49 protein-coding genes, 1 tRNA gene, 4 pseudogenes and 1 riboswitch (2 of these 55 running past the window's edge) are annotated in these 57,671 nt (G+C 41.3%); of the genes and pseudogenes, 48 read left to right on the forward strand and 6 right to left on the reverse strand.

The window, feature by feature from the left end:
* The 9 genes and pseudogenes from PGY05_RS03000 to PGY05_RS03040 all read left to right on the forward strand — a co-directional run.
* A protein-coding gene (locus tag PGY05_RS03000; RefSeq protein ID WP_270475332.1) for an ABC transporter permease crosses the window boundary here: on the forward strand, positions 1-47 show its end. The gene continues 2,398 nt to the left of window position 1, outside the view; 47 of the gene's 2,445 nt are visible here — the last part of the coding sequence; its start codon lies beyond the left edge, outside the window; its stop codon occupies positions 45-47.
* A 224-nt stretch (positions 48-271) separates the two neighbouring features.
* Positions 272-508: a 23S rRNA methyltransferase gene (locus PGY05_RS03005; RefSeq protein ID WP_227084729.1), complete on the forward strand. Its 237-nt coding sequence runs from the start codon at positions 272-274 to the stop codon at positions 506-508.
* A gap of 421 nt (positions 509-929) precedes the next feature.
* Entirely contained in the window at positions 930-1,208 is a 279-nt protein-coding gene (locus PGY05_RS03010; protein WP_008368854.1) for a helix-turn-helix domain-containing protein, read from the forward strand.
* 53 nt (positions 1,209-1,261) lie between these two features.
* Complete coding sequence (dinD, locus tag PGY05_RS03015; RefSeq protein WP_173686389.1) at positions 1,262-2,107, forward strand: DNA damage-inducible protein D; 846 nt, start codon at positions 1,262-1,264, stop codon at positions 2,105-2,107.
* 17 nt (positions 2,108-2,124) lie between these two features.
* Positions 2,125-2,244: pseudogene (locus tag PGY05_RS16640) on the forward strand (recombinase family protein); the annotation flags it as partial.
* 119 nt (positions 2,245-2,363) lie between these two features.
* Positions 2,364-2,477, forward strand: a pseudogene (locus tag PGY05_RS16645) (helix-turn-helix transcriptional regulator); the annotation flags it as partial.
* Positions 2,478-2,666: 189 nt separating this feature from the next.
* On the forward strand, positions 2,667-3,989 hold the full coding sequence (locus PGY05_RS03030) for an MATE family efflux transporter (protein ID WP_270223085.1): 1,323 nt from the start codon (positions 2,667-2,669) through the stop codon (positions 3,987-3,989).
* An 8-nt stretch (positions 3,990-3,997) separates the two neighbouring features.
* Positions 3,998-4,849 carry an AraC family transcriptional regulator gene (locus tag PGY05_RS03035; RefSeq protein ID WP_055155526.1) on the forward strand — a complete coding sequence of 284 codons (852 nt, stop codon included), beginning with the start codon at positions 3,998-4,000 and terminating at the stop codon, positions 4,847-4,849.
* Positions 4,850-4,946: 97 nt separating this feature from the next.
* Positions 4,947-6,557 (forward strand): annotated as a pseudogene (locus PGY05_RS03040) (glycoside hydrolase family 13 protein); the annotation flags it as partial.
* 321 nt (positions 6,558-6,878) lie between these two features.
* Here the strand turns inward: PGY05_RS03040 and PGY05_RS03045 are convergent.
* Positions 6,879-7,184 (reverse strand): annotated as a pseudogene (locus tag PGY05_RS03045) (recombinase family protein); the annotation flags it as partial.
* Between the two features lie 112 nt (positions 7,185-7,296).
* On the opposite strand from PGY05_RS03045, the gene PGY05_RS03050 reads away from it, so the two are divergent.
* The 17 genes from PGY05_RS03050 to PGY05_RS03130 all read left to right on the forward strand — a co-directional run bounded on the left by PGY05_RS03050 (position 7,297) and on the right by PGY05_RS03130 (position 24,633).
* Positions 7,297-7,803, forward strand: coding sequence for a phosphatase PAP2 family protein (locus tag PGY05_RS03050; RefSeq protein ID WP_055260377.1), 507 nt, complete (start codon positions 7,297-7,299; stop codon positions 7,801-7,803).
* A 182-nt stretch (positions 7,804-7,985) separates the two neighbouring features.
* Positions 7,986-10,073: a polyphosphate kinase 1 gene (gene ppk1 / locus PGY05_RS03055; RefSeq protein WP_055155523.1), complete on the forward strand. Its 2,088-nt coding sequence runs from the start codon at positions 7,986-7,988 to the stop codon at positions 10,071-10,073.
* Positions 10,074-10,195: 122 nt separating this feature from the next.
* Positions 10,196-11,572, forward strand: coding sequence for a PhoH family protein (locus PGY05_RS03060; RefSeq protein WP_270475333.1), 1,377 nt, complete (start codon positions 10,196-10,198; stop codon positions 11,570-11,572).
* Between the two features lie 3 nt (positions 11,573-11,575).
* Positions 11,576-12,253, forward strand: a complete 678-nt coding sequence (locus tag PGY05_RS03065; protein WP_055155521.1) for an HD domain-containing protein — start codon at positions 11,576-11,578, stop codon at positions 12,251-12,253.
* A 57-nt stretch (positions 12,254-12,310) separates the two neighbouring features.
* A tRNA-Ala gene (locus tag PGY05_RS03070) sits at positions 12,311-12,383 on the forward strand.
* A gap of 150 nt (positions 12,384-12,533) precedes the next feature.
* Complete coding sequence (locus PGY05_RS03075; RefSeq protein ID WP_270475387.1) at positions 12,534-13,163, forward strand: flavodoxin family protein; 630 nt, start codon at positions 12,534-12,536, stop codon at positions 13,161-13,163.
* A 127-nt stretch (positions 13,164-13,290) separates the two neighbouring features.
* Positions 13,291-14,265, forward strand: a complete 975-nt coding sequence (locus PGY05_RS03080) for a calcium/sodium antiporter (RefSeq protein WP_022220053.1) — start codon at positions 13,291-13,293, stop codon at positions 14,263-14,265.
* A gap of 213 nt (positions 14,266-14,478) precedes the next feature.
* Positions 14,479-15,669 carry a MalY/PatB family protein gene (locus tag PGY05_RS03085; protein WP_195510241.1) on the forward strand — a complete coding sequence of 397 codons (1,191 nt, stop codon included), beginning with the start codon at positions 14,479-14,481 and terminating at the stop codon, positions 15,667-15,669.
* A 29-nt stretch (positions 15,670-15,698) separates the two neighbouring features.
* The gene (locus PGY05_RS03090; RefSeq protein WP_195510243.1) at positions 15,699-17,006 is read left to right on the forward strand and encodes a Na+/H+ antiporter NhaC family protein; all 1,308 of its coding nucleotides are present in this window, start codon (positions 15,699-15,701) and stop codon (positions 17,004-17,006) included.
* A gap of 19 nt (positions 17,007-17,025) precedes the next feature.
* Positions 17,026-18,363, forward strand: coding sequence for an MATE family efflux transporter (locus PGY05_RS03095; RefSeq protein ID WP_211133614.1), 1,338 nt, complete (start codon positions 17,026-17,028; stop codon positions 18,361-18,363).
* 42 nt (positions 18,364-18,405) lie between these two features.
* Positions 18,406-18,598: riboswitch (cobalamin riboswitch) on the forward strand.
* 207 nt (positions 18,599-18,805) lie between these two features.
* Entirely contained in the window at positions 18,806-20,005 is a 1,200-nt protein-coding gene (locus PGY05_RS03100) for a sirohydrochlorin cobaltochelatase (RefSeq protein ID WP_270475334.1), read from the forward strand.
* Between the two features lie 23 nt (positions 20,006-20,028).
* The gene (locus tag PGY05_RS03105; RefSeq protein WP_022220058.1) at positions 20,029-20,559 is read left to right on the forward strand and encodes a hypothetical protein; all 531 of its coding nucleotides are present in this window, start codon (positions 20,029-20,031) and stop codon (positions 20,557-20,559) included.
* Positions 20,560-20,744: 185 nt separating this feature from the next.
* Positions 20,745-21,014 carry a hypothetical protein gene (locus PGY05_RS03110; protein ID WP_008368773.1) on the forward strand — a complete coding sequence of 90 codons (270 nt, stop codon included), beginning with the start codon at positions 20,745-20,747 and terminating at the stop codon, positions 21,012-21,014.
* A gap of 88 nt (positions 21,015-21,102) precedes the next feature.
* On the forward strand, positions 21,103-21,234 hold the full coding sequence (locus tag PGY05_RS03115) for a hypothetical protein (RefSeq protein ID WP_022220059.1): 132 nt from the start codon (positions 21,103-21,105) through the stop codon (positions 21,232-21,234).
* A gap of 241 nt (positions 21,235-21,475) precedes the next feature.
* Positions 21,476-22,000 carry a C-GCAxxG-C-C family protein gene (locus PGY05_RS03120; RefSeq protein ID WP_195548561.1) on the forward strand — a complete coding sequence of 175 codons (525 nt, stop codon included), beginning with the start codon at positions 21,476-21,478 and terminating at the stop codon, positions 21,998-22,000.
* A 47-nt stretch (positions 22,001-22,047) separates the two neighbouring features.
* Positions 22,048-22,968 carry a TDT family transporter gene (locus PGY05_RS03125; protein WP_270475335.1) on the forward strand — a complete coding sequence of 307 codons (921 nt, stop codon included), beginning with the start codon at positions 22,048-22,050 and terminating at the stop codon, positions 22,966-22,968.
* 414 nt (positions 22,969-23,382) lie between these two features.
* The gene (locus PGY05_RS03130; RefSeq protein ID WP_055155552.1) at positions 23,383-24,633 is read left to right on the forward strand and encodes a saccharopine dehydrogenase family protein; all 1,251 of its coding nucleotides are present in this window, start codon (positions 23,383-23,385) and stop codon (positions 24,631-24,633) included.
* 107 nt (positions 24,634-24,740) lie between these two features.
* Here PGY05_RS03130 and PGY05_RS03135 read toward each other — a convergent pair whose 3' ends face one another.
* Positions 24,741-25,616 carry a LysR family transcriptional regulator gene (locus PGY05_RS03135; RefSeq protein ID WP_055155516.1) on the reverse strand — a complete coding sequence of 292 codons (876 nt, stop codon included), beginning with the start codon at positions 25,614-25,616 and terminating at the stop codon, positions 24,741-24,743.
* 285 nt (positions 25,617-25,901) lie between these two features.
* On the opposite strand from PGY05_RS03135, the gene ilvD reads away from it, so the two are divergent.
* The 4 genes from ilvD (at position 25,902) to PGY05_RS03155 (ending at position 31,465) form a co-directional block, all read left to right on the forward strand.
* Positions 25,902-27,584, forward strand: coding sequence for a dihydroxy-acid dehydratase (gene ilvD, locus PGY05_RS03140; protein ID WP_055155515.1), 1,683 nt, complete (start codon positions 25,902-25,904; stop codon positions 27,582-27,584).
* Positions 27,556-28,602, forward strand: a complete 1,047-nt coding sequence (locus PGY05_RS03145; RefSeq protein ID WP_330672938.1) for a hypothetical protein — start codon at positions 27,556-27,558, stop codon at positions 28,600-28,602. The genes ilvD and PGY05_RS03145 overlap by 29 nt, the downstream gene beginning before the upstream one ends.
* 120 nt (positions 28,603-28,722) lie before the next feature.
* Positions 28,723-30,108: an alanine/glycine:cation symporter family protein gene (locus PGY05_RS03150; RefSeq protein ID WP_270475337.1), complete on the forward strand. Its 1,386-nt coding sequence runs from the start codon at positions 28,723-28,725 to the stop codon at positions 30,106-30,108.
* Positions 30,109-30,121: 13 nt separating this feature from the next.
* Positions 30,122-31,465 carry an MATE family efflux transporter gene (locus PGY05_RS03155; RefSeq protein ID WP_270475338.1) on the forward strand — a complete coding sequence of 448 codons (1,344 nt, stop codon included), beginning with the start codon at positions 30,122-30,124 and terminating at the stop codon, positions 31,463-31,465.
* 100 nt (positions 31,466-31,565) lie between these two features.
* On the opposite strand, the gene PGY05_RS03160 is transcribed toward PGY05_RS03155, so the two are convergent.
* On the reverse strand, positions 31,566-32,486 hold the full coding sequence (locus PGY05_RS03160; RefSeq protein WP_055260370.1) for an aldo/keto reductase: 921 nt from the start codon (positions 32,484-32,486) through the stop codon (positions 31,566-31,568).
* A 330-nt stretch (positions 32,487-32,816) separates the two neighbouring features.
* Here PGY05_RS03160 and PGY05_RS03165 point away from each other — a divergent pair, with 330 nt between their 5' ends.
* The 17 genes from PGY05_RS03165 (at position 32,817) to PGY05_RS03245 (ending at position 51,727) form a co-directional block, all read left to right on the forward strand.
* Positions 32,817-34,082: an NBR1-Ig-like domain-containing protein gene (locus PGY05_RS03165; protein ID WP_022220064.1), complete on the forward strand. Its 1,266-nt coding sequence runs from the start codon at positions 32,817-32,819 to the stop codon at positions 34,080-34,082.
* Between the two features lie 47 nt (positions 34,083-34,129).
* Positions 34,130-38,704 carry a type VII secretion protein EssC gene (gene essC, locus PGY05_RS03170; protein ID WP_195370995.1) on the forward strand — a complete coding sequence of 1,525 codons (4,575 nt, stop codon included), beginning with the start codon at positions 34,130-34,132 and terminating at the stop codon, positions 38,702-38,704.
* Positions 38,705-38,716: 12 nt separating this feature from the next.
* Positions 38,717-38,974 carry an EsaB/YukD family protein gene (locus PGY05_RS03175; protein WP_055155510.1) on the forward strand — a complete coding sequence of 86 codons (258 nt, stop codon included), beginning with the start codon at positions 38,717-38,719 and terminating at the stop codon, positions 38,972-38,974.
* Between the two features lie 111 nt (positions 38,975-39,085).
* Complete coding sequence (locus PGY05_RS03180; RefSeq protein WP_044998562.1) at positions 39,086-39,373, forward strand: WXG100 family type VII secretion target; 288 nt, start codon at positions 39,086-39,088, stop codon at positions 39,371-39,373.
* A gap of 71 nt (positions 39,374-39,444) precedes the next feature.
* Positions 39,445-40,080, forward strand: coding sequence for a hypothetical protein (locus tag PGY05_RS03185; RefSeq protein WP_055247993.1), 636 nt, complete (start codon positions 39,445-39,447; stop codon positions 40,078-40,080).
* 4 nt (positions 40,081-40,084) lie between these two features.
* Positions 40,085-40,405 carry a hypothetical protein gene (locus tag PGY05_RS03190; RefSeq protein WP_008368736.1) on the forward strand — a complete coding sequence of 107 codons (321 nt, stop codon included), beginning with the start codon at positions 40,085-40,087 and terminating at the stop codon, positions 40,403-40,405.
* Between the two features lie 16 nt (positions 40,406-40,421).
* Positions 40,422-40,715, forward strand: a complete 294-nt coding sequence (locus PGY05_RS03195; protein WP_270475339.1) for a WXG100 family type VII secretion target — start codon at positions 40,422-40,424, stop codon at positions 40,713-40,715.
* Between the two features lie 11 nt (positions 40,716-40,726).
* Positions 40,727-41,164, forward strand: a complete 438-nt coding sequence (locus tag PGY05_RS03200; RefSeq protein ID WP_270475340.1) for a hypothetical protein — start codon at positions 40,727-40,729, stop codon at positions 41,162-41,164.
* A 16-nt stretch (positions 41,165-41,180) separates the two neighbouring features.
* Complete coding sequence (locus PGY05_RS03205; protein WP_270475341.1) at positions 41,181-42,317, forward strand: WXG100 family type VII secretion target; 1,137 nt, start codon at positions 41,181-41,183, stop codon at positions 42,315-42,317.
* A gap of 19 nt (positions 42,318-42,336) precedes the next feature.
* A complete protein-coding gene (locus PGY05_RS03210) occupies positions 42,337-42,627 on the forward strand; it encodes a DUF4176 domain-containing protein (protein ID WP_008368726.1) in 291 nt (96 codons plus the stop codon).
* A gap of 124 nt (positions 42,628-42,751) precedes the next feature.
* On the forward strand, positions 42,752-43,441 hold the full coding sequence (locus PGY05_RS03215; protein WP_270475342.1) for a PP2C family protein-serine/threonine phosphatase: 690 nt from the start codon (positions 42,752-42,754) through the stop codon (positions 43,439-43,441).
* Positions 43,442-43,458: 17 nt separating this feature from the next.
* Positions 43,459-44,808 carry a serine/threonine-protein kinase gene (locus PGY05_RS03220; protein ID WP_055155506.1) on the forward strand — a complete coding sequence of 450 codons (1,350 nt, stop codon included), beginning with the start codon at positions 43,459-43,461 and terminating at the stop codon, positions 44,806-44,808.
* 61 nt (positions 44,809-44,869) lie between these two features.
* On the forward strand, positions 44,870-45,655 hold the full coding sequence (locus PGY05_RS03225) for a hypothetical protein (RefSeq protein ID WP_055155505.1): 786 nt from the start codon (positions 44,870-44,872) through the stop codon (positions 45,653-45,655).
* Positions 45,656-45,817: 162 nt separating this feature from the next.
* Positions 45,818-47,296, forward strand: coding sequence for an OmpA family protein (locus PGY05_RS03230; RefSeq protein ID WP_270475343.1), 1,479 nt, complete (start codon positions 45,818-45,820; stop codon positions 47,294-47,296).
* Positions 47,297-47,362: 66 nt separating this feature from the next.
* A complete protein-coding gene (locus PGY05_RS03235; protein WP_270475344.1) occupies positions 47,363-48,346 on the forward strand; it encodes an SseB family protein in 984 nt (327 codons plus the stop codon).
* Between the two features lie 383 nt (positions 48,347-48,729).
* Complete coding sequence (locus tag PGY05_RS03240) at positions 48,730-50,055, forward strand: 2-hydroxyacyl-CoA dehydratase subunit D (protein WP_117836350.1); 1,326 nt, start codon at positions 48,730-48,732, stop codon at positions 50,053-50,055.
* Complete coding sequence (locus tag PGY05_RS03245) at positions 50,036-51,727, forward strand: acyl-CoA dehydratase activase (RefSeq protein WP_270475345.1); 1,692 nt, start codon at positions 50,036-50,038, stop codon at positions 51,725-51,727. Before PGY05_RS03240 ends, PGY05_RS03245 begins: the two co-directional genes overlap by 20 nt.
* A gap of 132 nt (positions 51,728-51,859) precedes the next feature.
* Here the strand turns inward: PGY05_RS03245 and thrH are convergent, their stop codons facing one another.
* Positions 51,860-52,462: a bifunctional phosphoserine phosphatase/homoserine phosphotransferase ThrH gene (gene thrH / locus PGY05_RS03250; protein ID WP_008368697.1), complete on the reverse strand. Its 603-nt coding sequence runs from the start codon at positions 52,460-52,462 to the stop codon at positions 51,860-51,862.
* Between the two features lie 331 nt (positions 52,463-52,793).
* On the opposite strand from thrH, the gene PGY05_RS03255 reads away from it, so the two are divergent.
* Positions 52,794-53,963 (forward strand): iron-containing alcohol dehydrogenase, encoded by a 1,170-nt coding sequence (locus PGY05_RS03255; protein ID WP_270475346.1) that lies wholly within the window; start codon positions 52,794-52,796, stop codon positions 53,961-53,963.
* Between the two features lie 133 nt (positions 53,964-54,096).
* Here PGY05_RS03255 and PGY05_RS03260 read toward each other — a convergent pair whose 3' ends face one another.
* Positions 54,097-54,954, reverse strand: coding sequence for an Rpn family recombination-promoting nuclease/putative transposase (locus PGY05_RS03260; protein WP_270475347.1), 858 nt, complete (start codon positions 54,952-54,954; stop codon positions 54,097-54,099).
* 473 nt (positions 54,955-55,427) lie between these two features.
* On the reverse strand, positions 55,428-57,671 hold the 3' portion of the coding sequence (locus PGY05_RS03265) for an HD domain-containing phosphohydrolase (RefSeq protein ID WP_270475348.1). Its footprint extends 630 nt past the window's final position; 2,244 of the gene's 2,874 nt are visible here — the last part of the coding sequence; the start codon falls outside the window, past its right edge — the gene reads right to left on this strand; it ends in the stop codon at positions 55,428-55,430.

A 57,671-nucleotide genomic window follows, 5' to 3' on the forward strand; every position in this document is an offset into this window, starting at 1 on the left:
ATCTGAAAAAGGAAACGCTGGTAGAAAGAATAAGGTATCAGGGATAGCATATCCTCAGTATCATAACAGGAATTAAAAGCACTTGGCTTTAAAAAGTTTTGTACTTTTGACAAAATGCAACCGATATAAGTTTTTTGAAAACTGTCGTTTGGTAAAATCTATTCCATTTTTAAAAGCCTTGCGATAAAATATGTTCTGTGAGACGGTTGTTTTACTTTCCAAGGGAATGGTCGACAGTAGAAAAGTGAAGGTGGACTTCTTTCTGGAGGATATGGATTTATCTGAATTCAAGGGAAAAGCAACTTATGAGCAGATAAAGGCATATGTACTGGAACAGACAGAACTTAAGGTTTCATCACTGTATATCGCACAGATTAAGAAGAAGTGTGGATTAGATGTCGGTGAGAACTTCAATCCGGCTAAATCAGAGAATGCGAGACAGCCACAGTGTACACCGGAGAAGGAAGATGCGATTATGCAGGCATTTAGACATTTTGGAATCATATAGAGTGTGGATAAGCAGTATCATGTGTTAAAAATATAGTGAAGTATGGAAAAAAGGACATTCCGGAACTGTAGATTTTACAGGTCAGGGGATGTCCTTTTTGCAGATATGGAAGTGTTCAAGGGACAAGGTAATAATACTGATGTATTAAGACTGATTTGAGAGATGTGTGGATGTTGTGACAGCACTGATCTTAAAATATGGACCGGCAATAAAAAGAAAATGGATTTTACGTGATTGGATAAAAAACATACAGGCTGACTGCTTTTGGAGAAGTTTAGCCTGTAAAAGATATCAGCGGTATTTCGATTGTATGAAAGCTATTGTGAAAAATGATACGACATGACACAATCGGATTGACTAAAGCGACATAGGTATTTATAATATAGACAAAACGAAAATGACATAAACGGAGGACAGAGTAATGGAGAAAACTGTAACACTTGAAGAGGCATTAAAAAGAATTGAGGAGTTGGAAAAAGAGAATGCAGAACTTCGGGAGGAATTGGAGTATTACAGAAATCGTAAGTTAAGCGGTCGTCAGAAACATAACGCCAAGTGGATGGCAATTTATAATGATTTTGTTGTTGGATATGAGAGCGGCATGACGATGGTAGAAATTGCGAAGAGGAACAATGTCAGTGAGCGGACGATTTATAGGTATAAAGCGTATTATGACAAACTGAGGGAAAAAGAGGAATAGACCATTTTACTGACGTCAGTAAAATGGTTTAATGTGGGAGGAGAAAGTCTAATATGGAAAAGAAAATGATAATGAATTATAAGAAAAGATTTGATGAAATTAGGCATGAAGAAAACGGAGTTGAATTTTGGTATGCACGTGAATTAATGCATTTGCTAGATTATTCAAAATGGCAAAATTTTGAAAATGTTTTATTAAAGGCAAAAGTTGCTTGTGCAAATAATGGCATTGTAGTAGAGAACCATTTTGCTGATGCCAGTAAAATGGTTATTCTGGGAAGTGGCGCAAATAGAGAAGTAGAAGATTATATGCTTACACGTTATGCATGTTATCTTATTGCAGAGAACGGAGATCCTCGTAAAGAACAGATCGCTTTTGCACAAAGCTATTTTGCAGTTCAAACAAGAAAACAGGAATTGATAGAAGAAAGGATTTCTTATATTGAAAGAACTGAGGCAAGAGGAAAGCTTCGAGAATCTGAAAAACGACTGTCTCAAAATATATATGAACGTGGAGTTGATGATGCTGGATTTGGACGTATCCGATCTAAGGGGGATCAGGCTTTATTTGGAGGATTCACTACAAAACAAATGAAAGAACGTTTAGGAGTGCAAGATAAAAGGCCGCTTGCAGATTTTTTACCAACACTTACTATTGCTGCAAAGAACCTTGCAACTGAAATGACAAATTATAATGTTGAAGAAAAAGACTTACAGGGTGAGACGGCTATTACTGTTGAGCATGTTGAAAATAATACGTCAGTTAGGGATATGCTGGGGCAGAGGGGGATTAAGCCAGAAAATTTGCCCGCATCAGAAGATATTAAAAAATTAGAACGTAGGGTAAAGAGAGAAGAAAAGAAGTTAGCTGAGCAGTCGGGAAAATTGACAAATGAATAAACTGGAAGGTTAGGTTATTGAAAAAGAAAACAAAATGCTACATATATACTCGTGTATCAACAGCAATTCAGGTTGATGGTTACAGCTTGGATGCACAGAAGGACAAACTAAAAAAATATGCAAAATTTCAGGATATCTACTGCCATGCAGGTGGACGCGAACATGAAGCAATCCTTAGTGTAGAAGACTGGAAAACTGCATAGAAAATAAGAAAAAGAACTGGTGTTAAAAGAATAAAGACAATCAATTAACACAAGAGGAGTTTGGTAAATTATTTCATGTTACCAGGCAAACTGTTTCAAATTGGGAAAACGGAAAAAGTTATCCTGATTTGCAAATCCTTGTAAGCATGAGTAATCAATTGTTATGACGCCGACTAAATGGATTGAACAGAATATAAACTGTAGTCTTTTTCTTTTATTCCATATAGCTCGCACCCAGTACTCTTTAAGATAAAGTGGAAATAGTGCAATTTTCACATGATATTATACAAGAATTACATAGAAATATATCGTATTATTGATATGATATTCTTGAATTGTATGTGAGGAGAAAAACTATGGCAGCGGAAAGAAAAACATTAACACAGCTATCTGTGCCAATATGCTTAGAAACTTTATTTTATATGCTTTCAGGTATGGTTGATACGCTTATGCTATCATCTGTAAGTGATCAGGCTGTAGGAGCAGTGGGAACAGCAAATACATATATAGGTGTTTTTATTATTATGTTTGGAGTAATATCGTCGGGTATGATAGCTGTTATGTCACAAAATATCGGAGCCGGAAGACCGGGGATAGCATATCAGGCAAGGCAACTTGGACTTATATTCAACGCATTGATAGGTATCGTAATGTCTGTCATTCTTGCTACTTTTTCTGGTGGGATACTTCGAATCGTAAGTATTGCTCCGGCTTTGCTTGAGCCGGCTGAAATATATCTTAGAATTGTTGGCGGCACATGTTTTTTAAATGCACTGATTCCTATTTTCTCCAGTTATTTGAGAGTGTTTGGATATACAAAACATTCTTTGATAGGAACTGTTGTTGGAAATGTTCTCAATATAATACTTAATTCAGTATTTTTATTTGCATTCAACTGGGGTGTGATGGGAGTTGCTGTTGCCACGGTTATTTCGAGAGTTGTAAATCTTATTATTGTAGCCGGCATGGGGGCTGTACTTATAAAAGCAAAGCAGAGTCCTGAGCGAATTACATCAAGAAAGATATTTGCACAGATTGTTAAGATTGGTTTTCCTTCTGCGCTTGAAACAGCACTTTACAACATCGCAATGACATTTATAGTGCGTTTTATGAATCAGATGGATGTGGATGGAATGAATGTTACAGCGCGTTCATATGCGATACAGATTGCAAATTTCTCGTATTGCGTGGGAGCTGCCCTTGCTCAGGCAAATGCAATTATGACCGGCTGGAGAATTGGAGCAAAAGAGTTTGAGGAATGTAACAGGGGGACGAGAAAAGCTGCGATATATGGTATCATCACAGCGACATGCTTTTCCGTGACCTTTGCATTTGCCGGACATTTTATCGTGCATATATTTACGGATGATACACAGATGATAAATCTTGTGGTAAAGTTGTTAATAGTAGATATATTTCTTGAACTTGGAAGGGTAACAAACCTTGTATATGGGCAGGCGTTAAAAACGAGCGGAGACGCATTTTTTCCGGTTATATTAGGTGCGATATTTATGTATTTGTTTGCAGTTGGCGGAACCTATTTTCTCGGAATACACATGGGACTTCTGGCTGTAGGAGCATATATTGCTATGGCAGGTGACGAATGTGCGAGAGCAGTGGGAATGGTACTTAGATGGAAGAGTGGAAAATGGAAGAGTAAAGGTCTTGTAGAAGTATAGGAGAGAGTATGTACTTTGAATTAAAGGAAAATAAACCACATGGTACAAAGGATGATCCGTTTAGTACATATCATATAAAAAATGAAGGACGATCATTTCAGATACCGGTTCATTGGCATGATGAACTGGAAATTATATATGTAAAAAGCGGTTTTTTGACTGTTAGTATATCAGGAGAAAATTATATTGGAACCCCCGGGGATGCTTTTGTAGTGTCGCCGGGTAATCTGCATTTTATGGGTTCACAGACTGGTACAGTGGATTATTTTACTTTCCTTTTTCCGTTAAAATACATATCTTTTTGCATAAATGACATGTTAGATGATAAATTACTGGAGCCGTTAAAAAATGGTCATCTAATGATAAATCCAAGAGTAAAAGATACAGCAAAAGAACTATGTGAGCAGTTGGTTGAAATATATGTGGCAAAAAATAAGAAAACTGAGTCCATAATAACTGCTCAGATAAAGACAAAAATAATTCTTTTACAATTTATTCTTGAAATGTGGGAGAGGGGCTTTGTAATCGAAAATGATAAAAGCGGGAGAAATACTGTAGAAAAAGAAATGATTTCATATATACAGCAGAATTTTATGGAAAAGATATCATTAAAAGAATTTAGTGAGCAGTTTCATCTTTCGGAAAAATATATATCGCGATATTTTAAGGAACATTTTCATATTACCCTTTCGCAATATATAACACATTTAAGGTTAGAGCATGCAAAACAGCTGTTACAAGATACGGATATTCCTGTTACAGAGATTGCAATGCAGAGTGGATATCAGAATGTAAGCTATTTTATCAGAAGCTTCAAAAAAACATATGGAGTTTCTCCGTTAAAATATAGAAAAAAATAAGCCAGGTATATGGTTAGAAAGGAGAGGATATCCCGGTAGAATCAGAAAATCTGCCGGAGAGATATCGAGAATGAGTATGAGAAATAAGAATAAATAGTGGAAAAATGCAGTTGTATATCAGATTTATCCGAAAAGCTTTCAAGATTCGGATGGAGATGGAATCGGTGATATTCCAGGAATTATCAGCAGATTGGATTATTTGAAAAAACTTGGAATAGATGCAATCTGGCTCTCACCGGTGTATCGTTCACCACAGGATGACAATGGATACGATATTTCAGATTATCAGGATATTGAGCCGATGTTCGGAACAATGGAAGATATGGAACAGTTATTTGCGGAGGCAAAGAAACGCGGAATCCGAATTATGATGGATCTTGTGCTGAATCATACTTCAGATGAACACAGATGGTTTTTGGAGGCAAAGAAAAGCAAAGACAATCCGTATCATGATTATTATGTGTGGCGTGACGGAGAAGAAGGTATTTACCCAAATGATATGAATTCTGCGTTCGGAGGACCGGCATGGGAGTGGGTTCCAGAACTGGGACAGTATTATTTTCATCAGTTTTCAGTGAAACAGCCAGATCTGAACTGGGAGAATCCGAAAGTGAGAAGAGAGCTCTATGATATGATTCTCTGGTGGATGGAAAAAGGAGCAGGCGGATTTCGTCTGGATGTAATCGATCAGATTGCAAAAGAGCCAGATCTTAAGATCACAAATAATGGACCAAAGCTGCATGAATTTCTGCGTGAACTAAGCAGAGAAACATTTCAGAAGGGGGATATGATCACTGTTGGAGAAGCCTGGGGAGCAACACCGGAAATTGCAAAGAAATATAGTAATCCAGATGGCAGTGAATTTTCTATGGTTTTTCAGTTTGAGCACATTATGCTTGATCAGGAAGAAGGAAAAGAAAAATGGGATACGATTCCATTGAATCTGGTTAAGCTGAAAAAATGCCTTGCAAAGTGGCAGAATACTTTATATCAGACAGGATGGAACAGTCTGTTCATGAATAACCATGATCTTCCTAGAATTGTGTCGCGTTGGGGAAATGACGGAAAATACAGAAAAGAGTCGGCAACAATGCTGGCGACAATGCTTCATGGAATGCAGGGAACTCCTTACATTTACCAGGGAGAAGAGCTGGGAATGACGAATGTGCAGTTTGACAGCATTGAGGAATATGAAGATATTGAGACATTGAATATGTACAAAGAGCGTCTGGAAAAAGGATATCAGCCAGAAGAAATCATGCAGTCTATCTACGCAAGAAGCCGTGATAATGCCCGTACTCCGATGCAGTGGAGCGGGGATGAGAACGGAGGATTCACAACAGGAGAACCATGGTTTGCCGTGAATCCAAATTATACCAGAATCAATGCCAAAGAGGCACTGGAAGATGAAAATTCGGTATTTTATTATTATCAGAAGCTGATTCGTTTAAGAAAAGAAAATCCAGTATTCGTGAATGGAAAATTTGAACTTCTTCTGCCGGAAGATGAGAGAATTTTCGCCTATACGAGAACAGATGAGCATACAAAGATGCTGGTATGTACGAACTTTACGGATGAGGAAGTTAGCTGCCCATTGCTTGATGAGTGGAAAGCCGGGGAAGTCTGGATCCGGAATTATGAGGACGACAGAGAAGGAAATATATTGCGTCCTTATGAGGCGGTGATAATTGCATTTACTGGCAAATAGATTGAGTTTCTTTTTTGGCATCAAAATTCACTTACTATATTTCTTCCTGCCACGCTCATCAAGAAAGAACGCCCATTCTTCCTTGAGGTATTTCGGCATACAGGGCATAGAGGACACCTCCTTTGTGCTGCCGAATTGCCGATTTGCTCCCGAAACGCAGAAACGCTCAAAACCGTTTCCCGCTGTATAGTTCCGGGACGATTTTGGGCGTTTCCTTTCGATATGAGCGGCTTTGTTTTGACGGCGGTATCCTTTACCGCCAACCATTCAAAAGCCGCTGTTTGTCACTTCCGGGTAACAAAAAAGCGCCGTATTGCTACGACGCTTTTGTCTTGCTCGGCTTATTTTGTTGCTGGTGTCCTTGGCATACCACTCGTTCATTATGTTGAGGAACGGGGTGAAGTCGTTATCCTGCGGCTTGTCACTGTCCACGCTGTTATTGATTGCAATAAAGCGTATCTGCTTCTTGGGGAACAGAATCTCGGTATAAAAGCCGACCTCAAGATAGTTTCTGCAGAAACGGCTCATATCCTTGACGATAATCGTGCCGATTTTCCCGGCTTCGGCTTCTGCAAGCATTGCCTGAAATCCGGGACGGTTGAAGTTACGCCCTGTGTAACCGTCATTTTTCAAAAGATTGTTTGTAAAAAATTTATAATTCTAAAAATTCATATAAACTGTAATCTATGTTATTCTATAGAAAAGTAAAAATACTGATGAAGAAAGCAGGAGGAAATTTATGAACATTGAATTAAATATTTTGGATTGGATCCAGACGTTGCATACGCCTTTTCTGGATAAAATCATGGTATTTATCACAAGACTTGGGGATGTAGGAATTATATGGATTGTGTTGAGCATAGTATTGCTTCTGATTCCTAAAACAAGAAAAAGCGGTGCGGTTATGGTGGCTGCTTTAGTAGTAGATGTATTACTTTGCAATATTGTCTTGAAAAATCTTGTAGCACGGACAAGACCATATGATGTGAATACAGGTGTACACCTTCTGGTAGCAAAGCTTCATGATTATTCTTTTCCGTCCGGACATACGGCAGCTTCGTTTGCTTCGGTAACAGCTTTGTACCTGGCAGGTGAAAAGAAGCTTTGGAAATTTGCGCTTGTGCTGGCATGTCTGATCGCAATATCGAGGTTATATCTGTATGTACACTATCCGACAGATGTTCTTGGAGGAATTCTGTTCGGTGTGATTTCAGGATATTTGGGATATCGCAAAGTATTGAAATGAAGATGACCAAAGATTACCGACCGGGAATTATATGGAAGTCAGTTGGTATAAGCATCATTTTACATGAATTTTACAAAAACAGTTCTTTAAGAAGGTAGATATGAAAGCGTATTCAGATGTATAATTAATTCTTAAGCGTAGCTATAAAATATTCAAATTAGCAAAAGGAGATAAGTAGACAAATGAAAAAGAAGCAGTTAAAACCAGAACCATATATGATGAACAGAGAACTGTCATGGTTAAAATTTAATGAGAGAGTATTAAATGAAGCAGGGAATCCGAGAGTACCTTTAGCAGAACGACTTACTTTTGCGTCTATTTATCAATCTAATCTGGATGAATTTTATATGGTGCGGGTAGGTACACTGATGGATCAGATGGAATCATCGGAAGTAGTCCGTGAGAATAAAACCAATATGACCAGCAAAGAGCAGGTAAAAGCGATCATTGATGCAACAAGAGAGCTTGATATAAAGAAAGCAGTTATTTACGAGCAGTTAATGGGAGAATTGGAGCCGCAGGGAATCCGGATTATCAATTTTAACAAGCTTTCAGGAAAAGAAGGGGAATTACTGGAAACTTACTTTGATAATGAAATTGCACCATATCTGTCTGCGAATATCATCAGCAAACAGCAGCCGTTTCCATTCTTACAGAATAAAGAGATCTATGCGGTTGCACTGCTTGCAACGAAGGGTGGAAAGACAAAAACTGCGATCATTCCGTGTAGCAATAATGTGTTTAAGCGTCTGATCGATATCCCGACCAGACCGGGAACCTTTATGCTTTCGGAAGAACTGATCCTTCATTTTTTGCCGAAATTATTTAAAAAATATGAAATCAAAGAAAAATCTCTCCTGAGAATTACGAGAAATGCGGATATTGATACAGAAACCATTTATGATGAAGATATGGATTACAGAGACGCCATGGAAAATCTGGTAAAGCAGAGAAAACGTATGAATCCTGTCCGCATGGAATTCTCCAGAAAGATCAACAAAAAGCTGATCGCAGAGATATGTAAATATATCCATATGGATAAAAACCACGTATTTATGTCGAGAGTACCACTTGATTTATCATTTGTATTTGCAATCCAGAATTATCTGAGAATGCAAGGAGCAGAAAAGGAAAAGCTGTTCTATCAGAAGAGGAGTCCGCGAATGACACCGCAGCTGAAAGAAAAAGAAAGTCTGATCGCACAGATTGAGCAGAAAGATGTTTTGTTATCTTATCCATTTGAAAATATTAAATCATTTACCAACCTGCTTTATGAAGCGGCAAGAGATGATTCTGTAGTGTCCATCAAGATGACCTTGTACCGTCTGGCAGTTCGAAGCCAGATCGTAGATGCTTTGGTTGAGGCAGCGGAAAATGGCAAAGAAGTGGTGGTACTGGTTGAACTCCGTGCAAGATTTGATGAAGAAAGTAACATTGAATATTCCAGAAAGCTGGAAGAAGCAGGCTGTCGTGTCATTTATGGACTGAGTGGTCTCAAAGTACATTCCAAACTTTGTCTTATAACAAGAAAGACAGAAAAAGGTCTTGAATATATCACGCAGATTGGAACGGGCAACTATAATGAAAAGACTTCAACATTATATACAGACTTGTCGCTGATCACTGCGAAGCAGGAAATCGGAAAAGAGGCGGCGGAAGTATTTGCATGTCTGCTGCGCGGTGAAACCATCGAAGAAACACATGTCCTTCTTGTGGCACCGAAGTGTCTTCAGAATAAAGTACTTGATATGATCGATGATGAGATCTGTCACGCGAAGAATAGGGAAGAGGCCTATATTGGAATCAAGATCAATTCCCTGACGGATAAAGTTATCATTGAAAAACTGGTAGAAGCGTCACAGGCTGGTGTGAAGATCGAGATGGTAGTACGTGGAATCTGTTGTCTGATTCCGGGAATTCCGGGATATACAGAAAATATCAAGATAATCAGCATCGTAGGAAGATTTCTGGAGCATTCCCGTATTTATCGTTTCGGAACCCCGGAGAGAGAAAAAATTTACATCGCATCCGCCGATTTCATGACAAGAAATACCATCAGACGTGTGGAGGTTGCAGCTCCGGTTCTGGATGATACACTGCGTGCACGACTGGATGAAATGTTTGATACGATGATGAAGGATGACGAAAAAGGAAAAGAGTTAACTTCGAACGGTACATATGTGGATCGAAGGGTTAATGCAGAGAAATTGGATTCCCAGGAGCTTTTCTATGAAATGGCATATAAAAATGCGGAAAAAAAGACAATTTAAAACACTCAGGTTTTACTTTGATTTTATACAGATATGATAGAAACAAGATAGTACCGTGATTACGAACATGCTACGATGAGTCTGTAAGAAGGACAATTGTCGGAAAAGGAGTGTTCGTATTTATGATAAAAACCTATGTAATAGACACCAATGTGTTGATTCAGGCCCCATATGCACTGGAGTGTTTTGAAGATAATCATCTGGTTCTTCCGTTAGTTGTATTGGAAGAGCTGGATGGTTTGAAAAAGGCAGAAGGAGAGAAAGGCGCCAATGCCAGAGCAGCTGTACGAAAGCTGGAAGAATACAGGCACAAAGGAGATCTGTTGCAGGGAGTAGAGCTTCCGGGCGGAGGATGTCTTCGTGTTGAAAAAAACTACGTGAATGTAGAGCTTCCACCGGATCTTCCGGATGATAAACCGGATAATAGAATTTTGAAGGTATGTAAAGACCTGGCAGATGATAAAAAAGCAGATCAGGTCATACTTGTTACGAAGGATATTGTTTTGCGATTGAAAGCACAGATTTTAGGAATAAAGGCAGAAGATTTTGAAACGGAACAGATTTCTGCTGATGACGCGCAATATACCGGAAGGACAGAACTATACATACCGGAAGAGATGGTAAAAGAATTCAAAAAGAAAGGGATTTCCACTGAAAACCTGTATCAAAGTGATGAGGAGGGGAATCAGTTTCTTCCGGAGCTTCATGAAAATGAATTTGTGATATTAACACCGGATCAGTCTGCTAAAAAGACACTTCTTGGAAGAGTATCCGGAAATAAAGTTGTTCCGCTGGCTTTTAAAAAGAGTAAACCGTATGGTGTGTCTCCGAGAAATGTAGGACAGTATTTTATGCAGGAAGCACTGATGGCCGATGCAGATACGGCACCTTTGGTTATCATTAAGGGAATGGCAGGCACCGCAAAGACTTTTTACTCTCTTGCAGTAGGAATGGAAAAGGTTTATAACAATCCGACAAAGGAATACAGGAGAGTGATCGTATGCAGACCGAATGCCCAGTTTGACGATGACATTGGTTTTTTGCCAGGGGATGAGAATGAAAAAATAGCACCGCTTATGCGACCAATCATCGATAATCTGGAACAGATCCTGGATTCTGATGAGAGTAAACGGTATGAAGATGAGGACGAACTGACAGACAAGGTAGCGGAAGTATTTGAAAGAGGGATCATCCGTACAGAAGCACTCAATTTTATCCGCGGACGTTCCATTGCAAAGACATATCTGATCATTGATGAAGCACAGAATATGACACCAAATCAGGTAAAGGGAATCATCACAAGAGCCGGTCATGGAACGAAAATCATTCTGTTGGGAGATCCGCAGCAGATAGACAGACCATTTCTGGACGAAAGAACAAATGGATTAAGTTATGCGGCAAAACATATGATGAATAGTCCGCTTTGTTGGCAGATAACCTTGTCAGCGGATGAATGTGAGAGATCTATACTTGCAATGGATGCCGTAAAGCGACTTTAAAAAATGAAAGAGGCAATAGAATATTTGAAATACAAGGAAATAGTAAAAAATAAGGAAATCAATGCATATCTGGAAAAGGGAAATGCAAATCTTGGACAGCTTGGATTTACAGACCATTCGCAGGCGCATTGCGTGCAGGTAGCTCATCAGGCAGGAAAAATTCTGGAGCGATTTGGATATTCAGAACATGAAGTGGAACTTGTCAAAATTGCAGGGTATATGCATGATATCGGGAATGCCATTAACAGAACGCACCATGCAGAGTACGGGGCACTTCTCGCAAACGATCTGCTAAAGGATACAGATATGTCTCTGGAAGACCGGATTACGGTGATGTCGGCAATCGGGAACCATGATGAATCAACCGGGGATCCGGAAGATGTGATATCTGCGGCTCTCATCATAGCTGATAAAACAGATGTAAGAAGAAGCCGGGTGCGTCAAAAAGAGCAATCAGCTTTTGACATTCATGATCGTGTCAATTATGCGGTTACAGATTCAAAACTTAAGATCGCAAAAGATAGGTCGGTTATTGCACTTAATCTTCAGATTGATGAAAATATTTGTTCCATGTATGATTACTTTGAGATTTTTCTGGAGAGAATGATGCTTTGCAGAAAATCCGCGGAAGTGCTGGGAACAACTTTTAAGCTGACGGTGAATGGTCGAAAAGTTTTATAAATACAGTTGACAAAGAGGGACGTTTGTGATATTTTAATTAAGTCGCAAACGTCATATGGGGGATTAGCTCAGTTGGGAGAGCGCCTGCCTTGCAAGCAGGAGGTCACGAGTTCGAATCTCGTATTCTCCACTTTATAAGAAGGGCAGCAGAGAAATCTGCTGCTTTTTTGTGTGCTAAAAAATATATCATCATTTCCATCTTGCAGAGAAAAGAAAAAAAGAGGAAAATAAAATCATAGTAAAACAAGATGGTATGATTACCAGAAAGGAAGATTTTATCATGAAAGAAAATTTAAAAGTACTTATGCTCAACGGAAGCCCGAAAGCAAATGGTAACACAGCCATTGCACTTCGCGAGATGGAAAATGTTTTCAAAGAAAATGGTATAGAAGTAGAAAATATTGTAATCGGAAACCAGGCAGTCCGTGGTTGTATTGCCTGTGGTTCCTGCTACGAAAAAGGCAAATGTGTTTTTGATGATGTGGTGAATGAGATGGCAACCAAATTTGAGGCAGCAGATGGTCTTGTAATCGCAAGTCCGGTGTACTATGCGTCTGCAAATGCAACTCTGATCGCCTGTCTTGACAGACTGTTCTACAGCAGTCATTTTGATAAAACGATGAAAGTGGGAGCAAGCGTTGCCTGTGCAAGACGTGGCGGATGTTCTGTGACATTTGATGAGCTGAACAAATATTTTACCATTTCCGGAATGCCGGTTGCATCCAGCCAGTACTGGAACAGCATCCATGGAGCAGCACCGGGAGAGGCCGAAAAGGATGAGGAAGGAAGGCAGACGATGCGTACACTTGCAAGAAATATGACTTTCCTTATGAAGAGTATTGCACTTGGAAAAGAGCAGTTTGGACTTCCGGAAAAAGAAGCAAAGATTCCGACAAATTTTATTCGGTAGAACACGTAAAAGGCAGGGATTTGTGAAATATCACGAATCCCTGCCTTTAGAGTTGACAGCCAAACTTTCTTGTTTTATAGTGGAAGTTGCAATTTGGTAGGAAGTATTTAAAAGAGAGGTTTTGGTCATGGCACTTATAAAATCAATCATTATTTTGATTATAGGGTTTGCTCTTTTGATGAAAGGAGCAGATTATTTTGTAGAAGGAAGTTCTTCTGTTGCGAAGCAGCTTCATGTTCCGTCGATGATCATCGGTATGACCATCGTTGCAATGGGAACCAGCCTTCCGGAATGTGCGGTCAGTGTAACGGCATCCCTGACAGGAAATAACTCACTTGCGGTAAGTAATGTTGTCGGATCGAATATTTTCAACTTGATGGTTGTTTGTGGAGCCTGTGCGTTATTTGCACCTCTTACGATAAAAAAAGATACATTGAAAAAAGAGTTTCCATTGTCAATTATCTGTGCGGCCTTGCTGATGGTGCTTGGATATGTCGGGATGCTTTTAGGACATTTAGATGGCGGTGTATTTCTCCTTATTTTTGCAGCTTATCTGATCTGGATGATTGGTTCTGCCAAGAAAGCAAGAGCAGCACACAAAGAGAGTCAGATGATGCTCGAAGAGGGAGAATTAGTAGACGAAGAAATTCAGATCCTGCCACTTTGGAAATGTGCATTATTTATTGTTGGCGGCATGATCGCAATCAAGTTTGGCGGTGATTTTGTTGTAGACAGTGCTTCAGCACTTGCAAGCGCATTCGGACTTAGTCAGACACTTATCGGACTTACCATCGTTGCGATGGGAACCAGTCTTCCGGAACTTGTAACATCGATTGTTGCGGCAAGAAAGAATGAAGTGGATATGGCACTCGGAAATGTGATCGGTTCTAATATTTTCAATATCCTGTTGGTACTTGGAGTTGCAGCTGCCATCAGTCCAGTGAAATTTCTTACCGATAATATCATTGATACGGTTGTACTGATTGCGATGAGTCTTGTTGTTCTGGTGTTTGCATGGACTTCAAAAATGATCGACCGAAGAGAAGGCGCTACGATGCTTGGAATGTATGCAGTGTATATGGCATATATTTGCATACGATAAAATAAAAGAATCATAAGGAAAAATGGCTGTGGATGAAACCTGCCCCAAAAGTTAGACCTAAATTCTAACGATTGGAAGTCGGTTCAATCCACAGCTATTTTTATTGGGTCAGTGTACATTCTATTTTATACTTCTATAGAAAAAACATTGACATGTCTAACAAAAAGAGGTATAAAAAACGAGAGAATTTTGCGACAAGGAGAAAGGCATAAGATGGGAAAGTATAATTTTGATGAAGTAATTGACAGACATGGAACGGACTGCCTGAAATATGATTTCGGAATGAAGAGAAAGGGAAGAGATGATCTGCTTCCGCTCTGGGTGGCAGACATGGATTTCCGTCTTCCGGATGAGATTCTGGATGAATTTCACAAGAGAATTGACCATGGAATCTTTGGTTATACCGATCCACTGGATGAATATTTTGCAGCAATGAACCATTGGTTCTCCACACGTTATGGATATACGATCGAACCGGAGTGGGTAACACTTGGTGCCGGGATTGTCTATGCACTTGGAACCAGCGTAAGAGCATTTACCGAAGAGGGAGATGCCATGATGGTTATGCAGCCGGTTTACTATCCATTCAGTGAAGTAATAAAAAATGACGGAAGAAGACTGGTAAACTGCCAGCTTCGCTATGAGAATAACCATTATTCCATCGACTTTGAAAAGATGGAAAAAATGATTCGGGAAGAAGGTGTCAAAGCTCTGATTTTCTGTAATCCCCACAATCCGGTGGGAAGAGTCTGGACAAGAGAAGAACTGGAAAGAGTTGCAGAAATCTGTCTGAAATACAATGTAATCTGGATGGTGGATGAAATGCATTGTGATTTCATTTTCCCGGGACATACGTTCACAAGCTGCATGAATCTGGACGAAAAGTACCGTCAGATCCTTGCGCTTTACAGCTCCCCTGGAAAGACATTCAATGTAGCAGGATTTCAGCCGGCAAATATCATCATTCCAAATGAAGAGCTGCGGAAAAAATACCAGTGGGCGAATACACAGGCAGCTTACAGCCAGGGAAGTTTGATGGGACAGCTTGCAGTCAAGGTATGTTACACCAAAGGTGCTGAGTGGGTAGATGAACTGGTGCAGTATATTTATGAAAATGTACAGTATATGAGCAGGTTTGTGAAAGAGAACTTCCCGAAGGCAACGATGGTTGAGCCGGAAGGAACCTATCTGGTATGGGTTGATTTCTCTGGTTACGGTTTTAGTAATGAAGAACTGGAACATCTGATGCTTGAAGAGGCAAAACTGTGGCTGGATTCGGGAATCATCTTCGGACCGGAGACCGCTCAGTTCGAAAGATTTAATGTTGCCTGCCCGCGTGTGACTGTAGAGCAGGCACTGACACAGCTGAAAGACGCACTGGATAAGCATCTGGCAGCAAAATAATATAAAAAGAGGATTGAGAGGGAAAAAAGATGGACAAACAAAAGAAAAATATGGGGGCAGTGGCATTTCTTCCACTGATCGTATTTCTGGTATGTTATGTAGGGTGCGGGATTACATTTACCCTGCTTGGAGCAGACGAACCGTTCGGAAAGTTCCCGCGTCACGTCGCACTTCTTGCAGGGTGTGCGGTAGCACTTCTCCTTAATCGTGGCATGGGTGTACAGGATAAGCTGAATATTATGACAACGAGCATGGGAAATTCAGGAGTTATGATGATCGTTCTGATCTATCTGATGGCCGGCGGATTCCAGGGAGCAGCGGCGGCAATGGGAGGAAAAGACTCAGTTGTAAATCTCTGTCTGCATTTTATTCCTGTGAAACTGTTGGTTCCGGGCGTATTTTTGATGTGTTGTTTTATTTCTACATCAATCGGGACATCCATGGGAACGATTGCTGCAATGGCGCCAATTGCTATTAATGTAGCACAGGGTGCACACCTGAATGTGGCAGTCGTCGGTGCAGCAGTTATCGGAGGCTCATATTTTGGTGATAATCTTTCCATGATTTCAGATACAACCATTTCTGCAGCAGAAGGATGTGGTTCTGAGATGAAAGACAAATTTAAAATGAACTTTTTCATTGCTCTTCCGGCGGCAATTGTGGCAATGATCCTGTACTCGATTTTTGGCGGAGTCGGAAGTGGAGCAATCGAAGCAGGAAGCTATAGTATCATCGAAGTCCTTCCTTATTTTATTGTTCTAATTGCGGCACTTATGGGAGTTAATGTTGCGGTAGTCCTTTTTGTAGGAATACTTGCATCCGGTATCATTGGACTTTGTGTTGGAAGCTGTGGATTTTTTGAATGGATCCAGGCAATTGGAAGTGGTATGAGTGATATGTTCAGCATCAGTATCGTTGCCATTCTTGTATCCGGTATCATCGGTCTTGTACGTGAATATGGCGGTGTTGAATGGCTGGTGGGCGCGATCAGCAGCAAGATCAAGAGCAGACGTGGTGCGGAATATGGAATCGGACTGATGTCAGGTATCCTTTCCGCAGCTATGGTAAATAATACAATCGCAATCATTGTTACCTGTCCGATTGCAAAAGAAATCGGGGAAAAATATAAGATCGCACCGAAGAGACTTGCCAGTCTGGTGGATATCTTTGCTTGCGCATTTATTGCACTGATGCCACATGATGGTGGTATGCTGATGATTACGGCACTTGCTGATGTATCACCGCTTAATGTACTGAAATATTCGTTCTATATGTTTGGACTGATCATTGCGACCTGCGTTACGATACAGTTCGGATTGATGGACAAGAAAAATTAGACAGGATGAAATTTAAAATATGAAGGATCTAACAAAAGGAAAACCATCCACACTGATACTGGCTTTTGCGCTGCCGATCTTTTTCGCAAATCTTCTGCAGCTTACATACAGTCTTGTGGATACCAGAATTGTCGGAACTTTCCTGGGAGAGGACGCGCTGGCGGCTGTCGGCGCGACCACAACCTTAAGTAATCTGATCGTAGGATTTCTGCAGGGACTTTCCGGTGGATTCGCCATTATCATCGCACAGAAATTTGGCGCAAAAGATTATAAAAATGTGAAGAAATCATTCGCAATGTCGCTGACCATGGGTACAGGAATTGCAATATTTTTTACGGTGTTCGGATTGTTATTTTTACAGCCGATCTTAAATATACTGAATGTTCCGTCAGATCTGATGGCGACGGCGAAAAGCTATATTTTTGTGATCATTGCAGGGCTTGTGGCGACATTTCTCTATGATGCCTGCGCGGCTGCACTCCGGTCACTCGGAGATACCGTGACGCCTCTTGTGATCCTGGCAATCTCAGTTGCACTGAATATTGTTGGGGATCTGCTTTTTGTTGTAGTGCTGAAAAGCGGAGTGCGGGGAGCTGCGATCGCAACGGTACTGGCACAGGCAATCGCCTTTGTTGTGTGCTGGATTTATATGGTAAAGAGATATGAACTGTTAAGACTTAGCCGGGAAGATTTTAAAGATCCGAATCCGGTTATGGTGAAAAATATGTTGGGTGCGGGAATGTCCATGGGATTCATGAGTTCTCTGATCAATATCGGTTCCCTGACGCTTCAGACAGCGATCAATAAACTTGGAAATGATTATATCGTAGCACAGACAGCGGCCCGGAAGCTGACTGAAATGTTCATGATCATGTTTACAGTATTTGGGAATACGATGGCGACCTACTGTGGACAGAACCTTGGAGCAGGAAAGATCGACCGGATCAAAAAAGGGATCTGGCTTGCGATTTTCTATACTTGTATCTGGTGTACACTTGTGATCGTGGCAAGCTACACGATTGGAGATAAACTGGTCTATCTGGTAACAGGTACACATAATGAAAATGTGATCTTAAATGCGACCAGATATCTGAAATTTGATACATTGTTTTATTATGTAACAGCAGTAATCTGCATTGTGCGAAATGCCATGCAGGGACTGGATGACCATATTACACCGATCGTATCAAGTACACTTGAGATGCTTGGAAAAATTGTAATCGCATTTACACTGGTTCCACATCTTGGATACACGGGGGTTATCATTGCGGAGCCGATTGTGTGGTTTGTTATGGTGATTCCGCTGATCGTGCAGATTTTCCGGATGCCGGTGCTGAAGCAGACAAGCCTTTCTTGACACTATTCATACGCCTGTGCTAGAATAGGCTTGTTTAGAAAAATAAATACAGATGCGTAAGGTGTCAATCAGACGGAATGTCTGGATTGGTGAAAAGGGAAACAGGTGCAAGTCCTGTATGAACTCGTCACCGTAATTTGCAAGCTTAGGCTGTCATACCACTGGGAGACCGGGAAGGAAAGCCACAAGCGTCTGAGCAATCAGTCGGGAGACCTGCCTTTCGCAGTACAGGAACGGAAAGTTCATGCCACGAGTAACTGGCAGTACGAAAGATAGAAACTTCAGACTGATTTTGCGAGGGCAAAATGTCAGTTTCTTTTTTGTACGCCCTCGTTAAATTTAGATACGGGGGATTTTTTTGTTTACAAAAAATATGCTGTAAAGTGTAATGAATATCATTCCGATTCCTGAAAGTATGACAAAAAAGTCAGGGAGGATCAAGATGAAGAAACGAGTATTAGTAGCATTACTGGCAACAGCACTTACGGTGTCTATGATGACTGGATGTGGAAACAAGAAGACAGAGGACACTTCTTCTACAAAGACAGAAGAAACATCCGAAGACAGCGATCAGGAGGCAGCAGACAAAGTGGCAAAGCTGATCGATGACATTTATGTACAGGAAAGAACAGACAAGACAGATGAACAGTGTAAGGCTGCAAAAGAAGCCTGGGATAAGCTTACTGATGCACAGAAAGAACTGGTAGAAGGCGAGAACGCTGATCCGGATTATTTTGGAAGGGATACAGGCGATGCATCGAAAGATGATCCGCTGAACGAAGATAACATCGGAGAAAATGAAATTCTGGTTGTAAGCTTTGGTACATCTTTTAATGACAGCCGTGCAGAGGATATCGGTGGTGTGGAAAAAGCACTTCAGGCAGCATATCCGGACTGGTCTGTAAGAAGAGCATTTACAGCACAGATCATCATCAACCATGTACAGGCCCGTGATGATGAGAAGATCGACAATATGGATCAGGCACTGGAAAGAGCAGTCGACAACGGGGTTAAGAACCTGGTCGTACAGCCGACACATCTGATGCATGGTGCCGAGTATGATGAACTGACAGAAGCAGTTGAGAACTACAAAGATAAATTTGAATCTGTAAAAATTGCAGAACCACTTCTCGGTGAAGTCGGAGCGGATGAAACAGCGATCAATGAGGATAAAGCAGCTGTTGCAGAAGCAATTACAGCAGAAGCTGTAAAGACAGCTGGATTTGACAGCCTGGATGCGGCAAAAGAAGAGGGAACCGCATTTGTATTTATGGGACATGGAACTTCTCATACAGCAAAGATCAGCTATTCACAGATGCAGACACAGATGGAACAGCTTGGTTATGAGAATGTATTTATCGGAACCGTAGAAGGCGAACCGGAAGATACCGCTTGTGAAGCAGTAATTGAAAAGCTCAAAAATGCAGGATACAAGAAAGTAATCCTTCGTCCACTGATGGTTGTAGCAGGAGATCATGCAAACAACGATATGGCAGGCGATGATGACGATTCTTGGAAGAGCCAGTTTGAAGCATCCGGAGTATTTGACAGTATTGATACACAGATTGCAGGTCTTGGTGAGATCGATGCGATCCAGCAGCTTTATGTGGCACATACACAGGCTGCAATTGATGCAGAATAAATAAAAAAAGAGGGATTTATAAGATGAAAAAGAAACTGTTAGTATTGGTATTATCTGCTGTAATGGCAGTGGGAATGATGAGCGGATGTGGTGCAAAATCAGACACATCAGATACGAAAGCAAAGACAGCAGAAAGCTCTTCTGCTAAAGAAGAGGAAACAGAGGAACAGACAGAGTGTGAGCTTGAAGACGGAACCTACACAGCAGAGTTCAAGACTGACAGCGGAATGTTTCATGTAAATGAAGCGAATGACGGAAAAGGAACACTCACAGTAAAAGACGGGAAAATGACGATCCATGTCAGCCTGGTTTCTAAGAAGATCGTCAACCTGTTTGAAGGAACATCCGAAGATGCACAGAAAGATGGTGCAGAACTTCTGGAACCTACAACAGATACGGTAACCTATAGCGACGGTGCAACAGAAGAAGTTTATGGATTTGATATTCCGGTTCCTGAACTGGATAAAGAATTTGATGTGGCTCTGCTCGGAAAAAAAGGAGTCTGGTATGATCATAAGGTAAGTGTGACCAATCCGGTGAAAGTCGAAGAATAATTGAAGATAAGTGAAAGGACTGTTTCCCTGAGAAATGGGAAATGGTCCTTTTTTTGCTTGGGCATGAACTGGATAACACTATACTTTTATATGTCAGATAGTGTATACTAGGCAGTGGAAGATCATACAAAAGAGAGAATGTTTTGTATATAAAAACTAAAATGTGGAGAGGAAGTTAAAATACGATGTACTACGTACCAGATGGCACAAAAGAGTGTGGATTTTATGAATGTAAAAAATGTGGGAACCGTTTCTTATCCTTACAGACAATGAACCGGATCCCATGTCCGGAATGTGAGGCAGAGATCGACTATGAGATCGGACCAGACGAATCCATGGAAGATGCTCTGGACACGGCAGAATTACTGGAAAAGATCATCGGTGAAGAAGAAGTAGAGAAAATGGATGGACTTCTGAGTCTTGCAATTACCGGTGGAGACTGTAACTGGATTTAATTTTCGGTTAAAAGTGTTGAATGGGTGGTTAGGAAAAACAAACGAAGTGTGTTATAATAGAAATATGAGTAAAAGAGGGAGAAAATAGATGGATATTCATGATTTGAAAATATTTCTGATGATCGCACAGGCGTGCAGTGTTTCCGGAAACACGTACAGGAATGGCTGCAAAAGATACGCTCAGGAGAGATTACACGATAAGAAAAAAGTTGATAAGTAGTAACGAAAAGTTGCGGGTAAGTCACAAACTATACAGAATGCATGAAAAAGCGGAGTATAGTTTGTGGCTTTTTTGTCGACAATTCCATGGAAATAGATGATGACTATAATAATGGAATATTTATAGAAAAATTGAATTTGAATAAAATGTACAAAAGGATATAATGGTAATACATGGATGCTGGCAAAACATACAAATAATCGCGCTGGTACAAATATATTTTTTACAGGAGGATTTGAAAATGAATATCGGGGTAACAGAAATCAGTCCAAGAGAAGTGCAGAGAAAGGCAGAAAAGTGTTTTAAAGACGGTTACTATTGCTGTGAAGCTTTAGTAAGTACAATCCGTGATGAATTTAAACTGGATGTACCAAAAGAAGTAATCGCCATGGCATCAGGAATGGCTGTGGGAGCAGGAAAATCCGGATGTGTATGTGGTGCATTTAACGGAGGAATCCTTGCACTTGGGCTTTTTTTCGGACGTACAGAGCAGGACGGACCTACAAATCCAAAGAGCGTGAAGTGCATGGAACTGACACACGAACTTCATGACTGGTTTAAACGGGCAAATGGAAAAAATGCAATCTGCTGCAGAGTTCTTACAAAGGAATTCAATATGGGACAGGGTGAACACAAAGAACAGTGTATCTATTTTACAGGACTTTGTGCATGGAAGGTAGCGCAGATTGTCTGTCGTGAGCTTGGTATCAAGAATCTGGATGAAATTGATGAACCGTGCGAAAGAAGAAAAATTGCAGATATCTAAATAAAGTGGTAACGACAGCCGCTTGATGAGAGAAAGGGAAAGAAACAATGAAAGACGTAATTAAGAAAGTACCGATTCCGCTTTGCGGAGTCATGCTTGGCGCGGCAGCACTTGGAAATTTACTTCAGAGCTATTCAGAAGGAATCCGTTATATATGCGGTATATTCGCAGCATTTCTTCTGATACTGGTGCTTTTGAAGCTGATCATGTTCCCGGGAGCAGTGAAAGAAGATATGGGAAATCCGATCATGGCAAGCGTATCAGGAACATTTCCGATGGCACTTATGATTCTCAGCACTTATGTAAAACCGTTTATCGGAAAGGCAGCTTATTACATATGGCTTCTGGCAATCATTCTTCACATCATTCTGATCATATACTTTACGGTGAAGTTTGTTCTGAAACTTCAGATGCCGAAAGTATTTGCAAGCTATTATATTGTATATGTAGGAATTGCTGTAGCGGCTGTTACAGCACCGGCTTATGAGCAACTTGGAATCGGAACCGCAGCATTTTGGTTTGGATTTGTAACACTGATCGTACTTCTTGTACTTGTAACCTATCGTTATGTGAAGTTTAAAGAAGTGCCGGATCCGGCAAAACCGCTGATCTGTATCTACGCAGCACCGACCAGCCTGTGTATTGCAGGTTATGTACAGTCCGTAACACCGAAATCATACGGTTTCCTGATGGCAATGTTTGTAGTTGCAACGGTTATTTATATTTTTGCCCTGGTAAAAGCAGTGGAATATCTGAAGATGCCATTCTTCCCAAGCTATGCAGCCTTCACATTCCCATTTGTTATCAGCGCGATCGCAAGTAAACAAACTATGGCATGTGCAGCAAATATGGGACATCCAATGCCATTCCTTCAATATGTAGTTCTGATCGAGACAATTATTGCAGTAGCACTTGTTGTTTATACTTATGTTCGTTTTATGGGGGCTATTTTCGGAGGAAAGAAATAAAAGATTTGACCGGACAGATAAAAAAGGGTAAACTTAAATTTATCAAGAATATGTCGGATGAGGGACGTCCTAGACACCGCAAGGGGCCGAAGAAGCAAAGCGTAAGGTAACATCTTCCTTTCGTGGAAACTGACAGGCAAAAAGGAAGGCGACCTGACGAATCTTTGGAGAGTGTGCAAAGAAAGCACCACCTACGAGGCTAGAACCAACTGGTAAAAGGACAGAGAAAACAGATGAACGATTTTTTTCGTGTATCTGTTTTTTTCTGCCCTTTTTATATGGGCACTAATATGAGATGAGACTGTTAGCAGGCAGTACGTGGTGGCATACAGAAGTATTATCCGAGGAAGAAGGGAAAGGGCATTTTTTGAATAAAATTTGACAGAAGAAAAAGAAAAGCTGGAGGAAAAAAAGATGAGAATGATGCTTGTAGGAGCCGGTGCTGTCGGTGAAAGTATTTTAAAAGTAATGCAGTGGAGAGACCAAAAGGGAGAATGGCTGAAATATGTGCTGGTCTGCGACTATGATCTGAAAAGGGCAGAGGAAGTTGTCGGTATGATGAAGGGGGATTCCCGTTTTGAAGCTTCTAAGATTGATGCGACAAATACAGAGAAAATGGCAGAACTGATCCGGGAGCATAAGATTGATTTTGTGATGGATGCAGCACCACCTTTTGCAAGTAATATGATTTTTGACGCTGCATTTAAAACGGGTGCAGATTACGGAAGCATGGGAACCTGGTCGGTTCCGATGGAAAATCCGGCTTACGGACTTGGTATTGAGAACAGCTATACTGAACCGATGACAAAATACAATTTTGACCGTCATGAAGCCTGGAAAAAGCAGGGGAATATGGCTGTGATCTGTATGGGAATCGATCCGGGTGTTGTAAATGTATTTGCAAAATACGCGGCGACAGAGCTTTTGGATGAAATAACAGAAGTTCATGTAAAAGATGGCGGAAATCTGTCTGTTCCGAGTGCAGATCCGGATGACATTATGTTTGGATTCAACGTGTGGACCGTGCTGGATGAGGTAATGAACCCGAATGTTGAGTATGATAAGGAGAAGGGCGGATTTATCGTAGAAAAAGCATTTGCAGGGCAGGAAGTCTATGAGATGCCGGAAGGAGTAGGAAAAAATACTTTGGTAAAGGTAGAGCATGAGGAAGTTGTGACGATGGCACGCTACTTAAGCCAGTATGGATTGAAAAAGGCAACCTTCAAGATCAGTCTTGATGAGAATCTGATCACGGCACTTAAGGTGCTGGATAAGCTGGGACTTCGCAGTATCAAGCCGGTGCAGGTAGGGGATGTGAAGGTAGTTCCAAGAGATGTGGTTGCAGCCTGTGCACCACAGCCAAAAGATATCGGAGATGAGATGACCGGAAAAATGCTGGTCGGAGTACAGTGTATCGGAAAGAAAGACGGAAAGGAAAAAGAATACTTCTTGTATCAGCCATTTGATAATCAGGAGTCTATCGAAAGATGGGGAACCCAGGCTGTTACCGCCCAGACAGGATTTGGAGCAGCACTTGCACTGGAGCTGATCGGAAGAGGAATCTGGAAAGAAGCTGGAGTCTATGCACCGGAATATTTTGATCCGAAACCATACCTTGAATTAATGAAAGAAAGTGGTTATAAATACGGAATTATAGAGAAATAATCTGGATGCGCTCAGAGATGGTCTGAGAAAATAAACAAAATAAAGTTACGCGCAAAACGGTACAAAGTCATAGAAGAACTTTGTACCGTTTTGTGTGTGACAGGAAATCAGATCAACTTACACTCTTTGGCCCATTTGGTGACAAAGGTAAGAAACTTATCAAGTGCAGGAGAGAGTTCAGGTGTATCCAGATAGGCTACGGACAGATTCCTGCGGAAGTGTTCGGTAAAGGAACGGACACAGACGTTGAATGGAATATTATGAAGCAGAAGTTTGGGAAGTACAGTGATGCCAAAGCCCTGTTCCACCATTTTAATCGCGGTATAGTCTTCATTGATCCGAAATCTTACGTTAGGCGTGATATGGTTTAATCGGAATAATTTTCCGGTTTCATAATCAAAATCATCGGCGGAGAGAACAAAATCCTGTCCGTCAATATCGGCAAAAGATACCGTCAGCTGATCGGCAAGAGGATGGTCCAGGGAAGTAACCAGAACCAGTTCGTCGGTGCCGACAGGCAGATTTGGGAAATCCTTTGCGACATATTGCGAAACAAAGATACAGTCCAGTTCTTTTTTGTGAAGCTTTTCCGTCAGGTTCTGAAATCCGTCAACATAGAGCCGAAAGGTGATATTCGGGTATTCGGCAGAAAAATTTTTCAGTACTCCGGGGAGCCAGTTATAGGCAATGCTCTGCACCGTTCCGATGCGGATAAAACCACTGTCCAGATTGTTGATATTTGAGACGATCTGATCGATCCGTGTATTGGCGGAGCGGATATGCATAAGTTCTTCAAAGATGGGTTCTGTTCCGGGAAGTGCTTCCATTCCGTTTTTTGAACGCTTGAACAGCTTAAGACCAATCTCTTTTTCATAATTGCGGATAGTCTGGCTGACAGCTGACTGTGTGTAGTTGTGTTTTTGAGCAGCTTTTGAGATGCTCTGATTCTCATAGACATCAAGAATCACATCGTATTTAGACATGATGAAACCTCCCGTGGTGTTGATAAACAATGCTCTTTTACTATCTTACTTAATATAAGGAAGATAATCAATATCTGTGGGATTTTATTATAAATTTTTTTAAAATCAAACATAAGAAAAAGTGAAAATATAAGCGCAAATCAAAGAGTTAACAATGTATTAAGAAAAAGTGAAGTCTGATATCAGTTTTACAGACTTTTCAATGACCGGAAACTGGAATAGCATAGAACAGGGGAATGAAATTCAAAGGAGTTTAAGTGTATCATGAATTAAAGGAGAAGAATAATGGGATACAATTACTGGAACGGAACAGAAGCGGCACACCGCCGTGTTATGATGAAGGCGGCAGGATATTCGGATGAAGATATCCGTCAGAAACCGCATATCGGAATACCGAATTCTTACATGGCAGGTTCTCCCGGAACTGCGCATCTTCGCCAGGTGACAGAAGCTGTAAAAGAGGGAATCTGGGCAGCAGGAGGAATCCCGGTAGAATTCGGAATCCCGGCTACTTGCGGAAATGTGGCAAATGGTGCGGATGAGATGAAGTATGAGCAGGTAGGAAGAGATATCGTGGCAATGTCCATCGAATTTGTATCCAGAATACATAATTTCGATGCGATCTGCTGTGTGGCATCCTGTGATCTGATCATTGCCGGATGTTATCTGGCAGCGTGCAGACTGGATATTCCGGCTCTGGTAGTGACCGGGGGATCAATGCAGGCCGGAAATTACTGTGGTAAGACAGTTGTAGAGGCAGATCTGGATGCGGCAAGATTCTCAGGTGCTTCCGAAGCTGAGTTATTTGAAATGGAAGAAAGCGTCTGCCCGTCATTCGGTGCCTGCCCGTCCATGGGAACAGCCAACACGATGCAGATGTTAGGTGAGATATTGAACCTTGTTATGCCGGGAACATCTACGATTCCTGCATCAGATAATGCAAGACTTCGTGCTGCAAGAACAGCAGGAAAATACATGGTACAGCTTGCCAGGTCCGGAAAGACACCAAAAGATCTGATCACCAAAGATGTTCTGGAAAATGCGATCATGTTTGATATGGCAGTTGCAGGATCAACCAATGCGGTACTGCATATCCTGGCATACGCATATGAACTTGGTATCAAGCTTACACTGGCAGATTTTGAAAAGTATGCGAAGGAAATTTACTGCATCAATGCAGTGATTCCAAGCGGACCGTATACAGTTGTAGATTTTCATTATGCCGGCGGTGTAAAGCAGGTCATGAAGCAGCTTGCCGGTAAAATCCATACCGATGCGCCGACGATTTACGGGGATACAACTTGGGGTGAACTCCTCGATTCTGTGAAAAGCGCGCCAAATAAAGTCATTCATTCGCTGGAAGATCCTGTAGCAAAAGAACCGGGACTTAAAATCATGCGGGGAAATATTTCTCCGGCAGGGGCGATCGTACGTCCGACAGCAGTATATGAAGAAGTAAAATACATCAAAGGTGCGGCAAAAGTGTATGAATGCGATCAGGATGCATATAGAGCCATTATGGCAGGCGAGATTGTTGCGGGGGACATTCTTGTTATCCGCTATGAAGGCTGTAAAGGAGCACCGGGTATGAAAGAGCTGATGCTTAGTATCGATGCGCTGATCGGACTTGGACTTGATAAAAAGGTCGGGCTTATCACAGACGCGCGTTTCTCCGGATTCAACTACGGAGCAATCGTCGGACATGTTTCTCCGGAAGCTTATGACGGCGGTGTGATCGCTTTGATCGAAAATGGTGATGAAATTGAGATGGACATTGCAGGGGGAACCGTCAATCTTCTCGTATCCGATGAGATCTTAGCAGAAAGAAGAAAATCCTGGGTACGTCCGCCGCTTAAGCAGCAGAAGGGTGTTTTAAATATTTACGCACAGAACTGCAGACCGGCAGAAGAAGGCGGTGCAATGCAGCCATGGGCACTGGATGCAGACTACGGATATCATCACGAATAAAAGTATTGGTATGGATAAGGAGAGAACGGGTATGTTATTGCTTTCAAAAGAGGATATTAAAAGTGTAATTACAATGAAAGATATGATCGAGGCGGACAAGCAGGCATTTAAGATGGTTGTCGATGGTACGGTAGATACACCGCTTCGTACAGTCATCAATGGAAAATATGACGGCGCATTTCTGTTTATGCCGGCTTATGCTCCGGAATTAGATGCAGCAGCCATGAAGGTGATCAACATTTTTCCACACAATATCGATAACAATCTGATGACATCACCGGCGCAGACCATACTGATCGACGGAAAGACGGGATATGTGATCGCGATGCTGGATGGAACTTATGTGACACAGCTTCGTACGGGGGCCTCTTCCGGTGCAGCATTCGATCTGCTTGGAAAAAAGGAATGTAAAAAAGGTGCAATGATCGGTACAGGGGGACAGGCAGCAGCTCAGCTTGAAGCAATGCTTGCAGCCAGAAAATTGGAAGAAGTAAAGATCTTTGACCTGAATGAAGAAAGATGCAAAGCATTTGCCGAAGAAATGCAGAAGGGACTGGCTAAATACGGTGCAAAAATCATACCGGCCAAGGATTCAGATGACTGTATCGAAGATGCAGATCTTATTATCACAGTGACTCCTTCCGCAAAACCGGTATTTGACGGAACAAAGGTAAAAGCCGGTGCAACCATCAGCTGCGTAGGTACTTATGAGCCCCATAAGCATGAGCTGGATCCGGCAGTTTTACCGAGAGCATCTAAGATTATCTGTGATTCAAAAGAGGCGGCGCTTTCAGAGACGGGGGATCTTCTGATTCCGATTGCAGAGGGAATCATTACAGAAGAGGATGTGCTTGGAAGTCTTGGAGATGTGATCAATGGAAAGATCAAAGGACGTGAAAATGACGAAGAAATTATCGTATATGAAACTGTAGGAGTTGCTGCGCAGGATCTGGTAGCAGCAAAAGTGATTTATGATAAGGCAGTAGAAGCCGGAAAAGGACTTCGCTGGGGAGAATAATCTAAAAAGAGGATGTAAATACAAAAAACACGGAATATTTCCGTGTTTTTTGTATTTTAAAGAATAGCTTTGTGATAAGATAAATGAGAACAATAATTTAAAGAAAAGGAAACAAGAGAAATGCTAACTACATGGATTCAAGCAGTATACCAATTTTTATGGGGAGATCTTTTAAGGATACCACTTCCGGGAGGCTCCTCTTTTGGTGTGTCACTGCTTATTATTTTGCTGATTCCCACAGGAATCTATTTTACGATCAGAACAAGATTTTTGCCGGTTCGTCTTTTTGGCGATATGGTTCGCGCACTTACCGGGAAAAAGAAGGAAGATGGCAGTCTGTCGACTTTTCAGACACTGATCGTCTCAACTGCAACAAGAGTCGGAATGGGAAATCTGGTAGGAGTAGTCGCTGCCGTTTCCGCAGGCGGTGCCGGTGCGGTATTCTGGATGTGGATCACAGCGATCATCGGTTCTTCAACTGCGTTTATCGAGGCAACACTTGCACAGCTTTATAAAGAAAAAGATCCGCTTTACGGAGGCTACCGCGGAGGTCCGGCATATTATATGCATCATTATGTAGAGAGACGGACAGGAAAGACAAAGAAACATGTCTGTATTGCGGTGCTCTTTGCAATCTCAGGGCTTATCTGCTGGGCCGGGATCAGTCAGGTGATCAGTAATTCGGTTGCAGCTTCTTTTGAAAATGCATTTGGGATTCCGCCAATTTTTACGACGGTGATTCTGGTAGCCGTTGCGGCAGTGATTGTACTGCGAAAAAATGCCACAGTAAAGGTGTTGGATATTCTGGTTCCAATCATGGCAGTCTGTTATTTTGTGATTACGATAGTCATTATCTTATTGAATATCCGAAGCCTTCCGGGTGTATTTGAGCGGATTATCCAGGAAGCGTTTGGAATCCGTCAGGCAGCAGCCGGAGGGTTCGGAGCAGTTCTTATGAATGGTGTAAAAAGAGGGTTATTTTCCAACGAAGCGGGTTCGGGATCAGCACCATGCGCAGCTGCGGCTGCAGAATGTGATACGCCTGTAAAAGCAGGATTTATACAGGCATTGGGTGTATTTATAGATACAATTGTGATCTGCAGCTGTACGGCGATGATCATGCTTCTTGTGCCGGAAAAGATGATAGCAGGACTGGAAGGAATGGAGCTTTTGCAGACAGCAATGAATTATCATCTCGGTAAATTTGGCGTGATCTTTATTGCGGTTACGTTGTTCCTTTTCAGCTTTTCAACGTTTCTTGGAATCCTGTTTTATGCAAGAGGAAATGTGGCATATCTTTTAGGGGATAAGTGGTGCTGGCAGACAGCATATAAAATCCTCGCACTTGTGATGCTCTTTATCGGAGGAATTGCGGCTTATCATATTGTATGGGATCTTGGTGATGTGGGAATCGGACTTATGACGATTTTTAATATTGTGACTTTGTATCCTATGGGTGGAGAGGCACTGGAGGAATTGAGGAAGTACGAAAAAAATAAACAGTAGGAGAAACTGGAGAATGTCAAAAGATGAATATTTAATTACAGATGCGCCTCTTAAAGCATTAACTGTTTTTGCAATGCCTATGATTTTAGGCAGCTTTTTTCAACAAGTATATAATATGGCTGATTCTATTATCGTAGGTCAGTTTGTTGGTTCGTCTGCACTGGCGGCAGTCGGTGCCTGCGCTGCACTTACGAATGTCTTCATTTGTATAGCATTGGGTGCCGGTGTAGGTGCAGGAGTGCTCGTGAGCCGCTATTTTGGAGCCAGAGATTATAGTAAAATGAAAACAATCGTGTCAACATCATTGATCAGCTTCCTGATTCTAAGCGTACTTCTGGGTATATTTGGCTTTTGTTTTTCCCAGTCGATGATGAGTTTATTACAGACACCTGCTGATATACTGGATGAAGCAGTACTGTACCTTCGTGTTTATTTTGTGGGATTTCCGTTTCTGTTTATGTATAACATCCTTTCAACGATGTTTACCTCGATCGGTGAATCAAAGATTCCATTGGGACTGTTGATATTTTCTTCTATTTTGAATATTTTTATGGATCTCTGGATGGTGGCCGGACTTGGTTTGGGGGTATTTGGTGCAGCTCTTGCAACCCTCATTGCGCAGGGGATTTCGGCAGTGTTTTCACTTTTGATTTTCTTTAGCCGGATGCGTCGATATAAAAGTCATTTTGACTGGTTTGATGGGAAGGAATTGCATTCCATGCTTCGGATCGCTGTGCCATCTGTTCTTCAGCAGTCTACAGTGTCAATTGGCATGATGATCGTACAGGCAGTTGTAAATCCATTCGGTACACAGGCACTTGCCGGTTATTCGGCAACGATGCGGGTAGAGAACGTTTTTTCACTGATCTTTGTATCCATTGGAAATGCAGTTTCACCGTATGTTTCCCAGAATTTTGGCGCAAAGAAAATGGAACGTATCAAAAAAGGATATCATGCGGCACTGGTGTTGGATTTATGTTTTGCAGTTCTTGCTTTTATAGTCATTGAAACGCTGCATACCCAGATTTCCTCGTTATTCCTGGGGAAAGACGGAACTGCCCTGGCATATCAGGTGTCCGGGGATTATATGAGATGGCTTGGTTACTTTTTCATTTTTATGGGTATCAAGATGGCAACAGATGGAGTACTCCGTGGACTTGGTGTTATGCGCCCGTTTCTCGTCGCCAATATGGTAAACCTTGCAATCCGCCTGACAGTTGCTTTGATTTTTGCACCTCGTTTTGGTATCGAATTTGTCTGGCTTGCTGTACCGGCTGGCTGGTTTGCCAATTTTGCGATTTCCTATGTGGCACTTAGAAAATCGTGGCCAACTGATAAAGCAGCTTCAGTTTGCTAACTGTCTGTTTATTCCGGAAATAGAATTACCCGCACCAACGGTGCGGGTAATAGCATAAGTCAGCAAGAATATGAAATCAGAAATATAATGCCGAAAATCCTTATGGAAGCGGATGACCTGCAGCCAGGTACAGCTCATACCATTCTTCGCGAGTCAGTGTTATCTCACATGCTGCGATAATTTCTTTCAGGCGGCTTTCGCTTGCAGTTCCGGTAATGATTTGCATATTTGCCGGGTGGCGTAAAAGCCACGCAGCCGCAATGGTAGTGTCGCTGACATTATATTTTTCAGCCAGTACATGAAGCTTTTGATTCAGCTCCGGGTATTCGTCACTTCCGAGAAAGCATCCTTTCCATGCCGGCATCTGAAATGGTGACCAGGCCTGGAGAGTGATATCGTGGAGGCGGCAGTAGTCGAGCAGACTTCCGTCGTGGTCAATTGAACCGGGGGTTTCCATATTGACTTCCATGCCATTTGCAACAAGATTGGAAACAGGAATGCTGAATTGAACCTGGTTGACAACGAGCGGTTGGCAGACATACTTCTGCAGCAGTGCAATCTGCATCGGTTTGTGGTTTGAAACACCAAAATGGCGGACCTTTCCGCTCTCAAACAGAACATCAAATGCGGCAGCAACCTCTTCCGGTTCTACGAGTGCATCCGGACGGTGAAGCAGCAGAAGATCGAGATAATCTGTCTGAAGCCGTTTTAAAATACCATCGACGGATTTCAAAATGTGCTCTTTTGAGAGATCATAACAACCTTGCCGGATGCCGCATTTTGACTGCAGGTAAATATCTTCCCGTTTCAGGGATGGATCGCCGGCAAAGGCTTCGCCGAACACAGTCTCGCTCATACCTCCGCCATAGATATCCGCATGATCGAAGAAATATGCGCCCTGTTCCAATGCAGAGTGAATGAAATGGTTCATTTCCTCCTTCGATTTTTCAGAAAGTCGCATGCATCCGACTGCAATGGAAGGAATTTTTTGCAGATGATTGCCCAAAATAGTTTCTCTCATGATAAAAATCTCCTTTGTAATGATTTGATATTCGCGGAATTTTTCCGTAAAGCAAGTATGGAAGAAGTCCGGAAGTAAAGAAATAATAATTGTTATACTTTTGACCATAGTATCATCATATCATAGAAGCGCACTCGAGAGTCAATGAAAAAAAGATAAAAGACGAAATTCCTACGAACTGTGAAGTTAAGCAGTTTGTAGGAATTTTTTTGGAAAAATTTACAACCCAAAAATCAATGTAAATACAACCTCATAATGTTAAAATAAATATGCATATTCAACATATTTGTTGAAAAATAATGGTGCTTGAATAAAGGAGGGACAGCCGGAATGAATTTAAAAGAAGTTTATGAGATTTTTTATCCGGGCAAATGTAAAGAAAATCCATCTGTGTGGAATGTTCCCCCAAAATACCGTTCGAAAAAAGATTTTTTTGAAGAACTTCTTCCAATGGAAATACGATGGATCAATTTTAAAATCTGGAATGATAAAGCACGAAGAAGCAGATTTTTTTCGAATTGTAAAGGAGAAACCCGATATATTGCATCATTACGCACATTTTTATTTGAACAACCATGGACTATCTCGAGGATAGAAGGAAAAGCGAATGAGCTTTTGAGTGGTCAGATTTCCGAAAAGGTTATGAATGAAAGCTTTTTACGGATTGTAGAGAAAGAAGGAATCGAGATTTCGAGGAAGCTTAGATCATATTTGTTTGATGACGAGACAAATCAGTTGAAAACAAAATGGGGGAATGTACTGACGTTTTATGTTCTACTGGCTATTTTACCGGAAGAAATTAATCAGATTTACGTACAGTATTTGTATAATCAAGAACAGAGTGCGCAACTTAAGGGAGAAGAGGAGAGTAATGGTGTAGCAATAAAAGATGCTGCATTATTTCAATATGAATATCCACCGGATATGAGCATTGTATCGCCGGGAGAAAAAATAAATCATACATGGGTAATCAAAAATGTAGGGGATACTCTATGGGAGAATCGATATTATGAATGTAATCAGTCTATGATGGAATTAGATGAAAAAAACAGAATTCTTCGGATTCCGAAATTTGTTTACCCGGGAGATAAAGTGTCTCCAAGTGTATCATTTTATGCACCGGACAAACCGGGAACTTATGTCATGAACTGGAAAATGAAGGATAGCAAAGGAAAGATTGTTTTCCCGGATAAATTGGGAATAGGATTGCATTTCATGGTAATGGATTTTGAAGAGGATAAAGCAATCCGGGGTGAAAATTATAATGTAATAGAAGAAATACCTCGACTTTCTGCCCCGATTATTGCAGGGAATTTGTATTCTCACACCTGGATTATTCAAAATACAGGAATGACTATTTGGAATGAGTATTATTTGGAGTGTATCAACGGAGATAACTTTTCTTACGTGAAAAAGGAATTATGCGTACCACTTAAAGCGCATGTTATGCCGGGGGAAAAAATCTCTGTCAAAGTGGAATTCGCAACGCCACCGATAGAAGGTATCTATACCATGGTCTGGCAAATTATGAAGAAAGACGGAACACCGGCGTTTGCAAAAAACAGGAGGCTGGAGGTTCTGTTGAATCTGATATAAAAGATGTCGGAAACCATTTGTTTAGAGGAAGGAATCAGAGGAACAGTATGAGTTATGTAGTTACAATTTTCACTGAAAAGCATTTATATCGGGTGAATATTGAAGAAGGAACAAAATATACCATTGGATCTGGTGAAAAAGATGCATTTCCGATGTCAGAGCTTGGCGTAGACGGGCAACTTGGGATCTGTTTTCATGCAAAAAAACAAATCCTGAAGTTGAATGCAAAAAAAATCCCTTTGTCAGTAAAGGAAATGAAAGAAGAAGCTAAGTTAGTTAATATTTGTGAATTTCCGAAAATAGAAGTAAGGTTTACCAGGGATACTGGAGAATATTCAGAATCATATCCTATTCCTTATGAGTGTCAGATTCATATCGGAAGATCTAAAAAAAATGATATTGTGTTAAATGATTCTTATGTGAGCAGAAATCACCTGCTCATTACATCTGAAAGAGGAAAAATACGAATAGAGGATTTAGGAAGTAAATATGGCACTTATCTGAATGGAAGTCCCCTTAAAAAGGCAATGCTGAAATCCGGTGATGAAATTGATATTTGTGATTTGCGTATTATTTGCAAAGAGAACACTTTATATTTTTATAATCTTCATGAAACACCGGAACTCAAATATCAGAAAGAGATAAATCATCCGGGGATGGCGACGAATATTGTTTCTATGCAGAAAGGGTATCCGTTATACCATCGTTCGCCGAGAATCAGAGAATCCTTGCCTGTGGATGAGGTGAGATTGTCGCATTTACCTAATAAACCACAAAGATTTTCTATCAGGAAAGCCAACTTTTTGCCACTTTTAAGTAGTGGCGCCATGGCGGGAGCTTCGCTTGCAATGTCGAGTTTTTCTCCTGCTATGCTTGCTATGCGTGCAGCAATGATGATTTCCCCTGTTGGAAGCCTGATTGGAAATAGCAATAAAAAAGCGCGTAAGATGCTTATGGTCGAAGAGGAAGAACGTTTCCAGAAATATGCGGACTATATTGCAGGAGAAAAAGCGCATATTCATGCTATCGGAAAAAAACAAAAGGAAATCATAAACCAGGAGAATCCTTCGCCGGAAATATGCGAAACAATTCTGAATAAGATGTCGACTTCTTTATGGGAGAGAACAGCGACAGACTCTGATTTCCTGCAGGTCAGAATGGGCGCCGGGTATGCCCCTCTTTGTGTAGATGTAAAGCCGCCTACAGATGTCAACGATTTCCATATGGAAAGGGATGAACTGGAGGAGCTGACAGACCGTATTATACAGGAGACTCATTTGGTAGATGATGTCCCTGCCAGACTGGATCTTTTAAAGTATAGTTCTGTAGGTGTGATCGGAAACAGGGGCAAGGTGACAGACTTATTAAAGAATATACTGGTTTCGCTTTCTACATTGCACTTTTTCAGAGATGTTCGTATTGTAGGCGTTTTTGATCCGGAAGAAGAGGAAGAATGGAAATCGTTGCGCTGGCTTCCTCATATCTGGGACGATGAATTGCAGACCAGATATTTGAATTTTGATCCGCTTACAGAAGAATCTCTTGCAAGTCTTTCGCTGAATAGTGAAAAAGGATATGTAGATTCTTATGCTAAATTCCGTGAGAAAGTAAACAGTATCATTGCGGAACGAAAGGATCCGGATTTTCAGGCGAAGTGGAAAAATGGGACGAGTCCGATTCCGCATTATATTTTTCTTTTCGCTTCCAGAAAAAAAACGGAGTGCTTTTTATCAATGCTTTCCGAAAATGATCCTGCTATGGGGATATCAACAATCTTTTTATATGATGAACAGTATTATCTGCCGAATTTCTGCCAGTATATTGTAAATGTGGATGATCCGTATGATGACAGAACGGCCACCGCTTTTTATAAATACAGAGCAGATGAGAAAATGTGGTTTACCATGGATCAGCCGATTCCACAGAGAAAGTTTGATGCGTTTTGCAGACAGATGTCGGCTATCGAGGTTGAAGATGCTGTCAAGGGACAGATCCCGGTTTCGCTTACCTTCCTGCAATGCATGGATACAAACAAGGTACGCGACCTGAACGTGCTGGAAAGATGGAAAAAGAATGATAGCGCTGTGAATATCACTGCGCCGTTAGGGGAAGGTGAAGGCGGCAAGCTGTTTTCATTATCTCTTCACAGACACTGTTCTCATGGCCTTGTCGCAGGTATGACAGGATCGGGAAAGAGTGAACTGCTTATTTCATGGCTTTTATCTATTGCATGTAATTATCATCCGGAGGATGTTTCGTTTGTAGTGATTGATTATAAAGGCGGAAGTACGGCAACATCGCTTGAAAAGCTTCCACATGTTTGTGGAATTATTACGGATGTTGGCAGTGGGATTGACAGATGTTTTCAATCGCTGGAGCATGAGCTGAGGCGAAGAGAAGCCATTTTTGCTTCGGTAGGTGCAAAGGATATCAAGGAGTACATAAAAGGATATCACAAGGGTGAGTTTAAAGAAGCGGTGCCAAGACTTCTGATCGTATTTGATGAATTTAAAGAGCTGATCAAGGAAAGACCGGTTGTCAAAAAAATGGTTGACTCCATAGCTGCAAAAGGAAGTTCTCTGGGCGTACATCTGATTCTGGCTACCCAAAGTCCGGCAGATGCAGTAGATGAGGGAACCTGGAATAATACCCAATATCAGATTTGTATGAAGGTGCAAAATGCTGCCGCCAGCAAGGTGATGATTCATGAACCGGATGCGGCGATGATTACACAGGCAGGAAGAGCTTATGTAAGAGTCGGAACCTCCGAAAAGGCAGAAATTTTCGCGTTGATCCAATCCGCCTGGTCCGGAGCTCCTTATCAGGAAAATAAAGAGCAGGGTGCTTTGGAAGTGCGCTATGTAGAAGTAGATGGATCGCGTATCAAAACAGTAGAAGAAAACCACACCCGATTTGTTTCGGATAAGAAAGAAATTGAGGCAGTGATAGCTTATATAGCAAGAACAGCAGAAGCGGCAGGTATAGAGAAGCAGCCATCGCCGTGGAAAACAGAACTTCCAGATCTCTTTAGCTGGAAGAAACTGCCGGTTGAGGGTGGCTTTGACGGAGAAAAATGGGAGATGACAGATGCTCCTTGGTTATCAGTGCCGATAGGTATTTTTGACAGACCGGAGCTTCAGGTGCAGGGAATACAGTATATGGATTTCCTGAAGGAAGGCAATTTCGGTGTCTTTGGAAGCTCGCAGACAGGAAAGACATCATTGCTCCGGACGATTGCAACATCTTTATGCCGTATGTATTCTCCGCGGGATATGCATCTTTATATCATTGCGGATATGGCAGGTATGGAGGCCTTCCCGCAGGTGGGAGGCGTTGTGGGATCCGGACAGGAAGAGAAGCTGGGTAAGCTTATAAATATGCTGATCAGTTTCCTGAATGAGAGAAGAAAAATCTTCAATCAGGAGAGAGTGGATTCTCTGAAAGCTTACCGGGAACTGGTTAGTGAAGAGATGCCGGCTGTTTTTGTTTTGATTGATCGCTTCAGTGGTATTCTGGAATCGAACCAGGATTATAAAGACATATTTGTCCGTCTTTTTAGCGAGGGTCCATCAAAAGGAATCTATTTTGTTTATACAGGTGTGAACAATACAGGCGTGCCTTATAAGCTGACGGCAAATGTTTCTGGGGCTATTTCTTTCATGCAGTCTGACCGAAGTGAATACAGCACTTTAATAGGACAGGTGAGAGAAGCAAGATTGCCGGACAGAGTAGGTAATGCTCTGATTAAAGTAAATCAGGAACTGATCAATTTCCAGAAGGCAATGTATGAACCTGGAGAAAATGATAAAGAGCGTGAAATGGCTTTGAAAGCAGAAGCAGAGGGCATGACAAGAGCTTGGAAAGGAAAACCTGCTTTGAGAATACCGGTTCTTCCGGAAAGCATTTCTGTGAAAAGTATGGCAGATCTCAGCAACAACGAGCAGGGAATTGCCGTTGGACTGGATGCAGAAAGCATAGAAGCGGTTCATGTAATGCCCGGAGAAACGACGGCAATGGCAGTTACCGGAAGAGTTGGATGTGGAAAGAGCGCAATGCTTCGCAGAATAGGAAAGATGGTACTGGAAGTGAATGGAAATACACTTTTATATTGCCTGGACTCAGAAAGAAAATCTCTGGCGGACTTGCAGGAGAAGGGAACTGCTTATGCGCAGCTTTCAGAAACTGAGAAAGTACAGGATTTATTTTCCCAGATCTTCAAAGAACTGACAGATCGCATGCGAAAAAGAAAAGAAGCTGCGGTCGAAATCACGGAAGAACCTTGGATGATCCTGCTTATCGATGACATAAAAGAATGTAGCAAGTTACCGGATGATATACAGCTGCAGTTACACAGGATTATGACAAAGACAAAAGGTTATGGCGTGCTGGTCCTCTGTGGAATCCGTCAGGGTGATCTTTTCAATTTTTATACGCAGGATCAGCTTGGTGTGGACCTCAAATCTTCCGGTGTTGCTCTTGCTTTGTCAGATACGGCAGTGCATTATGAAGGCTTTTATAAGAATAATTTTACGCAAAGCCAAAGAAATGCAGAGCTGGAAAAAGGCTTTGGAATCTTTTTTGCAGGCAATGGCAGCAAGAAGATCAAGTGCATAGATAGTTAGGAGGATGGGAAGATGAATCGAATCATAGTCACAATAAGAATAAAGCAAAAAAAAGAATATGATTTGGAACTTCCTGTAAATCAGAAGATCAAAGACTTGATGCAGGATATTTCAGATTCTCTGGAAGGACTGGATCCTTTGGCATCGTTTGACCCGGAACAGGTCAGTCTTGTGGATCAGAGGAATGGAAGAAGATTAAACGCAGAGAATTCCTTGTCGGAAGAGTGTGTATGGAACGGAGATATCCTGGAAATACAGGGATATAGATAGAAGAATGTATCTAAAATAAAGAGATTACGAAATAAAACGATCTTAAAAACGATGTATGTTTTTAAAGATAAAAAAGTCAGAAATGATGTATTAAGGAAAGGTGGAAATCAAATGAAAATTATTGTAACTCCAGAGGAAATGAGAAGTAACGCAACAAATATCCGCACTGAAAAGGCTAATTTTGAACAGTGTATCAGCAGCATGCGCACAATTGTAAACAGCATGAGTGGCGTATTCGAAGGTGAGGCTGCAACAGCTTTTGTATCAAATTTCGAAAGCTACAATGCCCAGTTTACATCTTTTGGAGAACTTCTGGAAAGCTTTGCACAGAAGCTGGATACAGCTGCCAATACTATGGAAGAAACTGACGGGGGACTTGCTGCATCTATGGGACAGTAAGAAAAGGCAATTTGTGCGGGGATACGTCCTCGCACAAAGATGTGCTGAGACAGAAATGAGTGATGAAAAGAATGAAAGAACTAATACTATCTCCGGAAGAAATCTATTATATCGGAAAAGTAAGTGGCGGAAAATATCTGGATTATGATTATATTGCCGCTATGCAGGATATTGGAAAGCGGGGGAAAATAAAAGCGCAGGAAATTCTGGATGGTCTTGAAAGGAAGGGATATGCCGAGGAGGATTTCTTAGGCAATCTGGAAGTAGAGCCGGCATGTACAGAAATGCTGCAACCGGTTTATCAGGGGATGTATGAATCTGAGCTGATTTTACGGGAAGAGTCAGGAGCATCTGTACATTATAAATTTCATCATATGGAGAATAGAATTACATCTGTAGAGTGCCATGCACAGGAGTACCGCGTCAGGGCGCAGGACAAAGAAGGAATAGAAAAGATGCTGTATTCTCTTTTGGAGGAAGATGTGCATACAGAGGAAAGAGAAGCATACATTGCGATTGACCAGGCAGAAAGGAGCATCATTCTGAAAGGTACTCATATCGGAAAGGATACCTGTCTCTATTTCTATGCAGAAAAAGGTGGTTCTTTCTATGAGATAGATCCGGAACAAAAAGAAGAAACGATACTTCGCCTGGTTGAAAAGAATGTCGTTTGTGAGCAGGCAAAAAAGATTCTGATAGGAGACTGAGAAAATGGCATACAAAGATGAAAATGGAAAAATAACAATTGATGATGTCGCAGCCGGAGAGGATATCAGGAAAATCGAGCGGGCACAGTCTATCCTGCAAAATGCATTGCAGAGTCTGAGAGCAGCTCAGACAGAAGGGGCAAATTCAAAAGGTGAGACAGCCCAGGCTATTTATGATAAATCCCAGGAACTGATTAACCAGATTCAAAGGCTTGATAGTAATTTGGAGGAAACAACAAATTATATTCGCCATGTGCTTGCTGTTTATAAGGCGAAGGATGAAATGCTCAAGGAGATTATGGCAGCAGCGCAAAACATGAATTAAAGTGGAGGTATCCAACATGGCTAATATTAGAATTGACGCAGATGGATTGCAGAACAATATTTCATCTATGCGAGCCTATATAAATGAACTGGATTCTTTGAATGCACGGACACAGACGCTTATGACACAGATTGCTTCTTCCTGGGAGGGAGAGGCAAGCACGGCTTATATTAATATTATGACAGAGAGAATTCAAAAAGTAGGGCAGATGAAAGAGCTTTTACAGGAATTTATATCCTATATGGAATCTACCAGAACAAAATTTGTGTCAAGAGATCAGGAAAGTTCGTACTCTATCAGGGGATGCTAGGAGATGAGAAGATGATTATAGATGTGAATCCACAGACAATTACGGGAATCGCCCAGACGATTGCAAATGCTTATGGAGAAGTGGAAGAGGCAGCAAGAATTTTGACATCCATCACGGAACATAACAACTGGAATTGCAAAGAGAGGGATGCTATCAATGACTATACCCGTTCAAATGCCCAGGAGATTTTGAAAATCAGTGAAAAATCCGGAAATTTTGCAAATGTCATGAAGGTGGTTGCAGAGAAATTTACGACAGATGAGAAAAATATATCAGAAATGTTTACCAGCGTAGAGAGCATCATTGCCTCCATGCTTACGATCCAGCCGATCGGAAGTGGGACTACGACAAGCAATATCCCGGAGGGTGTAATGCCAATTAATAAATCAATCGGAGCAGGAGATATCAATCTTTCTTCTGTGATCGATCTGGCAAGTATGAAATTGTAGGGACAGGAGGAGAAGAATGGCATCCAGAATTATATTAGATCCAGAAACCCTGTTGGCGCAGGCTGGTGAAATGCAGAGCCTGACAGCAGAATATGAATCCCTGTTTTCGAAGGTTACGGGTACTCTGAATGACACCAACAATAATTGGAGTGAACTGTTAGCACATAATTTTGCAGGGAAAATAAGCAGCGCCCAGCAAAGCTTTGCAAGTATTACAGAGCTTCTTGCCAGTGGGGCGGCAGCAGCGAAAAACAGTGCTACAACCATGCAGTCGGTAGACCAGTCTCTTTTTAAGGTGTTCGGAGGAGAAGCTGGTGAGGGGATTATTTCCGGACAGGTACAGGGGATGACTGATGTCATAGAGGATTACAGGAAATGGGAAAAGAAATCTAAAAAAGTAAAAGCAAAAAGTAAAAAGAAAAAAGACGGTTTTTTGGATTCTTTGAAAGCAGATATGGCAGGAGTGTCGAAAGCAATTGTAAAAAAAGGAAAGAAGACTGTTGCAAAAATAAAAAAATCCTATGATGAAAAAGGATTTGTTTATAAGGCACTTCAATATGGAAAATCTGCTGTAAAAGTTGGTGCAGGTGTTGTCAAAATTGCCGGTGCGGTAGCTCTGGTAGCAGGCTCCGGTGGTGCAGCACTTCCTGTAGCTGCTTGTATTACTTTAAGTGCCTGCAATGATATTTATAATGGCATGATGGATGCAACATACACCTATACCGGTGACTATAACAAGGTTGGTAATACAAATGCATTAAAGGATTTTCTTGTAAAAAAAGGTGGAGAGACAGGAGAAATCCTCTTTGGAGATGAGAAGCTGGGAGAAAAAATGGGCAGTTGGGCTTACACAGGATTGGATGTTGTTTCTTTCTTAAATGGTGTAGATAAACTTGGAAAATCTTTTGGTAAGCTTCAAACTATAACAAGCGACACCGCAGAAACGTCAAAGGTATGGGGAGAAATTCACATGGATGACGTTATCGACAATGATCTTAAATATCTCAGCAAAGATGGAATTATTAAGACTATACTTAATATAGACCCCAACTCTGTAGCTAATTTTGGATATGACGTCGTCACAGGTACGATTAAATCTATAAAGTCAGCAGGAAAACTTGGCAATACTATAGCAGATCTGGCCGTTGGTTAGGACGAGAAAGGAAAATAAAATGGCAAAGCAATTACTACCAAATGGAAGCGTTGTAACCTTAAAAGGTGCAACAAAGAAGTTAATGACAATTGGCATTGAGGTTGAAATGGAGGGAGATGAAAAAACCTACGATTATATCGCAATTCCCTATCCGGAGGGTTATATCGATTCGGAAACCATGTTTCTCTTTATGCAGGAGGATATCGAAAATGTATCTTTCGTAGGTTTTGTAGATGCAGAAATGCAGGTTTTTCGAACTGCATTAGAAGAAACAGATGAAAACGATGCTGAGAAAGAAAGTGATTCATAGTATGATCAGCGACATTTATTTGGCACGTAATCGGAGCATAATGAGAATCTCCGCTGCCTGTAGCTGTCATATAGGAAAGCGAAGAAAAAATAACGAGGACAATTTTTTCTTTGCGGGACGCTATATGGCAAGCTGTAACAATGGACTCGGAAGTATTTTAGAGAAAAATTTTCCGCTAAAAAAGGACAGATTCTTTGCTGTTTTTGATGGCATGGGAGGCGGAGAATATGGCGAGATTGCTTCCTATATGGGTGCAAAGGCAACAGAGGAATACTTGAATGCAGGAGAAGCAGATGATATTGCAGGTAAAAAAGGCTATCTGGAAAAAATGTGTACGCATGTAAATGACAGGATATTTAAGGAAACCCTTCGTTTGGATGCGGAGATGATGGGATCTACTTTGGCAGGACTTTATTTTACAGGAAACCAGGTTTGGACTGTAAATGTGGGGGATAGCAGATGTTTTCTCCTGCGAGATGGGAAGCTTCGGCAGATTTCCGAAGATCAGACAGATGAAGCCTATATGAAAGAAAACGGTATTCAGGGACGAAAGCCTTATTTGACCCAGTATATGGGAATGAATCCGGAGGAAGTGCGCGTACTTCCCTATATGGATTGCCTGCAGACGAAAAGGGGAGATCGTTTTCTTATCTGTAGCGATGGCGTGAGTGACATGGTGCCGGTAGATTTTCTGGAAACCATGATGCAGCAAACGCAAAGTACGGCGAAGTGTGTCGATGCAATTCTCACAGCAGCGTTAGATGCAGGCGGTAAGGACAATATTACAGCAATTGTTTTGGAAATAAACAGATAGAATTACAGGAGATGTAAATGGATGAGGAGAGATATCCAGCTCTGCCCTGGCAGGGATGGAAGATTGTAAAAAGGCTGGGACGAGGCGGTTATGGCAGTGTGTATCTGGCACAGCGGAATTCGGCGGGTGTCATGGAAGATGCTGCTGTAAAGGTGATTTCTTTCCCAAAAAATGAAGAAGACATTGAAGCTGATTTTACAGATGGATATGATCTTGTCAGTGTAAGAAATAAGTATAAAAATATGCTTCACAGATACGTAGATGAGTATCAGATCATGCTGGCATTTAAAGGGCAGACCAATATTGTCAGTTGCGATGATTTTGAAGCAAAACCGCATAAAGATGGAATTGGATGGGATGTTTTTATCCGTATGGAACTGCTGACCCCATTGACTACATTGATCAAACAGTATGCAGGAATTATTCCTGAGGAAATGGTTATAAAAGTCGGAAAAGATATCTGTTCGGCGCTGATGCTTTGTGATTCTAAAAATATCGTACATAGAGATATTAAGCCGGAAAATATTATGGTATCGGAATTTGGCGATTATAAATTAGGTGATTTCGGAATTGCCAGAACTATGGATCATACAACCCAGGCAACGACAGTAGGATCAGAGCGTTATATGGCGCCGGAAGTGATTAAAAGAGAAGAATACGGAAAAGAGGTAGATATTTACAGTCTTGGACTGGTGCTTTACTGGATGCTGAATAACCGTAAGCGTCCGTTTATCGATGCGGATCATTTACCAACTCATGATGAAATTGAACTGGCACAGGCAAGGAGAGAAAAAGGGGATCCTTTGCCACGACCTAAATATGGAAGCAGGGATTTACAGAATATCGTTTTGAAAGCTTGTGCATATGCACCAAAAGACAGATTCTCTTCTGCCAGAGAAATGTACCAGGCGTTGGAGGTATTACAATCAGGTGGAAGTATACCAGAACTGCCGAAGCCTGAACCACCCGGAAAACCGAAACTGCCGGATGATGAAGGCGGGCTGCTGGGAGGATGGATTTCAGCAGAAGATGGTAAGGAGAATGGAAAGAATTTAGATGATGAGGATGAGTGGAGTTCTGTACATGTCACTGAAGAGAAAAGGAATATAGAAGAAGGACCTGCTGTTTTAGAAGGAGCTTATCCGGATGAGCAAGAACTTAAAACGATAAAGAAGGTTTTAAATATCTGCACAGTTATAATGGGAATCTGTACGTTTGGAATTGCTTTGTTATGGTGTATTCCTATCAGAAAGAAAATTCTAAACAGAATAGACAGACGAGAGCCAATCAGCGACGGATTAAAGATAGCGGCTACTATGATCGGACTTATACCGGGGCTGTTACTTCTTGTAAATGAAGATATTTAATTAAAGTGGCTGGAAAGTTGTCCAATCATAAGAGAAACAGGAAAAGAAAGGAAGAGAGAGTATGAGGAATCGAAAGGTTAAAATTTTTGCACTTGTTATGGCAGGTTGTCTGTGTTTATCTGGATTAACAGGATGCGGCGGTGGAATTAAGATGACAACTGACGATACATCGTCCAAATCAGATAGCGGATTGATGGGATCTGCAAAAAAAGAAGCAGATAAAAGTGATGATTCAGAGGCAGATTCTGCCGATAAAGAGGATAAAATAAGTGATGATATGATTGGGCGCTATGTATCCCAGGGATATGAAAATCCTTCCTTTGGATTTGCAATTAATCTCCCGGATACTTATACATTGGAAAATAGAAACAATGTCGCACTAAACGATGCGGACATTGTAGAATCTTCTAATTCAGAAGGCACTTATGATTATTTAAAATCTTTAATTTCGATGGGAAGTGCGGTAGTTTTTTCGGCAGAGGATGGGAATACATATATTGAACTGAACATTCAAAATGCAGCGGTTTTAGATAAAACAGCTACATGGGATGAAGAAAAGAAAATAGCGGAAAATTCAGTGATGACTGAGGAGGATGCTAAAAAATTGATGGGAGAAGATGCACAGGTTACTGAATTTCAAAATAATGTGGAAGAAATCACATTTTTGGGTGAGAAACATTATGCGGCACAATATACATTTAAGAACTATGATGTTTCGTATTATGGTGTGACTGTGTTTTTGGTGAATGAGCAGGATTCACAGTATATGTTAGCTGTCAATATAATTGGAGTAGATCTGAATGTAGTAGATCAGGCGGATCAGTTCTTTAGTGTATATACGGAGTAAGGTGAAGGGGAAAAAAAGAAAGGTATGAAAAAGTTTTGTGTAGTGTTTAGCCTTTTGATGTCCACAATGGTGTTTACAGCATGTGGAGCTGGCATTAAGTATAGTAGTGACAGTAATAGTAGTAATAGTAGTGGTAGTAAGCAAACTAAAAATGCAGAGCTGGTGGATTTAGGATCAGATCCGCAGGCTTATATGCTTTACGGGACCTATCGGAATGAAGAAATGTATAAAGATGATTCCGATTTGGATGATCATGCAGATGATTATGATTATATGACTTTGCAGCTTGAAGACTCAGAAGAATATGAGGTACAGGTCTTTCCGATGGAGCTACAGGCAGATACCGATTTTCTGGATTATCGAATCGGTGGAAAAACAGATAAAGAATTAAAAGAAGAGGTGGGGTTGACAGACCAGCAGATTAGCGTACTGCATGAATATTGGCAATATGATCATATACAAGCCAGATATATCGATAGAGAAAAATATTCTGAAGACGGAGAATATTCCTATTCGACAAATAATAGCTTCCAATTTGCCTATGAAGTTGTTGGAAACAAAGTCTATATGGGATTGGAAGCCATGATTACTGATGAAGCGGATGACACTAAGCCGGTAGCGTATTACGTACAGGATCGCAAAGACTGGATTGAATATTCTTATGGCTTCGATGGCTTGGATCTGATTTTGTCTAAGGATGGAAAAAGTACAAGACTTAGAGCCTTTGACATACTTAATGCGGAAAAAAAGAATGAAGGACTTTATGAATGGGGATATGCCAAAAATTCTACTTCCGGATATGATGGGATTGTTCACCTGATTTTGAGTACGGAAGAAGGTTATGATTCTTCGATTGAGTGGTCAGATGGCAGAAGGGGTGAGAATGTAACAACAAAGATTGACGGTAATCGGTTTACTCTTACCTGGGATAGTACCTATCGTTACAATTATGATCTTGGAGAATCTGAAGAAGGCGAAGGTGGAAAAATCACAGGGATTTTCCTGATTACTAACCGACCAAATGGAGGAATGGATGGAGGCTTGTCCATCTGTGTTGATGGAAAATGGTATCCTTATGTTTATGATTCCACTGCATATTGGAATGGTGAATTAAGTGATAATTTAGAGACAGATGCTGATGTGAGCAGTATGAGTGAAGATGAGCTGGGAGAGTTAAAAGAAAACCAGACAGCAGTCTCAAGCGGACTCATGGGAGCCTTCAAAGAGCAGGGACTTGATTCTACGAAGATAGACGAGTCGACGGGAACAGTACAGATGGATAATAATGTGCTTTTTGCATGGGATAAGGCAGATTTGTCAGAAGAGGGAAAGGCTTATCTGGATCAATTCCTTGCAGCCTATGTACCGGTAATATCCAGTGCGATAGAAGATGGAAAGGTATCGACAATCGTAGTGGAGGGCTATACCGATTCAGCAGGAGACGAGGCTTACAATTTAAAACTCTCTGAGGAAAGAGCAAAGACTGTTGCAGATTATATTAAAGCAGGTTATCCGGAACTTACGAATGCTATCGAGGTTGTCGGTAATGGAGCAAATAATCTGATTCTGGATGGAGAAGGAAAAGAAGACGCTGCAGCATCAAGACGTGTAGAAGTCAGATATGTCTTGAAGACAGAGTAATGATAAAAATCAAACATAAAATAATATAATAGGAAATAAGAGCAGACACATAAGGAGAAGATAAGAATGGCGGAAAAAATTGATCTTAATACACTTCCGAAGGGACTTACAAAGGAAGAATTTACAGCTTTGCCTAATTTTAAAAAGATACGTTCTTTTTTTACCTGGGCTGGTGTGGTATCTATTGGATCAGGGATATTGATTTGTTCAGAGATAGGAAAGACAGCGGAAAGCGTATTTCAGGCTGGTGGAAGTTATGATGATATGAGCCGGCTATGGGCAGTAAAGCTTAATATGTTGTTTATGATTTTTGATATTGTTATGGGAATTCTTCTGCTAAAAAAGGAAACAACAAAAATGGCGTATATTCTTGCTATAACAGAATTGGTCTATATAGTTCTGGTACTTGTATTAGGCGGGACGATAGGTATTGGGGCTATAGCCTTTTTACTTGCTTTAGTCGGTGCGATCCGGATTGATAAAAAATGGAAACAGTATCAGGAAATATCAGGTGGAAGCAATCAGTTAAACCATACTGGGAATAGTACAGCCGGAACAACACAGAACAACACATATACAGAAATTCACACATCCGAAACTGCTAATAATGGAAGCACCTGGCAGCAGGCGGAAAAAAATAATGATTTTGTATCAGCTGACAGCCCTAAAAGTCTGGAGGAAACACTGAACATTTATAAAAAAGAAAAAAGCTGGTCTGCAGAAAATGATATGATAGAGACTTTGAAGAACAGCAAAGTATGGGTTCCATACATTAGTGAAAAAAATCAGCTAGATATTCTGAAAAATGGAGAAAGATATTATCTTCCAGTGTTTACAAGTAGAGCGGAAATGAAAGAATATGGAAAGAAATTTTCTCAAAGAGAGTTACGCTTTTCTGATGTGATGGATATGGCAAAGAGATCACAATATGCATTAACAGGTCTTGTCATCAATGCGTTTACTGATTCTGTTATTTTGGACTGGAATCAGCTCGGCACGATAAATCCTGGTGGCGATGACGAAGAAGAAGAAACTATGTATACGAGATAGTTGCAAAGAAACCTTACTGATATTCAGAAGTAAAAACTGAAGATCGGTAAGGTTTTTTACTTCTGAAATTCGATGCTTTATGAATTAGAATAATTTATTGGAAAAAGTTGTCTATTGAGAGTGAAAAACTGGCTATTCGGTGGGAAAGTTGTCTTTTCAAAATATAAAGTTGGCTATTTATCATCAGGCTTATAATGAATCAATGAAAATTTCTTGAGATAGCTATTAAATTTGAGTAAGAGATAGAAGAGCAGATATTATATCTTGAAAAAAGTACGTTCCATTGGTTCCGTTGAAGTCAATAGATTCCTCTTTACTTTCCCGACACAACTGCTATAATATATCAGACAGCAAGTAAAGGCAAAACAGAGAGGAATTCTATAATGGACATTATACAAAAATTTGGTAACGCAGTGAGCAGTATGTCTCTGGAGGATCCCGGGAAGGCGCGCAGGCTTCTTCTTACAGGATACCGACTTCAGGAGAAACGACTGCTCTTTTTTTCAGATAAAAAGCTGCCCAAGTCGGGACAGTATGTAGCAAGAATTGTTATGAAAAATATCATCCAGGCACTTTCAAAGCCTGAAAATTCAGCGATGGTCAGCATCTTTGTTCCAGGAGAGCTTTTGACGGCGGCAGGGCTGACTCCGTATTCGGTAGAAGCAATGTCCTGCTTTATCGCGGGAACAAGATGTGAGCAGACATTTTTGAGAAAAACAGAAGAAGAGGGATTTCCGGAAACGATGTGCTCCTATCACAGAGTTTTCCTTGGAGCGGCACTATCCGGACTTGTGCCAAAGCCAAAATGTATGATCTACACAAATCTGGCATGTGACAGCAATATGATGACCTTTCCGTATCTGAAGCAGAAAAATATGCTTCCGGGATTTTTTATAGATGTACCATATGACAAGAACGAAGATTCTGTAAAATATGTGGCAGATCAGCTCCGGGAGTTGAAAGCATTTTTAGAAGATGTTACTGGAAAGAAGATTTCCGAAGAGGCAGTACGGCAGGCGGTCAATAACAGTAACCAGGCAGCCGCATATTATCATGAACAGCTGGCACTGCGCAAAGAACATGATCCGGTCACGAGCCTGACCAATGAGCTGTACGCGATTTTCATGTGCCACCTCATGGCGGGTTCGCAGGAGGCAGTCAAGTACACGAAATTGCTTCTGGAAGATGTGAAAAAGGCACCGAAGAGCGAAGGTCTGCATATTCTCTGGATGCATATGATGCCATTTTTGCAGGAACCGGTAAAGGATATTTTCAATTACAGTGACCAGATTCATATCAGTGCCTGTGACTTTGTGGCAGACGGATTTCAGAAGACACATTATGAAGATCCGTATGAGTCCATGGCAGAAAAGATGGTGAACTGCATTTACAATGGAAGCGTCAAGCAGAGAATCCAGAAGGCAAAAGAGCTTGCGGCGCAGACAAATGTGGATGGAGGAATCCTTTTTACACATTGGGGATGCAAAGGTACGATCGGAGCTTCCAGCCTGATCAAAGAATCGCTTGAGGAAGCAGGGATCCCAACCATGATCCTTGATGGAGATGGATGTAATCCGGCAAACAGCAGTGATGGACAGATTTCTACAAGACTTCAGGCTTATATGGAGATGCTGAAGGTAAATAAAGCAGAAAAATATGCCGCAAATCACGGAAAGGGGGCTGGGTCAGATGATACATTATGTCTGTAAATATACGCCGGTAGAGTTATTGAATGCATTTGGAGAAGAGTGTGCCGTACTGGAGGAAATGCCGGAGAACTTTGAAATGTCGGATCAGATCGCACACGCAAATCTGTGCGGCTTTGGGAAATCGGTGATTCAGGCAGTTCTGGAAGGAAAGGTCAAGCAGCTTGTACTTGTGAACTGCTGTGATTCTGCGCGGAGAGTTTATGATATTGTAGAGAGCACCGGAAAATGCAAATTTTTATATATGCTGGACCTTCCGCATGAAGATAATGAATGTGAGAAGGTAAAGTATGCACAGGCAATCATGCGCCTGAAAAAAGCATACGAAAAATTTTCCGGAAAAACAATTGATAAGGAAGCATTTTTAAATTCATTTACAGAAAATGAGACAGAAATGAAGCCATACATTGGTCTGATGGGTGTGCGTGTAACGGGTATTCTTGAAAAAATGATCCGGGATAATATTCAGATGGACGTGGACAATCTTACCTGCACCGGTGGAAGAGAGCTTGCAGTTGTTCCGGAGCAGATGAGACAGATGGATGAAGAAAAAATGTTTCTGGCTTATGCGGATGCCCTGCTTTGCCAGATCCCATGTTTCCGAATGAATAACAACACTCGGAGAAATCAGCTGTATCTGGATCCAAACCTGAAGGGAATTATTTATCATACGATCAAATTCTGTGATTATTATGGATTTGAATATGCGAGCATTAAAAAGAATATTAAAGTACCGATTCTGAAAATCGAGACGGATTTTACAAGTCAGAGCGCTGGACAGTTACTGACGAGAATCCAAGCATTTGCAGAGACGATTGAAGGATCGGAAGATATGGATCCGGGAAAAGGAATCAGTGAGGAGGCAAGAAAAAAGATGGAGTCAGGAATATATTATGTAGCAGGGATCGACAGTGGCTCTACAAGTACAGACGTTGTGATTCTGGATCAGGACGGAAAAATTAAATCTACGATGATCATTCCGACAGGCGGCGGAGCGATGATGAGTGCGGAGAAAAGTCTGGATCTTGCTGTAGAGAAGGCAGGAATTAAGAAAGAAGAAATCGTTAGAATTGTCACGACAGGATATGGACGTGCTTATATTGAAAGCGGGGATGACAGTATTACAGAGATCACCTGTCATGCCAAAGGTGCGCATTACCTGAACCCGAATGTGCGGACGGTGATCGATATCGGCGGACAGGATATCAAGGCGATCAGCATCGATGAAAATGGTGCAGTAAAGAATTTCCTGATGAATGACAAATGTGCGGCAGGAACCGGAAGGTTTCTGGAAATGATGGCACGGACTTTGGGACTTTCTCTTGAAGAGATGAGTACAAAAGGATTGGAATGGAAGGAAAATATTGTGATTTCCAGTATGTGTACGGTGTTCGCAGAGTCAGAGGTGGTATCACTTGTGGCTCAGAATAAAGATGTGGCAGATATCATCCATGGTCTGAATGTGTCGGTTGCTTCGAAAGTAGGAGCACTGGCGGCACGTCTTGGAAAAAAGAATCCGGGAGAATATATGATGACAGGCGGAGTGGCAAAGAATCCTGGAATCATCAAAGCACTGGAAGAAAAGCTGGATGCGAAATTGTATATTTGCGACGAGGCACAGCTTTGTGGTGCGCTTGGAGCTGCATTGTTTGCATATGAGAAGTGCAGTGTGTAGAGGTTGTGTTTGTAATCACCGGACATTATTTTATATTGCATAAAAAAGAGAAACCTTACCAATTTTCAGATGTAAAAACTGAAAACCGGTAAGGTTTTTTACGCATATCGCCATGCAATATGCAATTATCTTTTATTTCATTGCATCTTTAATTGCGCCAAGCAGCTCTTCATAGGTTTCATATGCCGGGATCTGCGGATAATCCGCTTTGATCTTGTCGGTTGAACGGAATAAAAATCCTGCCTTACTTGCCTGGATCATACCCAGATCGTTGTAAGAATCCCCACTTGCAATCGTTTCAAATCCGATGGATTGCAGTGCCTTTACGGTTGTTAGTTTGGAATTTTCCACACGCATCTTGAAGTCTGTGATCTCGCCGTTTTCTGCAATTTCCAGACTGTTGCAGAAAAGCGTCGGATGACCAAGCTTTTCCATGAGCGGCATTGCAAATTCGGTGAAGGTATCACTAAGAAGGATTACCTGGGTGAAGGAACGTAGCTCATCCAGGAAGTCTTTTGCGCCCGGAAGCGGATCAATCTTGGAAATTGTTTCCTGAATTTCTTTGATCCCGAGACCATGCGCTTTTAAAGTATCCAGTCTCCAACGCATCAGTTTGTTATAATCAGGTTCATCTCTTGTGGTTCTTTTCAGTTCCGGAATTCCACTTGCTTCTGCAAATGCAACCCAGATTTCCGGTACAAGTACTCCTTCGACATCCAGACAAGTAATATACATATGTTAACCCTCCTGTACTTTCTGTTTTTTGCTTTCTATCATACCATATATCTGTTTATTTTGCATTCTTTTTTGTAATTGATTAAAAATTGTGGGAGAGAAACCTGTATAAACTACATGATGGTATGGAAAACCATGTAAAGAAGTCAGCCGGGAAAAGTGCGGGTTCCATTTTGGAATGTGTGCAAACTGGAAGGATATTGACGATAAATTTTTTCAGGGACTATAATATAAGTATCTGTGGCAAAAGAGGGATGTTTCGGAATGGATCATTGAAAAAAGAAAATCTGTCGAAACATATTTTGTTTAAATTACATAAAGGAGAAAAAGGATGAATAACTTTATTTTTGAAAATAAAACGAAAGTATATTTCGGGAAAGGATGTGTCGGCGAGTATCTGCCGAAAATCGCTGCGGTGCATGGGGATAAAGTTCTGCTTGCCTATGGCGGCGGCTCGATCAAGAAAAATGGAGTTTATGAGGAAGTCATAGCGGCACTTGAAAAAGCTGGGAAAACGATCATTGAATTTCCGGGGATCATGGAAAATCCGACTTATAAGAAGGTGCTTGAAGGCACAAAGCTGGTAAAGGAAAAACAGGTGGACTGGATCCTTGCAGTCGGTGGCGGCTCGGTTATGGACTGTAGCAAGGCAATTTCCATGGCAGCGGTCAGCGAGAAAGATGTGTGGGATGAGTACTGGGCGAAGAAGGGTGTTGTGGATTTTGAACCGATGCCACTTGGCGTGATCGTAACAGCGTCCGGAACAGGCAGCGAGTGCAACGGGGGAGCAGTTATTACCAATGAAGAGGTCATGATCAAGACAGACCGGGATTATCCGAAATGCAATCCGGAATTTGCATTAATGGATCCGACTTACACTTATACTGTTCCGACAAAACAGATGGTGGCAGGAAGCTTTGATATCCTGTCTCACGTTATGGAGACTTATTTCAGTGAGCCGGACGAGGATAACGTATCAGATGATATTTCGGAAGCTCTGATGCGCGGCGTGATAACAAGTCTTCGTGCGGCATTGGTAAATCCGGAGGATTATACAGCAAGAAGTAATCTGATGTGGCTGTCTACCATGGCGGAGAACCGGATCATCAAGCTCGGCAAAAAATGTGATTTTGAATGCCATCAGATGGAGCATCAGATCAGTGCTTATATCAACTGCAGTCATGGATGTGGACTTGCTGTGCTGCATCCGGTTTATTATCGACATATCTGTCAGGCAGGCGCAAAGAAATTTACCCGGTTTGCGGAAAATGTATGGAAAATTCCGAGAAATGGACGTACCGATGAAGAGATGGCTGAAGCTGGCGTAGAGGCATTGGCTAATTTTATCAGAGAGATCGGACTTCCGACAACACTTCGGGAAGTAGGCGTGGAGAAAAAAGAGGATCTGAAAGAAATTGCGGATTCTTGTTATCTGGTGGATGGAAGTTATAAGAAGATGACACATGAGGAGATTCTGGAAATATTTCTGGAGTGCTTCTAGCTAATTGGAATGGAACTGAAAGAGATTAAAGGGATCCCTGTGCCGTAAATGGTGCAGGGATCTCTTGCTGTCGTGATCTGGTATGCAGGAAAAGATATCAGTGATAGTTTTTCTCTTTCTGGCCAGCATTTAGCTATTGTAATTCGTTAATAATTGCTTCAATGGTTGCGACATCTTCTTCCAGCATATCTGCGATTTGTTCTTTGGAATAATTTTTTTCAAGTTTCTTTTTTACCTGACTTTTTAAAAGGTCATTTTTTCCTTGAGTTTTTCCCGTCTCGATTCCAGCTTCCTCACCCTCAGCAAAGGCTTTTTGCCGTTCTATTTCTCTTTCTTCCCATGCCCGCATGAACTTCGCCTCCATTTTCTTGTTCGACCTGATCTGACAGACTTTCTGATGGAGCAATTTAATCTTCTGGCTTGTGCACGAACCCGCGACCTCATTCGTTGATTTTTCCATGTAATGAAGTAACTCTATCAGTTCCGGTGATACCATTTCAGGATGCGTGCCATGGCAGTTCAGAAAAATACGTGTTGCATCATCTTGCAGATCAAGATCTGGACATTCTTCGCATTTCATTCGGAAAGTATACTTGTAAAATTCTTTTCCGAATGGATCAAAGGGCATGATCAGAATGATAAAAGCTCGATTTAGTTTATTGAAATCAACGCTTCCAGGCGGTAGCAGATTACTGTCCAGTACCGCCTGATAGAAGCGGCTGCGTTTGGGAAGATTTTTTGTATCTTCCTTCTGCGCTTCTGTATCGTACACAGTATCATCGTCATCCCATGCATAGACATCTAATCGGACCTGCCGGTTATCCGGAAAAGTCCGTATTTCTTTTTCAGAATGTGGTGGCAATCTAAGTGGGATATCCTGCCCCAGAATAATATCCAGTACCGTTTTCATATTCTCTGAATCTTCCATTGCTTCATCGAATAAAAATCTGTCCAACAGATTAAGTTTTGAGAATTCTTTTCTTTTGTTCATTTGTTTCTCCTTTCATTAGATAAAAATGTTCCGAAAGGAGAAAGGCTATATGATTATATTAACATATGACGGGAATATGTAAAAGAGGCGATCTCAATCCGGATATTTTCAGTTGTCATTCATTGTCGGAAAAAGTTGCCGGAAACTGGCTCCGAAAATGAGATTGGGTTGAATAGATAAGGTTGCAAACAAGAAGAAGTTTGTTTGCGTATGGATATCGTAGCATAAGTCTGCTGAAACGGCAATTTCGAAAACAGTCGGAAAATTTCGTTGGGATTTCTATAGACAATATTTGCAGGCGCAGTGATCGTGGTGGCACTGCTGACCGGAAAGGTCAGAGGAAGAAAAGAATAAACAAGTAATACAGAAAAATGAGGAAAACACCGAAGTGAAAACCGGTTGTTTTCCTCATTTTTTAATAAGTTTGGAAAATTGCATTTCACAGCAGATAAAAGTTTCAGGTAGTAAAATTTCTATACTGGATGGATCTCTTGGTTAAGGTGATCTGAAGTGTTTTGAGGATTTGTTTCCTCCGAGTGTTCATTCACCGGAAGATATTCATACTTCGGAATGAAATCCCGTTTATCGTACAGTTTATAATACTGAATGAAAATACGGTCCATAACTTTTGGAATCTGACTTTCATCTGATTCAAATAAAATGATCAGATACTGCATGGCACTATACCGTGTACACACGTCAATCCTACGGATCTTGTGACGGATCGCTTCCTCCATGTATTCCAGTGCCTGTTCAATATTTTCAATATACATCATAGAATCCGGAGCGGTTTCCATTGTGACCATGACCAGGAAACAATGGTATTTATGTCGTTCTCCAAGTTGGTTGATGTACTCATAAATCTTAGAAAATTCACGGTAATTAAGATTAAGTGCTCCGGAATAGTTTCCGCTGTTGCGGAGTACTTTTGCCACAAGGGAAAGATCTTTTGCTACGCTGGAAACCGGGAATACGGTATTGCCCATCTGTTGATAGAAAAAGAAGTTGTGTTTTCCGTTTTGTTTGACATAATAGAGTGCTTTATCTGCTTTGGAAGAACACTCGTCAAAGGAATCTCCCTTGGTACACATGCAAAGTCCGGCAGAAATGGATGCAACACGGATCTCAAAATCTTTTTTCTTCTCAGAATCAAAGCGGGAAAACAGAGTTTCCATAAGCTCGGATATTTCATTTTTACCGGCATCCGGTACAAAAAGAAGGAATTCATCGCCACCAAACCTGCAGCCAACCGAATTTCCGATATGCTCGGAGAGGAGAGCTCCGAGTGCTTTCAGTGCACGGTCGCCGGCTTTATGACCGTAGATATCATTTATCTTTTTCAGATTATCCATATCCATAAAGATCAGACAGCCATTGTGTTCCTGCATCAGCTGTGCGATCATTTTCTGACCGGTATTTCGCATAGGGAGTCCGGTAAGAAGATCAAAATTTTCTGATTCCTCCTGGCTCTTCATCGTATTCATAACATTGGAAATGAAGTTGCTGATTTCAAATTCCATGCCAGGAAGAGCTGGCTCATCATCAATTTCCAGATAAGTATCTGTGATTGTCAGACGATTCTCATCCATCAGTCTGAGAAAAATATCTGCGATTTCCGGATCGAACTGAGTTCCTCTGTTTTTGCGTATTTCTTCATAAATTGTTTCTTTTGGAAGAGAATTACGGTAAATACGGCGGGAATTCATTGCGTCATAGCTGTCAGCAACAGCAACGATTCGCGCATGGATCGGAATTTCTTCCCCTTTTAGACCGTCCGGATAACCATGGCCATCATAACGCTCATGATGAGATCGGGCAACTTCGGTTACATGATTGATGATCGAAACATTTTTCAAAATCTCAGCACCAATAACCGTATGTTCCTTAATAACAGCGTACTCTTCGTTTGTCAGTCTGGATGGCTTGTTTAAAATAATATCAGGGATGCCGACTTTTCCGATATCATGCAGATGAGCTGCATGTCGGAGATTGACGATTTCAGAGCGATTCCAACCCATTTCCTGCGCAATCAGTGCAGAGTATTCCGCAACACGATGGGAGTGCCCTCTGGTGTATTCGTCCTTGGCCTCGATGGTTGTAGAGAGAGTCTGCATCATCTGTAAGGAAATTTTTTCCATCTGCCGTTTACGTTTCAAAAGCTCCTCTTTTTGACGATGCATTTCAATGGTATGCACATTCTTTATTGTATGGATAATGTTAATGAAAAGAAGGATCAACATGCTGACACCAATAAAAAGACCGGAAATCAAAACTACAAAATATGTAGAAATGGATTCGATGGCGATGGCAAGCATTGCAATGATCAGGCCAATCAGCACCAATTTGTTTTTCCGGTATTCTTTCTTTCGCATATCCAGACAGAAAGTCAGGAAAACCAGAAAGAAGGTGACTGCAAGAATCACGTGGGCGCCCGGCAGAGTTTCAATAAAATCAGCAATGCCAGTCAGATGAAGAACCAGACAGATCAAAAAGTTACCAAATGCCGCACAGCTAAGGTAAAAGTAAGGCTTTTTATAACGCCCCTGCTGAATGAGATCTGCATAAAAAAGTACCGGGATCGGAACGAGCATGATCATCACAAAGCATAAAGTCCCCAGTGCAGATGGATTCGGAACTATAAGCTGTCTGAGCTTGGATTCGCCGAGCATCCATGTAGCTCCCATGGTCATGCACCATCCAAGATATTCCATATCGAA

Source organism: Coprococcus sp. AF51-11b1, assembly GCF_027682785.1.
GTDB lineage: Bacteria > Bacillota > Clostridia > Lachnospirales > Lachnospiraceae > Allocoprococcus > Allocoprococcus comes.

Coding starts and splice junctions, on each gene's coding strand:
- PGY05_RS03005 (WP_227084729.1), top strand. CDS start 272: ATGGATTTATCTGAATTCAAGGGAAAAGCAACTTATGAGCAGATAAAG.
- PGY05_RS03010 (WP_008368854.1), top strand. CDS start 930: ATGGAGAAAACTGTAACACTTGAAGAGGCATTAAAAAGAATTGAGGAG.
- dinD (WP_173686389.1), top strand. CDS start 1,262: ATGGAAAAGAAAATGATAATGAATTATAAGAAAAGATTTGATGAAATT.
- PGY05_RS03030 (WP_270223085.1), top strand. CDS start 2,667: ATGGCAGCGGAAAGAAAAACATTAACACAGCTATCTGTGCCAATATGC.
- PGY05_RS03035 (WP_055155526.1), top strand. CDS start 3,998: ATGTACTTTGAATTAAAGGAAAATAAACCACATGGTACAAAGGATGAT.
- PGY05_RS03050 (WP_055260377.1), top strand. CDS start 7,297: ATGAACATTGAATTAAATATTTTGGATTGGATCCAGACGTTGCATACG.
- ppk1 (WP_055155523.1), top strand. CDS start 7,986: ATGAAAAAGAAGCAGTTAAAACCAGAACCATATATGATGAACAGAGAA.
- PGY05_RS03060 (WP_270475333.1), top strand. CDS start 10,196: ATGATAAAAACCTATGTAATAGACACCAATGTGTTGATTCAGGCCCCA.
- PGY05_RS03065 (WP_055155521.1), top strand. CDS start 11,576: ATGAAAGAGGCAATAGAATATTTGAAATACAAGGAAATAGTAAAAAAT.
- PGY05_RS03075 (WP_270475387.1), top strand. CDS start 12,534: ATGAAAGAAAATTTAAAAGTACTTATGCTCAACGGAAGCCCGAAAGCA.
- PGY05_RS03080 (WP_022220053.1), top strand. CDS start 13,291: ATGGCACTTATAAAATCAATCATTATTTTGATTATAGGGTTTGCTCTT.
- PGY05_RS03085 (WP_195510241.1), top strand. CDS start 14,479: ATGGGAAAGTATAATTTTGATGAAGTAATTGACAGACATGGAACGGAC.
- PGY05_RS03090 (WP_195510243.1), top strand. CDS start 15,699: ATGGACAAACAAAAGAAAAATATGGGGGCAGTGGCATTTCTTCCACTG.
- PGY05_RS03095 (WP_211133614.1), top strand. CDS start 17,026: ATGAAGGATCTAACAAAAGGAAAACCATCCACACTGATACTGGCTTTT.
- PGY05_RS03100 (WP_270475334.1), top strand. CDS start 18,806: ATGAAGAAACGAGTATTAGTAGCATTACTGGCAACAGCACTTACGGTG.
- PGY05_RS03105 (WP_022220058.1), top strand. CDS start 20,029: ATGAAAAAGAAACTGTTAGTATTGGTATTATCTGCTGTAATGGCAGTG.
- PGY05_RS03110 (WP_008368773.1), top strand. CDS start 20,745: ATGTACTACGTACCAGATGGCACAAAAGAGTGTGGATTTTATGAATGT.
- PGY05_RS03115 (WP_022220059.1), top strand. CDS start 21,103: ATGGATATTCATGATTTGAAAATATTTCTGATGATCGCACAGGCGTGC.
- PGY05_RS03120 (WP_195548561.1), top strand. CDS start 21,476: ATGAATATCGGGGTAACAGAAATCAGTCCAAGAGAAGTGCAGAGAAAG.
- PGY05_RS03125 (WP_270475335.1), top strand. CDS start 22,048: ATGAAAGACGTAATTAAGAAAGTACCGATTCCGCTTTGCGGAGTCATG.
- PGY05_RS03130 (WP_055155552.1), top strand. CDS start 23,383: ATGAGAATGATGCTTGTAGGAGCCGGTGCTGTCGGTGAAAGTATTTTA.
- PGY05_RS03135 (WP_055155516.1), bottom strand. CDS start 25,616: ATGTCTAAATACGATGTGATTCTTGATGTCTATGAGAATCAGAGCATC.
- ilvD (WP_055155515.1), top strand. CDS start 25,902: ATGGGATACAATTACTGGAACGGAACAGAAGCGGCACACCGCCGTGTT.
- PGY05_RS03145 (WP_330672938.1), top strand. CDS start 27,556: ATGCAGACTACGGATATCATCACGAATAAAAGTATTGGTATGGATAAG.
- PGY05_RS03150 (WP_270475337.1), top strand. CDS start 28,723: ATGCTAACTACATGGATTCAAGCAGTATACCAATTTTTATGGGGAGAT.
- PGY05_RS03155 (WP_270475338.1), top strand. CDS start 30,122: ATGTCAAAAGATGAATATTTAATTACAGATGCGCCTCTTAAAGCATTA.
- PGY05_RS03160 (WP_055260370.1), bottom strand. CDS start 32,486: ATGAGAGAAACTATTTTGGGCAATCATCTGCAAAAAATTCCTTCCATT.
- PGY05_RS03165 (WP_022220064.1), top strand. CDS start 32,817: ATGAATTTAAAAGAAGTTTATGAGATTTTTTATCCGGGCAAATGTAAA.
- essC (WP_195370995.1), top strand. CDS start 34,130: ATGAGTTATGTAGTTACAATTTTCACTGAAAAGCATTTATATCGGGTG.
- PGY05_RS03175 (WP_055155510.1), top strand. CDS start 38,717: ATGAATCGAATCATAGTCACAATAAGAATAAAGCAAAAAAAAGAATAT.
- PGY05_RS03180 (WP_044998562.1), top strand. CDS start 39,086: ATGAAAATTATTGTAACTCCAGAGGAAATGAGAAGTAACGCAACAAAT.
- PGY05_RS03185 (WP_055247993.1), top strand. CDS start 39,445: ATGAAAGAACTAATACTATCTCCGGAAGAAATCTATTATATCGGAAAA.
- PGY05_RS03190 (WP_008368736.1), top strand. CDS start 40,085: ATGGCATACAAAGATGAAAATGGAAAAATAACAATTGATGATGTCGCA.
- PGY05_RS03195 (WP_270475339.1), top strand. CDS start 40,422: ATGGCTAATATTAGAATTGACGCAGATGGATTGCAGAACAATATTTCA.
- PGY05_RS03200 (WP_270475340.1), top strand. CDS start 40,727: ATGATTATAGATGTGAATCCACAGACAATTACGGGAATCGCCCAGACG.
- PGY05_RS03205 (WP_270475341.1), top strand. CDS start 41,181: ATGGCATCCAGAATTATATTAGATCCAGAAACCCTGTTGGCGCAGGCT.
- PGY05_RS03210 (WP_008368726.1), top strand. CDS start 42,337: ATGGCAAAGCAATTACTACCAAATGGAAGCGTTGTAACCTTAAAAGGT.
- PGY05_RS03215 (WP_270475342.1), top strand. CDS start 42,752: ATGGCAAGCTGTAACAATGGACTCGGAAGTATTTTAGAGAAAAATTTT.
- PGY05_RS03220 (WP_055155506.1), top strand. CDS start 43,459: ATGGATGAGGAGAGATATCCAGCTCTGCCCTGGCAGGGATGGAAGATT.
- PGY05_RS03225 (WP_055155505.1), top strand. CDS start 44,870: ATGAGGAATCGAAAGGTTAAAATTTTTGCACTTGTTATGGCAGGTTGT.
- PGY05_RS03235 (WP_270475344.1), top strand. CDS start 47,363: ATGGCGGAAAAAATTGATCTTAATACACTTCCGAAGGGACTTACAAAG.
- PGY05_RS03240 (WP_117836350.1), top strand. CDS start 48,730: ATGGACATTATACAAAAATTTGGTAACGCAGTGAGCAGTATGTCTCTG.
- PGY05_RS03245 (WP_270475345.1), top strand. CDS start 50,036: ATGATACATTATGTCTGTAAATATACGCCGGTAGAGTTATTGAATGCA.
- thrH (WP_008368697.1), bottom strand. CDS start 52,462: ATGTATATTACTTGTCTGGATGTCGAAGGAGTACTTGTACCGGAAATC.
- PGY05_RS03255 (WP_270475346.1), top strand. CDS start 52,794: ATGAATAACTTTATTTTTGAAAATAAAACGAAAGTATATTTCGGGAAA.
- PGY05_RS03260 (WP_270475347.1), bottom strand. CDS start 54,954: ATGAACAAAAGAAAAGAATTCTCAAAACTTAATCTGTTGGACAGATTT.